The 57671-nt window shown below is 37.6% G+C and carries 54 protein-coding genes and 2 other annotated features (2 of these 56 running past the window's edge); of the genes, 9 read left to right on the forward strand and 45 right to left on the reverse strand.

What is annotated here, in order from left to right:
- From safA to nadB, 4 genes are all read right to left on the reverse strand, one after another.
- Positions 1-630: the beginning of a SafA/ExsA family spore coat assembly protein gene (gene safA, locus ACOI1C_RS03315; RefSeq protein ID WP_422507968.1), read on the reverse strand. Its footprint begins 1131 nt before the window's first position; the window shows 630 of its 1761 coding nt (coding positions 1-630); its start codon is at positions 628-630; its stop codon lies beyond the left edge, outside the window.
- A gap of 253 nt (positions 631-883) precedes the next feature.
- Positions 884-1993, reverse strand: coding sequence for a quinolinate synthase NadA (gene nadA / locus ACOI1C_RS03320; protein ID WP_422507969.1), 1110 nt, complete (start codon positions 1991-1993; stop codon positions 884-886).
- Between the two features lie 3 nt (positions 1994-1996).
- Positions 1997-2848 carry a carboxylating nicotinate-nucleotide diphosphorylase gene (gene nadC, locus ACOI1C_RS03325; protein ID WP_422507970.1) on the reverse strand — a complete coding sequence of 284 codons (852 nt, stop codon included), beginning with the start codon at positions 2846-2848 and terminating at the stop codon, positions 1997-1999.
- A gap of 9 nt (positions 2849-2857) precedes the next feature.
- On the reverse strand, positions 2858-4399 hold the full coding sequence (gene nadB, locus ACOI1C_RS03330) for an L-aspartate oxidase (RefSeq protein WP_422507971.1): 1542 nt from the start codon (positions 4397-4399) through the stop codon (positions 2858-2860).
- A 134-nt stretch (positions 4400-4533) separates the two neighbouring features.
- On the opposite strand from nadB, the gene ACOI1C_RS03335 reads away from it, so the two are divergent.
- Both ACOI1C_RS03335 and ACOI1C_RS03340 read left to right on the forward strand, forming a co-directional pair.
- Positions 4534-5670, forward strand: coding sequence for an IscS subfamily cysteine desulfurase (locus tag ACOI1C_RS03335; protein ID WP_422507972.1), 1137 nt, complete (start codon positions 4534-4536; stop codon positions 5668-5670).
- A gap of 16 nt (positions 5671-5686) precedes the next feature.
- Positions 5687-6229, forward strand: coding sequence for a transcription repressor NadR (locus tag ACOI1C_RS03340; RefSeq protein ID WP_422507974.1), 543 nt, complete (start codon positions 5687-5689; stop codon positions 6227-6229).
- A 15-nt stretch (positions 6230-6244) separates the two neighbouring features.
- Here the strand turns inward: ACOI1C_RS03340 and pheA are convergent, their stop codons facing one another.
- The 27 genes from pheA to ACOI1C_RS03475 form a co-directional block, all read right to left on the reverse strand.
- Positions 6245-7108: a prephenate dehydratase gene (pheA, locus tag ACOI1C_RS03345; protein WP_422508171.1), complete on the reverse strand. Its 864-nt coding sequence runs from the start codon at positions 7106-7108 to the stop codon at positions 6245-6247.
- Between the two features lie 643 nt (positions 7109-7751).
- Entirely contained in the window at positions 7752-9038 is a 1287-nt protein-coding gene (gene obgE / locus ACOI1C_RS03350; RefSeq protein ID WP_422507976.1) for a GTPase ObgE, read from the reverse strand.
- 105 nt (positions 9039-9143) lie between these two features.
- On the reverse strand, positions 9144-9680 hold the full coding sequence (locus ACOI1C_RS03355; protein ID WP_422507978.1) for a Spo0B C-terminal domain-containing protein: 537 nt from the start codon (positions 9678-9680) through the stop codon (positions 9144-9146).
- Positions 9681-9890: 210 nt separating this feature from the next.
- On the reverse strand, positions 9891-10181 hold the full coding sequence (rpmA, locus tag ACOI1C_RS03360) for a 50S ribosomal protein L27 (protein ID WP_422507980.1): 291 nt from the start codon (positions 10179-10181) through the stop codon (positions 9891-9893).
- Between the two features lie 20 nt (positions 10182-10201).
- Entirely contained in the window at positions 10202-10534 is a 333-nt protein-coding gene (locus tag ACOI1C_RS03365; protein WP_422507982.1) for a ribosomal-processing cysteine protease Prp, read from the reverse strand.
- 11 nt (positions 10535-10545) lie between these two features.
- Positions 10546-10854, reverse strand: a complete 309-nt coding sequence (gene rplU, locus ACOI1C_RS03370) for a 50S ribosomal protein L21 (protein ID WP_422507984.1) — start codon at positions 10852-10854, stop codon at positions 10546-10548.
- 13 nt (positions 10855-10867) lie between these two features.
- Positions 10868-11002 (reverse strand) — a sequence feature (ribosomal protein L21 leader region).
- A gap of 50 nt (positions 11003-11052) precedes the next feature.
- The gene (locus tag ACOI1C_RS03375) at positions 11053-12528 is read right to left on the reverse strand and encodes an Rne/Rng family ribonuclease (protein WP_422507986.1); all 1476 of its coding nucleotides are present in this window, start codon (positions 12526-12528) and stop codon (positions 11053-11055) included.
- Positions 12529-12588: 60 nt separating this feature from the next.
- Positions 12589-13458: a M50 family metallopeptidase gene (locus tag ACOI1C_RS03380; RefSeq protein ID WP_422507988.1), complete on the reverse strand. Its 870-nt coding sequence runs from the start codon at positions 13456-13458 to the stop codon at positions 12589-12591.
- Positions 13451-14242: a peptidoglycan DD-metalloendopeptidase family protein gene (locus ACOI1C_RS03385; RefSeq protein WP_422507990.1), complete on the reverse strand. Its 792-nt coding sequence runs from the start codon at positions 14240-14242 to the stop codon at positions 13451-13453. Before ACOI1C_RS03385 ends, ACOI1C_RS03380 begins: the two co-directional genes overlap by 8 nt.
- Positions 14243-14424: 182 nt before the next feature.
- Positions 14425-15219 (reverse strand): septum site-determining protein MinD, encoded by a 795-nt coding sequence (gene minD / locus ACOI1C_RS03390; protein WP_422507992.1) that lies wholly within the window; start codon positions 15217-15219, stop codon positions 14425-14427.
- A gap of 1 nt (position 15220) precedes the next feature.
- On the reverse strand, positions 15221-15907 hold the full coding sequence (minC, locus tag ACOI1C_RS03395; RefSeq protein WP_422508173.1) for a septum site-determining protein MinC: 687 nt from the start codon (positions 15905-15907) through the stop codon (positions 15221-15223).
- A gap of 164 nt (positions 15908-16071) precedes the next feature.
- Positions 16072-16590: a rod shape-determining protein MreD gene (gene mreD, locus ACOI1C_RS03400; protein ID WP_422507994.1), complete on the reverse strand. Its 519-nt coding sequence runs from the start codon at positions 16588-16590 to the stop codon at positions 16072-16074.
- The gene (gene mreC, locus ACOI1C_RS03405; RefSeq protein WP_422507996.1) at positions 16587-17465 is read right to left on the reverse strand and encodes a rod shape-determining protein MreC; all 879 of its coding nucleotides are present in this window, start codon (positions 17463-17465) and stop codon (positions 16587-16589) included. The genes mreD and mreC overlap by 4 nt, the downstream gene beginning before the upstream one ends.
- Positions 17466-17538: 73 nt before the next feature.
- Positions 17539-18564 carry a rod shape-determining protein gene (locus ACOI1C_RS03410; RefSeq protein ID WP_422507997.1) on the reverse strand — a complete coding sequence of 342 codons (1026 nt, stop codon included), beginning with the start codon at positions 18562-18564 and terminating at the stop codon, positions 17539-17541.
- A 161-nt stretch (positions 18565-18725) separates the two neighbouring features.
- Positions 18726-19415, reverse strand: a complete 690-nt coding sequence (gene radC, locus ACOI1C_RS03415; protein WP_422507999.1) for a RadC family protein — start codon at positions 19413-19415, stop codon at positions 18726-18728.
- An 18-nt stretch (positions 19416-19433) separates the two neighbouring features.
- Positions 19434-20000 carry a Maf family protein gene (locus ACOI1C_RS03420; RefSeq protein WP_422508001.1) on the reverse strand — a complete coding sequence of 189 codons (567 nt, stop codon included), beginning with the start codon at positions 19998-20000 and terminating at the stop codon, positions 19434-19436.
- A 213-nt stretch (positions 20001-20213) separates the two neighbouring features.
- Positions 20214-21332: a hypothetical protein gene (locus tag ACOI1C_RS03425; protein WP_422508003.1), complete on the reverse strand. Its 1119-nt coding sequence runs from the start codon at positions 21330-21332 to the stop codon at positions 20214-20216.
- 120 nt (positions 21333-21452) lie between these two features.
- Complete coding sequence (locus ACOI1C_RS03430; RefSeq protein WP_422508005.1) at positions 21453-22301, reverse strand: hypothetical protein; 849 nt, start codon at positions 22299-22301, stop codon at positions 21453-21455.
- Positions 22298-22912, reverse strand: coding sequence for a hypothetical protein (locus ACOI1C_RS03435; protein ID WP_422508006.1), 615 nt, complete (start codon positions 22910-22912; stop codon positions 22298-22300). The genes ACOI1C_RS03430 and ACOI1C_RS03435 overlap by 4 nt, the downstream gene beginning before the upstream one ends.
- Positions 22913-22914: 2 nt before the next feature.
- On the reverse strand, positions 22915-23892 hold the full coding sequence (pilM, locus tag ACOI1C_RS03440; protein ID WP_422508008.1) for a type IV pilus biogenesis protein PilM: 978 nt from the start codon (positions 23890-23892) through the stop codon (positions 22915-22917).
- 12 nt (positions 23893-23904) lie between these two features.
- Positions 23905-24678: a prepilin peptidase gene (locus ACOI1C_RS03445; protein ID WP_422508010.1), complete on the reverse strand. Its 774-nt coding sequence runs from the start codon at positions 24676-24678 to the stop codon at positions 23905-23907.
- Between the two features lie 54 nt (positions 24679-24732).
- Positions 24733-25134: a type II secretion system protein gene (locus ACOI1C_RS03450; protein WP_422508012.1), complete on the reverse strand. Its 402-nt coding sequence runs from the start codon at positions 25132-25134 to the stop codon at positions 24733-24735.
- 107 nt (positions 25135-25241) lie between these two features.
- Positions 25242-26447: a type II secretion system F family protein gene (locus tag ACOI1C_RS03455; RefSeq protein WP_422508014.1), complete on the reverse strand. Its 1206-nt coding sequence runs from the start codon at positions 26445-26447 to the stop codon at positions 25242-25244.
- Positions 26440-27486, reverse strand: a complete 1047-nt coding sequence (locus ACOI1C_RS03460; protein ID WP_422508016.1) for a type IV pilus twitching motility protein PilT — start codon at positions 27484-27486, stop codon at positions 26440-26442. The genes ACOI1C_RS03455 and ACOI1C_RS03460 overlap by 8 nt, the downstream gene beginning before the upstream one ends.
- A gap of 9 nt (positions 27487-27495) precedes the next feature.
- Positions 27496-29157 carry a GspE/PulE family protein gene (locus ACOI1C_RS03465; protein ID WP_422508018.1) on the reverse strand — a complete coding sequence of 554 codons (1662 nt, stop codon included), beginning with the start codon at positions 29155-29157 and terminating at the stop codon, positions 27496-27498.
- Between the two features lie 22 nt (positions 29158-29179).
- Positions 29180-30508 (reverse strand): hypothetical protein, encoded by a 1329-nt coding sequence (locus ACOI1C_RS03470; RefSeq protein ID WP_422508020.1) that lies wholly within the window; start codon positions 30506-30508, stop codon positions 29180-29182.
- Positions 30509-30567: 59 nt separating this feature from the next.
- Positions 30568-31308 (reverse strand): hypothetical protein, encoded by a 741-nt coding sequence (locus ACOI1C_RS03475; RefSeq protein WP_422508022.1) that lies wholly within the window; start codon positions 31306-31308, stop codon positions 30568-30570.
- A gap of 115 nt (positions 31309-31423) precedes the next feature.
- Here ACOI1C_RS03475 and ACOI1C_RS03480 point away from each other — a divergent pair, with 115 nt between their 5' ends.
- Genes ACOI1C_RS03480 through ACOI1C_RS03490 form a run of 3 tightly spaced genes read left to right on the forward strand, consistent with a single transcriptional unit; the run spans position 31424 to position 34342 of the window.
- Positions 31424-31999: a type IV pilus modification PilV family protein gene (locus ACOI1C_RS03480; protein WP_422508024.1), complete on the forward strand. Its 576-nt coding sequence runs from the start codon at positions 31424-31426 to the stop codon at positions 31997-31999.
- On the forward strand, positions 31986-32633 hold the full coding sequence (locus ACOI1C_RS03485; protein ID WP_422508026.1) for a PilW family protein: 648 nt from the start codon (positions 31986-31988) through the stop codon (positions 32631-32633). The genes ACOI1C_RS03480 and ACOI1C_RS03485 overlap by 14 nt, the downstream gene beginning before the upstream one ends.
- 11 nt (positions 32634-32644) lie before the next feature.
- Positions 32645-34342 carry a hypothetical protein gene (locus tag ACOI1C_RS03490; RefSeq protein ID WP_422508028.1) on the forward strand — a complete coding sequence of 566 codons (1698 nt, stop codon included), beginning with the start codon at positions 32645-32647 and terminating at the stop codon, positions 34340-34342.
- Positions 34343-34373: 31 nt separating this feature from the next.
- Here the strand turns inward: ACOI1C_RS03490 and ACOI1C_RS03495 are convergent, their stop codons facing one another.
- The 5 genes from ACOI1C_RS03495 to ACOI1C_RS03515 form a co-directional block, all read right to left on the reverse strand.
- Positions 34374-35249, reverse strand: coding sequence for an ankyrin repeat domain-containing protein (locus ACOI1C_RS03495; RefSeq protein WP_422508030.1), 876 nt, complete (start codon positions 35247-35249; stop codon positions 34374-34376).
- 63 nt (positions 35250-35312) lie between these two features.
- Positions 35313-39284: a DUF5057 domain-containing protein gene (locus ACOI1C_RS03500; protein ID WP_422508032.1), complete on the reverse strand. Its 3972-nt coding sequence runs from the start codon at positions 39282-39284 to the stop codon at positions 35313-35315.
- A 177-nt stretch (positions 39285-39461) separates the two neighbouring features.
- Positions 39462-41177, reverse strand: a complete 1716-nt coding sequence (locus ACOI1C_RS03505) for a sensor domain-containing diguanylate cyclase (protein ID WP_422508034.1) — start codon at positions 41175-41177, stop codon at positions 39462-39464.
- Between the two features lie 118 nt (positions 41178-41295).
- Complete coding sequence (locus ACOI1C_RS03510) at positions 41296-42612, reverse strand: bifunctional folylpolyglutamate synthase/dihydrofolate synthase (protein ID WP_422508036.1); 1317 nt, start codon at positions 42610-42612, stop codon at positions 41296-41298.
- Between the two features lie 80 nt (positions 42613-42692).
- On the reverse strand, positions 42693-45338 hold the full coding sequence (locus ACOI1C_RS03515; protein WP_422508038.1) for a valine--tRNA ligase: 2646 nt from the start codon (positions 45336-45338) through the stop codon (positions 42693-42695).
- 225 nt (positions 45339-45563) lie between these two features.
- Positions 45564-45807, reverse strand: a binding site (T-box leader).
- A 191-nt stretch (positions 45808-45998) separates the two neighbouring features.
- Here ACOI1C_RS03515 and ACOI1C_RS03520 point away from each other — a divergent pair.
- A complete protein-coding gene (locus ACOI1C_RS03520) occupies positions 45999-46190 on the forward strand; it encodes a hypothetical protein (RefSeq protein ID WP_422508040.1) in 192 nt (63 codons plus the stop codon).
- A 35-nt stretch (positions 46191-46225) separates the two neighbouring features.
- Here ACOI1C_RS03520 and ysxE read toward each other — a convergent pair whose 3' ends face one another.
- From ysxE to hemA, 8 genes are all read right to left on the reverse strand, one after another.
- Positions 46226-47266: a spore coat protein YsxE gene (gene ysxE, locus ACOI1C_RS03525; RefSeq protein ID WP_422508042.1), complete on the reverse strand. Its 1041-nt coding sequence runs from the start codon at positions 47264-47266 to the stop codon at positions 46226-46228.
- Positions 47267-47375: 109 nt separating this feature from the next.
- Complete coding sequence (gene spoVID / locus ACOI1C_RS03530) at positions 47376-48419, reverse strand: stage VI sporulation protein D (RefSeq protein WP_422508044.1); 1044 nt, start codon at positions 48417-48419, stop codon at positions 47376-47378.
- 208 nt (positions 48420-48627) lie between these two features.
- On the reverse strand, positions 48628-49917 hold the full coding sequence (hemL, locus tag ACOI1C_RS03535) for a glutamate-1-semialdehyde 2,1-aminomutase (protein WP_422508046.1): 1290 nt from the start codon (positions 49915-49917) through the stop codon (positions 48628-48630).
- A 17-nt stretch (positions 49918-49934) separates the two neighbouring features.
- Positions 49935-50912: a porphobilinogen synthase gene (hemB, locus tag ACOI1C_RS03540; RefSeq protein WP_422508048.1), complete on the reverse strand. Its 978-nt coding sequence runs from the start codon at positions 50910-50912 to the stop codon at positions 49935-49937.
- Positions 50913-51698 carry a uroporphyrinogen-III synthase gene (locus ACOI1C_RS03545; protein ID WP_422508050.1) on the reverse strand — a complete coding sequence of 262 codons (786 nt, stop codon included), beginning with the start codon at positions 51696-51698 and terminating at the stop codon, positions 50913-50915.
- On the reverse strand, positions 51698-52630 hold the full coding sequence (gene hemC, locus ACOI1C_RS03550) for a hydroxymethylbilane synthase (RefSeq protein WP_422508052.1): 933 nt from the start codon (positions 52628-52630) through the stop codon (positions 51698-51700). Before hemC ends, ACOI1C_RS03545 begins: the two co-directional genes overlap by 1 nt.
- Before the next feature lie 45 nt (positions 52631-52675).
- Entirely contained in the window at positions 52676-53494 is an 819-nt protein-coding gene (locus ACOI1C_RS03555) for a cytochrome C assembly family protein (RefSeq protein ID WP_422508054.1), read from the reverse strand.
- A gap of 16 nt (positions 53495-53510) precedes the next feature.
- Positions 53511-54872, reverse strand: coding sequence for a glutamyl-tRNA reductase (gene hemA, locus ACOI1C_RS03560; RefSeq protein WP_422508056.1), 1362 nt, complete (start codon positions 54870-54872; stop codon positions 53511-53513).
- 281 nt (positions 54873-55153) lie between these two features.
- Between hemA and ACOI1C_RS03565 the strand changes: the two genes are divergently transcribed.
- The 3 genes from ACOI1C_RS03565 (at position 55154) to ACOI1C_RS03575 (ending at position 57328) form a co-directional block, all read left to right on the forward strand.
- Positions 55154-55648: a LiaI-LiaF-like domain-containing protein gene (locus ACOI1C_RS03565; protein WP_422508175.1), complete on the forward strand. Its 495-nt coding sequence runs from the start codon at positions 55154-55156 to the stop codon at positions 55646-55648.
- Positions 55649-56558: 910 nt separating this feature from the next.
- On the forward strand, positions 56559-56903 hold the full coding sequence (locus ACOI1C_RS03570; RefSeq protein ID WP_422508058.1) for an SRPBCC family protein: 345 nt from the start codon (positions 56559-56561) through the stop codon (positions 56901-56903).
- Between the two features lie 230 nt (positions 56904-57133).
- Complete coding sequence (locus ACOI1C_RS03575; protein ID WP_422508177.1) at positions 57134-57328, forward strand: SRPBCC domain-containing protein; 195 nt, start codon at positions 57134-57136, stop codon at positions 57326-57328.
- 118 nt (positions 57329-57446) lie between these two features.
- Here ACOI1C_RS03575 and yihA read toward each other — a convergent pair whose 3' ends face one another.
- Positions 57447-57671, reverse strand: partial view of a ribosome biogenesis GTP-binding protein YihA/YsxC gene (yihA, locus tag ACOI1C_RS03580; RefSeq protein WP_422508060.1) — the final stretch only. 375 nt of this gene lie beyond the right edge of the window; only the last 225 of its 600 coding nucleotides appear in the window; its start codon lies off the right edge, out of view; it ends in the stop codon at positions 57447-57449.

Raw genomic sequence — 57671 nt, forward strand, 5'->3', positions numbered from 1 at the left:
GTTTGTGAATCCTGGTTGTGGAAACCCTGGATGGCCAAACATATGCGGAGGGCAGAATCCATAACCCGGAAGAATTGGAGAGATAGGAATACATTCTTCAGGTGCCATCTGTGGAGCTACTTGTGGTGATAATTGTGGTGCTTTCGGAACTTCTGGTACTTTTTCTTCAACCACAGGTGATACTGCAGTTGGCTGCTTGGGCATCAATCCTGGTAGAATATTAGTTGTTTGTGGAGCATTTTGATACGCCATATTTAAGTAGTAATTATTAATATCCATTTCAAGCTGTGGCAATTGTGGTACCTTTGGAACGTATGGCATTTTAGGCATTTCTTTTACAACTTCTGCCTTAACTTGTTCTTTCATAACTGGCTTTGGTGCTGGTGATAAATCAACATATGGTTGCTTTACTTCTTCTTTAACTGGTGATAATTGTGTCTCTTTAAAGATTGGAGATTCTTTCTTTTGGACAGGTACACCCGCTGTAGGAACTTTAATTTTCATCCCCGGCATGATCATATCTGGATTGCTTAATTGCGAGTTTAATTGCTTTAACTCTTCAAAATCTACTCCGTACTTTTGGGCGATTTTCCAAAGCGTATCACCTTTTTGAACAATATGGATCTTCACGAATATCCCTCCCATGGCAAATTCTTTACAGTGTATGCTTCTCTAGGCTAATTGCCACTCTTCTTCATCACAACTTATGCGAAAGAAGAAAAAAATATGCCAAGGCTAGCATTCGAAGTGCCAAACACTTGTCAGGAGGTTTCAAATGTTTGGGTATACGTAATTTCAGGTTTAATTTGGGGTTAGAAAAGAGCGTATATAAAGTAGGGCTTTATCTAAATGGTCAAATAAAAAAAGCCTGGAATTCCAGGCTTTAGTTAGCTCGCTCAAGCATTCTGTTTAAGGCTAGAATCGCATTGTGAGCTATAGATTTATCTACCTTTATTTGATTGTGAATGCTGCCACTCTCTATTGTCTCAAGAGACCATAGTAAATGGGGAAGATCAATACGGTTCATAGTAAGGCACGGGCACATATGTGGGTTAAGAGAGATAATTTGTTTATCAGGATGCTGACTAATAATCCTTTTTACAAGATTCATTTCTGTACCAATGGCCCACTTACTTCCTGGAGGTGCTTTTTCGATTGCTTCAATAATGTATTTCGTCGAACCAGCGTAATCAGATAATGCTACGACTTCACGGCTACATTCTGGATGGACAATAATATTCATATCCGGATGCTCAGTTCTAACTGTTTCTACATTTTGGATCGTAAAGTTCTCGTGAACAGAGCAGTGCCCTTTCCATAAGATCACTTTGATTGTATCCACATCTCCATCAAATTCTAGCTCGTCTGTAATGGGATTCCAAATCGCCATTTGCTCGAGGGGAACTCCAATATCAAAGGCAGTATTTCTGCCGAGATGTTGATCTGGTAGAAAGAGTATCCTCTCTTTTTGGGTAAATGCCCATTCGACCATGCTTGTAGCGTTTGAAGAAGTAACCGTAGCACCACCATTTTTCCCACAAAATGCTTTGATAGCAGCAGTCGAGTTTACATAGGTTAGAGGCAAGATGGTATCGCCAAATAGGGACATTAGCTTTTCCCATGCACGCTCTGTTTGATAAATGTTTGCCATATCCGCCATGGAACACCCTGCTCGCATGTCTGGAAGGATTACCTTCTGCTCGTCTGTCGTTAAGACATCTGCCGTTTCAGCCATAAAATGAACACCACAGAAAACAATGTATTCTGCTTTTGTATTGGATGCTGATTGCTGAGCTAGCTGTAAGGAATCCCCAGTTGAATCTGCGAATTGAATGACTTCATCCTTTTGATAATGATGACCTGGAATATACAATTTTTCCCCGAATTGATGTTTAATCTCTCGGACACGTTGTTCCATCTCTAATGTAGACATATTTTTATATTTTTCAGGTAAGGTGGCTTCTGTTGTCTTTAAAGCTTCTACTATATTCATTTTCTATTTCCCCCTTACATCCTTCCAGCCAGTCACAAAGCTGATATCAAGTGCTTTATATGAATGGGTGAGCATTCCAAGTGAAATATAATCCACACCTGTTTTACCATACTCGTGTAATTGCTCTATTGTAATACCACCTGATGCTTCAGTAATTACATGTTTAGGAACTAAGCACACAAATTCTTCCACTTCAGTAGGAGTGCGATTGTCAAACATGATAACATCAGCACCTGCATCAACAGCTTCCAACACCGCTTCTTTTGATTCTGTTTCAACTTCAAGTTTTACCATGTGACCTACATTTTCTCGTACCGCCATAACCGCGTTTGTAATAGATCCACTAAAGGCGATGTGATTATCCTTAATCACGACACCATCATATAAGCCAAAACGATGATTAGAACCTCCACCACACGAAACCGCATACTTTTCAAACATTCTCAGGCCTGGAGTGGTTTTTCTTGTATCACATATTTTTGTATGATCACTATTAAGTGCTCTCACTGCTTTGGATGTTAAGGTAGCAATCCCACTCATTCTTTGCAGTAGATTTAAGATAATTCTTTCACCTGTTAGTAAATAAACGATAGGTCCTTTTACTGTTGCAATTGTATCTCCAGGAGTTATTCGATCACCGTCGCTCTTATGAAGCGTCACTTCAATTGAGGAATCAAATAAGTGTAAACATTCCTTTATCACGATGACACCTGCTAAGATGCCTTCTTCTTTAGCCAAAATCTTTCCTTCACCTATTTGAGTGGAAGGAAAAATGGAAGTTGAAGTTAGATCCTGTTCACCGATATCTTCTAGTAAAAATCGTTTAAGTTCTTCACGTAGTTTTATAATATTCATTTCTTCCTCCTAGCAAACACAAGCATTTTCTGTATTATTACGGATTATTTGATGGTGATCCCACTCTTTTTCCACCCCAGGAAAGTCTGACCTGTAATGGCAGCCTCTACTTTCTTCTCTTAGTAAAGCCGAACTAGCAATAAGCCAGGCAGTTGTCATCATATTGACTTGAGTAATAGTTTCTTTTGAAAAATTGACCTCTTTTGGAGTCAGCTTTGTAAAAGGTTCCAAGTAGTGAACCAAAGCCTCTAAATCTTCCTTATTTCGGATTATCCCCACTGATTTCAAGACAATTTTTTTGATTTGCTCCTTGGTCGGTAATTCTTTAACAGTTGTCAGATGTTTAGTAGAATGAACTGCTTCAGACCAGTCAATTGGCACTTTTACATTTTGATCCAAAATAAATTCTGCAAGCTGGTTTGAAAATACAATCCCCTCTAATAAAGAATTACTAGCCAACCTATTCGCCCCATGTACTCCAGTACAGGCTACCTCGCCAACCGCGAATAAACCTCGGAGACTACTTTGACTAAACTCATTTACCTTAATACCACCCATCATAAAATGAGCACCTGGAACAACTGGTATTTTCCCCTCTTTAATTGGTGCACCATTTTTCTCACATAAAGTTGTGATGGTAGGAAAGCGATCTGTAAAGTCTTCAATCATTGAAATATCTAAATGAATGAGTTCGCCTTTTTGGATTTCTTCAAAAATAACTCTTGAGACGATATCTCTGGGTGCTAAATCTAAGAGAGGATGCTGATTCTTCATAATCCTTCGGCCGGATTCTGAACGCAGGATTGCTCCTTCACCTCTCACTGCTTCTGAGATTAGTCCAGGACAAATACCGTCACTATACAATAGTGTCGGATGAAACTGAACAAATTCCATATCGACAAGATCAACCCCAGCCCGATAGGCCATAGCATAACCATCTCCTACTATAGTAGAAGCATTAGAGGTAAACTCATATAATCCACCACAGCCTCCTGTTGCCAAAATAATACTATCTGCAAAATAGGAGACTAGTTGATTTTCTTCATCTATTGCTTTTACGCCAATACATTGATCTTTATGGACAACTAAATCAATGGCCATTTGGTGTTCAATAATGGTCACATGATCCTTTATTTGTTGAAAGAGGAAGTTTGTAAGTGCCTTTCCTGTTGCATCTCCGCCAGCATGGAGAATTCTTCGCTTTGAATGAGCCCCTTCTTGACCAAGTAAAATCTTTCCTGCTGAATCTAAGTCAAACTTCATGCCTTGCTGAATTAAATCGAAAATATAGGTAGGACCTTTCTCGACTAGATTTTTTACTGCCTGTTTATCATTATGCTGACAGCCAGCAATCATGGTATCCTGATAATGCAATTGCCAATGATCTTCACTTGAAAATGCTGCTGCAACCCCACCTTGTGCAAGCATCGAGTTACTGTTGTATTTCGTACCCTTTGTGAAAATAATCACATTCTTCTTCATACATAAACGACTTGCAATCACTAAAGCCGCTAAGCCGCTACCAACAATCAAAACATCTGTTTTAGGCATACAAATGCCTCCTACTATGTTAAAGTATATACTACTGTCTTGACACCTATATTTACATATATTTATACGAATGACAAGAGTTATTTTGTAGGTTATATTGTTCAACCAACTAAAAACCTAAGAGGTGCAACGAAATGATTTACTTAGATTATGCAGCAGCAACCCCAATGAGGGAGGAAGCAATCGATATTTATACAGAAGTAGCGAGGAACTTTTATGGAAATCCTAGTAGCTTACATGACACCGGTACCAAGGCAGCTACCCTTTTAGAGACTTGCCGCTCAGAGCTCGCTGGATTATTGGGTGGTGTCAAAGAAGGGGTCTATTTTACAAGTGGTGGCTCAGAGTCAAATATATTAGCGATACGATCCCTACTAAATGGTGCTGGAAAAAAGGGCAAACATCTCATTACAACAAAGATCGAACACTCTTCTGTTCATCATTTATTTCAACAGTTAGAAAAAGAAGGATATAGTGTTACGTACTTATCGGTAAATGTAGAAGGACTCATTGATATAAACGAACTCACTCTCGCCATCACACCACAAACTTTATTGGCTTCGATCCATCATGCCAATTCAGAAATTGGCACGATCCAACCCCTTCAACAAATCGGGGAGATTTTACATGAACACGGTGTGCTGTTTCATGCTGATTGTGTTCAAACATTTGGAAAGGTTCCGATTCATGTAATGACTAGTCATATTGACAGCTTATCCATTTCCAGTCATAAACTATATGGACCTAAAGGTGTCGGAGCATGTTATATAAACCCAAGGATAAAATGGCTACCCTATTACGAAGGGACATCCCACGAAAAGGGATTTCGCCCTGGCACTGTTAATGTACCAGGTATTGCAAGTTTTTTACGTGCAGCCCAGCTGATTCATGAACAATTAGAAGTTGAATCAAAACGCTTCTTAGCACTTCGTGAGAAGTTTACAGATGGTCTTCAAAAAAGGGGATTGCCGATATGTGTAGAAGGCCATTTAACAAGCTGCCTCCCTCACATTTTAGGATTAACCATTGAAGGGATAGAGGGACAATATACGATGCTCGAATGCAATCGCTATGGGCTTGCTATATCAACTGGAAGTGCATGCTCAGTGGGAAAACAAGCCCCATCTAAGACCATGATTGCCATTGGGAAAACTCCTCAAACAGCTAAACAGTTTATTCGTTTATCCTTCGGAAAATGGACAACGGAATCAGACATCGATAAATCTCTAGATGTATTCCAAAATATTATTACAGCATTTCATACTAAGTAGGAGTGACCAGTGAGCAATGAAAACCACTACAAAAAAATTCTCAGGCACAAACCGAAGAGAACAACTACTAAAATGGCTTAAGTCTGCGACAGCCCCACTTACAGGAAATGAGCTTGCAGAACTGACGCATGTAAGTAGACAAGTCATTGTACAAGATATCTCACTGCTAAAGGCAAAAAATGAACCGATTATTTCTACTTCTGGTGGATATCTTTATTTACAGGCAACACAAGAGACACCTACTTTTCAACAGGTTATTGTGTGTAAGCATTCACCTGAACAAACGAGAGAAGAATTATGTTTAATTGTCGATCATGGAGTATGTGTGAAGGACGTTAAAGTAGAACATCCTGTTTACGGGGATTTATCTGCTTCTGTAATGGTAAGCAATCGAATGGAAGTAGAGCAGTTTTTGAATAAAATTTATTATACCAACGCACCTCTACTATCTCAGTTGACAGATGGACTTCATCTGCATACGTTAGAAGCAGATTCTATGGCTAAAATAAATGCAGCTTGTGATTCTTTGAAGATGGCTGGGATCTTAGTTGAATCGTAAGTAAAAGCTCTTATCTCATCGGATAAGAGCTTCTATTTTTATTACTGGATAGCTTCCTAGGCATGTCACTCCACACCCAAGTGCTTCTAGCTCACTTATCGCTCCAGGTATTAAAATAGTATCCATAGCCCTGTCAATATCAATAATAAACAAATAATTTCCCAGTCCCGTTTTCATGGGTCTTGATTCGATTTTTGTCAGGTTAATTTTTCTCCATGCGAAAGCAGCTAGTACTTGATGTAATGTTCCAGCTTGATCTGATGGAAGAGTTACAATGAACGTAGTTTTATTATTCGGAGTGGAAGTGGTTAAACTCTCCCCCTCTTGACTGTGGATGATGATAAATCGGGTGTGATTACTTTCATAGTCCTGAATATTGTTAGCTCTAATGGTTAGTCCATATTCAACTGCTGCAAGCTCATTAGCGATTGCGGCGATGTTCTGCTCAGGATGATTTGCCACAAACTGCGCGGCTGCACTAGTTGATAAGGTTTGAGTCTGCTGAGCATCTGGATACGTTGTGGCAAAGAATTTCCTGCATTGTGCAAGAGCATGAGAATGCGAATAGACCGCTGTGATTTGTTCTACATGATCTTGATTATTTGGATGTACCATCAACTGCTGTTGGATTGGAACAATGATTTCTCCAATAATAGGGAGTGGATGCTCATGGATTAAATAATCCAAGGTGATTGTCACTGATCCTTCAATTGTATTCTCAAGAGGCACCACTCCGAAGGTAACCTCTCCATTTTTAACTGCATCAAGACAATCATAGATGGAGGCATATGGTACTCTCTTCTCATTGTGAAAAATGCTCTTAACCGCATATTCCGTAAAAGTTGCTTTTGGCCCTAAATATCCTACCGTTGTCAAAATGGATCCCCCTAATCTTAAAAAAGTGCTAGTTTGAGGCTTTCTTCAATTTTTTAAACCGAATGAACCTCTCACGCTAAACTTTTTATCAAAAAAAGATAAATTAAATGGTTCTAATCAAAAAAAGTCTACGTTTAGATGAAAAATCCACTATATACACATTGCTTTCACATATTTCATGCCTAGTTCCATGCAGATAAATAAAGTTTTCAGCTATTTGAGCGAGTTCTAGATAGAATAGGACAAGTTTCCGCTGTCCAAATTTCTTATACTACCGGAAATCTGAATATATAAGCCGCATTCAGGATATTTGATCCGTTTTTTATTTTTATAAGCCAAAATTTAAATATATGAGCCGGAATACACCTTTTATAAGAAATTATACATAATTTACCTATATCATTACTCTGCTCCAACTGATACTCAAATTTAGAGTTGGATATAAAATCTAAAAGAACATAAGGTGCAAGCGCCAGGTTTAGCCAAGTAACAAGCAAATGTTCCAAAGCGAAGAAAAGGGTGACCTCCCCCTTTATATGATTCAGGTTATTTGACCTCAGGCGGACTGGGCGCTGGAGCTGGATTCAAATGTACCCACCCTATAAATTCTGATAGTAAGAAAAAAAGCTGTCACAATGACAGCCCTTTAATCAACAAAATCAAATTCTAAATCCAACAGTCTAATTGTGTCCCCGTCTTTAGCGCCACGTTCTCGTAGCTCGTCATCGACACCCATTGTTCGAAGCTGTCTTGCAAATCGTTTGATTGATTCCTCTCTAGAAAAATCAGTCATTTTAAATAGCTTCTCAATTTCTTCACCTGTTAGCACAAAAGCCCCGTCATCATCTCTAGATATGAAGTATTTCCTTGGGTCAGCCTCATGCTTGTAAATAACTCTTGTATTGGTTGGATCAACAGCCACTTGAAGTGGGAACTCTTCTGTTTGATCGAGTAAATCTGCTGTAGCAAATAAAAGTTCTTTAATACCCTTTCGAGACACAGACGAGATTGGGAAAATTTGAATATCCTCATTCAGCTTTTCTCTGAATGCTTTTAAGTTTTCTTCAGAGCCAGGCATGTCCATTTTATTGGCAGCGATGATTTGAGGACGTTCCATTAGACGTAGATTATATTCCTGCAACTCTGCATTTATGGTGACATAATCCTCATAAGGATCGCGGCCTTCTGTACTTGCCATGTCAATGACATGAACTATTACTCTTGTCCGTTCAATGTGTCGCAAAAATTGATGCCCTAAACCGACCCCTTGATGTGCCCCTTCAATTAATCCAGGCAGATCAGCCATGACGAAGCTTCTTGAATCATCTGCTTGAACAACACCTAAGTTCGGAACAATGGTAGTAAAGTGGTATTCAGCAATTTTAGGCTTGGCTGCCGATACAACAGACAATAGAGTTGATTTTCCTACACTCGGGAATCCAACTAACCCTACATCAGCAAGAACCTTTAATTCTAATGTTACATTTCGCTCTTGTCCTGGCTCCCCATTTTCAGAGATTTCAGGGGCTGGATTTGATGCGGAAGCAAATCTTGAGTTTCCTCGTCCTCCACGTCCACCTTTAGCAATAACAGCCCTTTGACCATGCTGAACCAAATCAGCGATGACATTTGTTGAAGCTTCATCTATCACAATTGTTCCAGGTGGTACTTTAACAATTAGGTCTTCCGCGTATTTACCATGTTGATTTTTGGACATACCATGTTCACCACGGTCGCCTTTAAAATGCCTTTTAAAACGAAAGTCCATTAACGTACGTAAACCTTCTTCTACTTCAAAGATAACATTGGCGCCTTTACCACCATCACCACCAGCTGGACCACCTAAAGGGATATACTTCTCACGACGATAGGCAACACTTCCATTGCCACCATCTCCGCCTTTTACATAAATTTTGACCTGATCGACAAACAATACGAACACCACTCTTTTTAAATTTTCTAGGTAATACTTACAATACTTACACCATTTGTTGAAATGCTTTTGTTTTTTCTACTATCTCAGTAAAAAAAATAAACGTTACGAACCAATCCGTATTTCAATAGATAATTCATTTTCATTAACATGTAGATCAGATAGCTTAATCATTTCAATCCAATCTTGTGATTGAAGCCATTCTTTTACTTTACGTGTATCTGTTATTGTTCCATTAAAATCAAAAAAGAAACGGACTTCTGTGCCGATTGGGTCAATGGAAATACTTAGGTGATTATCACCAATTTTCATAACTGATTCGTCTAATATAGTAAAAAATTGTTCACACCAATTCTTTATATGAACATCATAATGGGATAGATTAATGGGATCTCCTAGAACCTCAAACTCAAGAATGAAATGATGGCATTCCCAGTTGTAGGTCATTAAAAATCCTGCTAAATCTCGTAATTGAAGATTGGTCAGCTTAGCCTCATTTTGCGCTTCGATCACGATCTCTTCAATGATCTCTTTCGCGCGTTCTATTCGATCTAACGCCAAGTTCCCCTTAATTAGCTGCAGCTTGTTTAACCAGTCATGGCGTGAGTGCTGTAATACCTCTACTACATTCCAATCCTTCATGGACACACTCCCTTTCACGAGACTTGCACCACTTATGCGATTCTCATATTAAATACAACTCTACATGTATTTGTCATTATAACAAAGTTTTAGCAATAAAAGAATGTCTTGCTAGAATTCATTGTTAACCAACAAATATTCGAAGTTTACATTTCAAGAACAAAAAACAAACTCTAACCTTACAAAGGTTAGAGTTTGTGAATGTATGTTTTACGCTTCTTGAGCAGTAGGATATACACTTACTTGCTTACGGTCACGGCCAAGTCGTTCAAACTTAACCACTCCGTCAACCTTTGCAAATAGAGTGTCGTCACCACCACGTCCAACATTTAAACCTGCATAAATCTTAGTACCGCGTTGACGGTAAAGAATTGAACCACCTGATACAAATTGTCCGTCAGCACGCTTAGCTCCAAGACGCTTTGACTGAGAGTCACGTCCGTTTCTTGTAGAACCTACACCCTTTTTAGATGCGAAAAACTGAAGGTCTAATCTTAACATTGAATCCACCTCCTATTATTTTACTTGTTAGTTGTAATAGTTATAAAATCCGAATAGGATCTTTCAATTGTTTGGAGTGATACAAGCATACTTTCCATAAGTAACTGAACTTTATCTTGAATGATACCACTATCATTTGTTGGAATCACAAAGCGGAGAAATCCACTCTTCCCTTGTTCCACTTGGAGAACTACACCACACAGTTCTTCAACTGCATTTGCTGCACCAAATGAAACGGCAGATACACCTGCACAAACAATATCTTTTCCTGGTTCATCAAATTCAGCATGACCTTCAATCGTAACCGATTGTAAGAGTCGATTTAATGACCGGGTTATTGTAATTTCAATCATAAAAGTAAACCTTATGCGTTGATTGTTTCAATAACAACTTTAGTATACGGTTGACGATGACCTAGTTTACGGTGATAGTTTTTCTTAGCCTTATACTTGAAGACAGTAATCTTCTTAGCACGACCTTGCTTTTCTACCTTTGCCGAAACAGTTGCTCCTTCTACTAGTGGGCTACCAACTTTAACGTTGTCTCCACCTACGAAAAGAACCTTGTCAAACGTAACAGTATCACCTTCACCTGCTTCTAATTTTTCAATGTAGATAGCTTGGCCTTGTTCAACTTTTACTTGCTTACCACCAGTTTCAATAATTGCGTACATACTTGCACCTCCTTAGTATACCCAGACTCGCCATTACAGGTATTTGACAAACAATAACGCTTGTGGATCTCTTCGTCTTTCGAATTAATCTTCTTGCTAAGTTTGTCAACTTTTCAGTAAAACCTATTCTGTGCGGTTGTAGCACGGGTGCCGCTACAAACAATAACATACCAATGTTATCACAAGGCAATTTACTAGTCAACCAATATTTAGTCGATCTTCAATTTCTTTGACGGAACCTATATGCCGTAAAACATAAGTTGGCTTCGAATCTACTCGTTCAGTAAAAAAAAGGTTCATATGTAAGTTGTTCTCTACCGTTTCTTGAAGCTGAGTATTTTGATTGGTGAAAATGTCTAAAATATCCTTAGTTGCTTCCACCCAGATTGCCTCAGCATCATATCCTCTTAGTTCAAGTAATTCTCGTTCAAGCTTATAGGCTAGAGAATATTTCGATGGAACAAACCCATTTCCACATGTATGACACGCTTCCATTCGCTGTAAAAAAAGAGTTTCCCTCACTCTTTTACGTGTTATTTCAAGAATGCCTAATTGTGTAAACCCATAAACAATTGTTCTCGTCCGGTCTTGAGTTACTTGTTGTTTCATTAACTCGATAATTCGATTCCGTTCGTCTACTGATTTCATATCAATAAAATCAACTAAAATCATTCCACCTATATCACGGAAACGAATTTGCCGAGCAACCTCTAATGCTGCTTGTTCATTGGTTTTCCAAACAGTATCCTTAAGATTAGTCTTTCCCGTGAATTTACCAGTGTTAACATCAATAATCGTCATAGCCTCAGTATGTTCAAAAACTAGATAGGAGCCATTAGGAAGCCACACTGTTTTTTTGTTTAGTTTCTCTATTTCTTGTTCAATTTCATAATGAGAAAATATATTTTCTCTTTTTAAATGGTAGGAGAATTTCACCTGCGGATACATGTCTCTTAATCGCTTGTAAGCATCCAATTCATCGACTACGATTTCATCAATTGTAGATATTCCAATGTCTTGAATCAACTTATCAGACATCCTGTCAAAGCTTTTAAGCAAGGTAGGACGTTTTGTCTCAATCATTATATTTCTTATTTCTTTGTATTCATTTCTAAGCCGGTTGAGCTCTTGAGTTACAATGAGTGGAATCTGCTCTTGTGCTGCTGTTCGCACGATAACACCCTCATGGTCAGAAAGAAGAGATTGCATCTCGCTTTTCCAAAGAGATCTGATTGCTTCACTTCCCATTTTTTTTGAGACAGCAATATAATCTCCATTTGGTACATATACAACATATTGACCAGGGAATTCAATCATATTGGTTAATTTGGTGCCTTTCGTCCCCACACTATTCTTCTCTACCTGCACGAGTAAAAGCTCTCCTTCTCGCACAAATTCACTTATATTCTTCTTTTTTCTTTCTTCTATCGATAGAGGATACGACTGAAAAGAATGCAGTTGATCACGATGAAGGAAACCGTTCTTTTCTAATCCGATATCAACAAACGCAGCTTGCATACCAGGAAGTACCTTTGTTACTCGGCCCATATAGATGTTTCCATTCAAGTCCACAGAAGATGGATGGCTAAAATAAAACTCAACTGCCTTATTATTTTCTAGGACAGCTACTCTTTTTTCAGACGACAGTAGGTTCATTATCAATGTTCTTTTCAACTTCTATTCACCACTTTATGTATACATTAGTTACACTTTACTGGTAGTTTAGAGCAGAAGTCAATAATCGCGAATTAAATCCTTCATCTTAATTGATGTGAGTTTTTTTGAAAAATAAGCATGTAACAGTTCATTTTCATCGAGTTCAACACTTTGTTTACTATTTTCCACAATAACTATTGAATGTTTATAGCCACGAGAGAATTTATTTAATACGTCCATAATGTAATCCGTTTCTTTTACAAGCAAAGGCTTTAGCCTGGTGAAATGTTGCTGCTTCCCGTAGTATCGTTCTAGCAAAAAGCGAATATATACATAGGAGCCTTGCTTCCATTCCATATATAGGGAGAAAAGTAAAAAGGAAAAAATGACCCACGAGTTTAAGTGACTCGGTTGTATGGTAAAAGTAATAATGGCAAAAAGAACTAACAAGATACTTGAAACTAGCATAGTCATACGGTGTGCTTTTGAAAAGGGCAGTTTCCAAGAGAAAAAGACAAATAATAGCTTGCCACCATCTAGAGGCCAAATAGGTAACAAATTAAAACATAGAATCATAACATTATGAAAAATAAATAACTCGAAGTTTTGAGATGATATAAAGTTAGCTAAGTAGCCTAAATAAGCTACCCCAAGTAACCAAATATGTTGTATGGGACCGGCAAGTATCACAAGAAGTTCTTCCTTTAATGGCCGATTTCCGTGCTCATCTAGCTCCACAACTCCCCCAAATGGTAGAAGTTGAATTTTTTTTATTCTCCAACGAAAAAAAAGGGCCATTCCAGCATGACCCATTTCATGACATAGCACAATCAGGAAAACCATTATTAGTTCTCTAAAGTGGCCAGTTACGATACTAATCCCAATTATGAACCAGAATAATGGGTGTATGCTGAATTTTTGTGTGAGTTCCAAAACCCTCTTACTCAATGTTAATCACCTGAATTGGATCAATAAAACTATCATCTTTTTTGATTGCGAAATAAAAGGTCCCATTGACTCCATCACTAGCCTGAGAAGATTTTCCAATCTCTGTTCCTTTTTCAATAAATTGATATAAGAGAACTTCTGTATCTCCTAAGTTTCCATACCATGATTCTGTTCCATCACTATGCTGAACTTTGACCGTAATCCCACCGATACCATCCTCTTGTCCAATGGAATTGACGTAGCCCCCATTAATCGCTTCAACTGCAGAATTACTGGCTGTTTCAACCATAATACCTTGCCCGTTTTTCTCGAAGTTTTCTAAGATTTTCATTCCAGAGGCTGGCACAGCATATTGCTTTGACGTTTCTGCCGTTTCTTTTTGCAGACTAACCGGTAATAGAGCTAACGGTTTGCCAAATTGACCTTCGTACCAAGTAGTCACTGCAGCAAATTGAAAATCGTTTTCCATCGTTTTTGTGACAAATTCACGAGCAGGCTCTAATCGTGCTGATCCATCTTTATACATAATGGCAACTACAAGGAGAAGGCATGCAGCTCCCAAAATTTTAAACATCAACCATTCTTTTTTAAACAAAGGGTGTGAATTTGTATTTAATCCACCTTCATAAGAATCAAATGGTGCGACTCCATGTCGTTCTTCATCTCTTGCAAAATAGTTTGGCACCGGGTTTTCACTTCGAGGTGACTGATGACTAGAATATTGCTTTTTTTCTCTTTGTCGATTCGCAATACGCTTACGAATTTCATCCGCTCGTTGACTCATGTTTCTCATCATTCCCTTAGATAGAGTTTGTACATTTTATGACTTGTCCTGAACATATATGCTAAAAAACTCTGTTCAAATTGAATGTTGATTCAAAATAGAAACAAAAAAACACCCCAAATTTGGGATGCTCAGGAATTACTTTGTATTTATAAAGCCTAATTTCAAAAGGTTTCATCTATTTAACGAATTCCAAAAAATTTCTTTACCTTTGAAAAGACACCTTTGTCCTCATCTAGTAATTGAAGAGGCACAGACTCTCCTAAAATTCTTCTGGCTATATTTCGATAGGCTAGTGATGCTTTGCTAGTTGGATCAAGGACTATAGGCTCCCCACTATTTGAAGCACGAATTACACTATCATCATCCGCTACAATTCCTATTAAATCGATAGATAAGATATTGACAATTTCGTCAACATCAAGCATTTCCCCACTTTTTACCATATGGTTTCGAATACGGTTAACAATTAACTTGGGTGGCTCAATCTTTTCTTTTTCTAGTAATCCTATTATTCGATCTGCATCTCTGACAGATGATAGCTCTGGAGTCGTGACAACAATTGCTTTATCTGCTCCTGCCACTGCATTTTTATAACCTTGTTCAATTCCAGCTGGGCAATCAATAATTACATAATCGTAATCCTGCTTTAGCTCCGTTATTAGTTTCTTCATTTGCTCTGGACTAACAGCTGACTTATCAACGGTTTGGGCAGCAGGCAATAAAAATAAACACTCAAACCTTTTATCTTTAATTAAGGCTTGATGAATCTTGCAACGATTTTCTACAACATCAACAAGATCATAGATTATTCGATTTTCTAGTCCCATTACTACGTCTAAATTCCGAAGACCTATATCTGTATCTACTAGACAAACACGTTTACCTACAAGAGCCAACGCGGTTCCGATATTTGCTGAAGTTGTCGTTTTACCTACTCCACCCTTACCAGATGTTATAACTATAGCTTCTCCCACGTTACACACCCCTCTCTAATATCCTTAAACTTAAATCCGGTCTAAGCAAAGATAAAACCTGTAATCGGTCTATCATAATTTGTTCTTTCTCATTGATATAAGCACATTCCATCTCGTTTTTTGAGTCTTGGAATCGATCTGGGGCTCTATTTATAATATCACATATTTTCAGCTGTGCAGGTTTCATAACAGAGGCAACAATAACGGCTTCCTTCCTTCCGTCCCGACCCGCATAGGCTTGTCCACGTAATGCACCCATCACAAATATATTTCCATCTGCAATAACGGACCCACCAGGATTCACATCACCAATTAACAGTAAGTCACCTGGAACCTCTAACACTTGACCAGACCGTACCATTCTGCAAACTGTGGTCATTCCTGATTGTTTCATCCATTTTAGTGCTTCTACTTTAGTAATAACTTCACTTTCTATGGATCCCACTGTGAAGTTCTTTTTCTTCCGTATTAATTTTCTTAATATTTCTTCTTGCGAGTTTGTTATATACCTAGTTCCTACTTTTACATGGACTTCTAATGGAGGACTATCTGGCAGTATTTGTTGATTGGCAGATAGCTTTTCCTCAATTTCCGTTAGTAGTTCTTGGAACGAACAACGATCATCGAGATGTAACGTTAAGCCATCCTTAGTCCCTTTGATTGTCACATATTGATGCTTATGTCCCATCACTTACCCTTCACCTCATACATTAAAATTTCGACATGCTACTCGTTTTTCCTCTTCGATTACAAAAAAATCTTCTAATAAAGTCATATATAAATGAGCCTCTAAAATGCTTATGTATTTTTCAAGTCCAAAAAAACTTGGCATCTGCCAAGTTTTATTGTACATCACTCATCCTTATTTGTATCAAGTATTAAGAAAAAATGTTTTCTAAGTGGAATAAAGAATAAAATAACAAACGCTAAATTCAAAATCAATGTCGGAAGTAAGCGAATGGTTAGAAAATACTCCACCGGTATGGATGTTGCCTTTATAAGTAGTTGGATACCGTAAACAAAGAAGTCCAAGATAGAGATGGTGAATAAACTGACAATTGTTACGGTTAGCGTATTGATGTGCAGAACTCGCATAATACTAGCAACGATATAAGCTAAAAGCGTGAATGAAAACGTATAGACACCGATTAAATTTGTATACATTAAGTCATATAATAATCCGAGCACGAATCCGTAGGTCATCCCCGTCGACACCCTCGTAAACATGGTAATGATGACAATCATGACCATTACAAACCTCGGGACCATAATTCTCTCTACCCCAAAAAATTCTGACGGGAGAATTTGAACAAAAACACTTTCAAAGATAAAGCAAATAATCGCTAAAAAAGGTAAAAGCCACTTTCTCACTCCTCTTCCACCTCTTCGTCCTCAATAACATCTGCCTCACTCATCATCGTCCGGTCCACAATAATAACATGATCAATATCGTAAAAGTCAGCTGATGGTTTTACATAAGCCGTCTTTGTTAAACCATATTCATCTGGAGCCACTTCAATGACCTCTCCTATGATTAATCCTTCAGGAAATACTCCTCCCGAGCCAGATGAGATAACCATATCTTTTTCTTGAACATCAGCGTCATAGGGTATTTTCTTAAATATAAGGGCCTCTCTCGTTTCATCATATCCTTCAATAATTCCAAACGTTTTGTCTTTCCCTTGGATGATTGCTGCAATTCGGTTCGTTCGATCTGGAGCACTAAGTAGCTGAATAGTCGAACTAAAAGGTGAGACATACTGAACCTTTCCAACAAGCCCTTCTGATGTAATAACCGGCATATCAGCTTCTACTCCGTGATTACTTCCTCTGTTAAGTGTCAAAATTTCATGCCATCTATCAGGATTTCTAGCGATGACAGTCGCTTGAATGGCGTTATAGTCCCGAATACTTTCTGTTTTATCTAGCAAAGCCCGAAGTTTTTTATTTTCATCGTCTAATGTTCTAACATTTACGGACATCTCTACATACTCTTCTAATTTTGCTTTTAACTCGGTGTTTTCTTTATATGTATTTCGTAAGCTGTTCACATTTTGGAAAAAGACCTTTAACTCGTTTGCAGGATAATGGAATATGCTTACTACTCCGCCAACTGAATCTTTAATGAACTGTTCAGGCCAAGTCAGCTTCTCACGGTCGTTAATAGAAAAACCAATCAATGCCACTAGAATGATGATACTGACAAGAAGAATAATAAGACGTTTGTTTAAGAAAAACTGTGGCATGATCTCCACCCTCTTTATAACTTATATATATTCGGCAAGAAAGACCTAAGAAAAACTTCCTTAGGTCAATTAATTAATATCTACGGTTTGAGTATTTCGCTTTGTTTTTAAATATATCAATATTATCAAGTGATTTACCAGTCCCAATAGCGACACAATCTAACGGGTTCTCAGCAACAAGTACTGGCATACTCGTTTCTTCACTAATGACCTTATCGAGATTTCTTAGCAGTGCGCCTCCACCTGTTAAAACAATGCCGCGGTCCATGATGTCTGCTGCAAGTTCTGGTGGTGTTCTTTCAAGTGTAACCTTGACTGCTTCTACAATGGCAGATACAGTGTCCTTTAAAGCTTCTGCTACTTCTTTAGCTGATATGGCAATGGTCTTTGGTAATCCTGTTAGTAAGTCACGGCCACGGATATCCATGTCGTCTATACCTTCAGGAATTCCCGCTGAACCGGCTTCAACCTTTAGCATTTCAGCCGTACGTTCACCAATCAATAGATTGTAATTCTTCTTAATATATTGCATAATCGCTTCGTCCATTTCATCTCCTGCAATGCGAATGGATTGACTTGTGACAATTCCGCCTAGAGAAATGATCGCAACCTCAGTCGTTCCCCCACCGATATCTACAACCATACTACCAGTTGGCTCCCAAACGGGAAGATTTGCTCCTATGGCCGCTGCAAAAGGTTCTTCAATCGTAAATGCGTCTCTTGCACCTGCTTGCTTTGTTGATTCGATTACCGCACGTTCTTCAACTTCTGTGATACCAGAAGGAACACAAACCATGACATAAGGCTTTCCTGAGAAAAGGCTCTTGTTTTTTAAAGCTTGTCGGATGTAGTATCTAATCATTATAGTCGTCGTTTCATAATCTGCAATAACGCCATCCTTCATCGGACGAGTTGCTATTACGTTCCCAGGTGTACGACCAATCATGTTTTTGGCATCATTACCGACTGCTACGATTTGTTTTGTATTTGTTTGAAGTGCTACTACAGATGGCTCTCGAACCACGATCCCTTTTCCTTTTACAAAAACCAGGGTATTAGCTGTTCCTAAATCTATACCTAAATCTCTTGTACCAAGCATGTATGTATCTTCCTTTCTAACCGTGTGATGTTGTAATGGCACGTGACATGCTCATCTATAATTCAAGTTATGTTAGATTTTTATTTATCATTCAGAAGTTGATTAGATAGAAAAAAACTCATAACTCTTATTATATAGGATATGACTTGAAAAGCATAGTTTTACACATAGCCCTTTTCTTTTAAGCTAACAAATTTCTGATCACCGATAATTAAATGATCTAAAAGCTCAATACCTATAATTTTTCCGCATTCTGTGAGTCTCTTCGTCACTTCGATATCTTCCTTACTCGGAGTTGGATCTCCGCTTGGATGATTGTGAATGCATATTATGGAGGCTGCTGAGCGTCTAAATGCTTCCTTAAATACTTCTCTCGGATGAACGATGGAGGCGTTTAAACTACCGATAAAGACCGTTTGACGATGGAGAACTTGATTCTTGGTATTTAAATAGAGACAAACAAAATGCTCCTGTGATAGAAAACGCATATCCTCCATCACATATTTAGCCCCATCCTCAGGTGAACGAATTACATATCTCTCGTCATACTGAAGTCTACTAATTCTTCTACCTAGTTCAAGCGCTGCTATTATTTGGATAGCCTTTGTCTGGCCTATTCCTTTCATACCGGTAAGCTCTTCAATCGATGCATCTTTTAGTAAGCGTAATCCTTCGAATTGAGTTAGCATTCTATTCGCCAGTTGCAAAACAGACTCTTCTTTTGAGCCCGTCCTTAAAAGAATGGCTAAAAGTTCATGATTTGAAAGACTAACAGGTCCGTCATGTAACAATCGTTCTCTCGGTCTTTCATCCTGTGGAACATCCCTTATCATTAACGAAGTACCTTGCATAAAAAGTTCTTTACCCCCTTAAGGGAGAAACCCAAATTGCTTTAACTCCCTTAGTAATGTTGAAATTGGTAGACCCACAACAGAGAAATAATCTCCTTTAATTTCCTTAACAAACAATGACCCTAATCCTTGAATACCATAAGAACCTGCTTTATCAAAGGGTTCTCGGGTCTCGATATAGCGATGGATTTCCTCATCTGTAAGTTCCCAAAAGGTTACATCTGTTCCAACATAGAATGATGTTGCCTTAGCATCTTTGACAATTGAGACACCTGTCAATACAGAGTGAGTTACACCAGAGAGAAGCTTAAGCATCCGGAAAGCATCTTCTTCATTTTTTGGCTTTCCCAAAATAATTGAACCCAGTGTAACCATTGTGTCCGCACCGATCACATAAGAGGATGGGAATCGTTTGGCTACCTCCATTGCTTTTTGCTGAGCTAGTGAAAGAACATTTTCCACGGGTGTAGCGGATGGATCAACAATCTCTTCAATTGAGCTAGATGAAACTTCAAATGTAATTCCGAGGTTTGTAAGTAGTTCTTTTCGTCTTGGAGACGATGAGGCCAAAATGAGGTGTTGCATGTCATCACCTAACTTTACGTGGTTTTAAAAGGAAGATACAGATATATCGTACCAAACATTTTCAAAACCGACAATTTTCAAAACAAGCTATTTATTACCACATTTTAGTGTTTTCAAGCATCCTATTTTTTATGTCAAAAGCATGAAAAAAGGGAGAAACGCTATATAGTACGTTCCTCCCTTTGTTCTTATGCCCATACTTCGACAATTATTTTATTCTATTTTCTGCTCCAAAATCCATTTTTGATAGATTTGATAACTATTTAACAAGGATTGCTGTGTTGCCCAAAAGTCCTGACTAGATGAGGACGTTTTATACGCTTCCGCCAAGGTATAGGATTCTTTTACAGATTTCAGGAAAGAATCCACTGTCGAATTTGAATCCTTACTCTTTACTATTTCGTTTGTTTTACTTACTTCTTCCCATTTCATACTTTCTGGTAATGATCCATATAAATTGGACGTATATGAAACCAACTGATCGAACAATTGTCGCGCTTGAAGAATCGAAGTATCTCCATTTAATTCTGGCGTTGATAAGTTCTTTACAAATGCACCCTCGACATGTGCTTCATACGGTGTTCGGATGGCTTTGGCAGCTTGGTCTGATGCTCCAATTCCGAGGAACAAATAATACTTACCATCTTGGGTCACAACTTTACCAGCAAGACCTTTACTCTTAATTTCTTCAACAATAGGTGTCACGGCTGCTTCAGAAGAATACACTCCACCTTGCACAACAAAAACATTTAGAACCGGGACACTACCTAGTATTGGTTGTCGCTCCTGACCTTTAGTGTCTTCACCCCCACCATTTACCTCGGGAGTAGTAACGGCCTGGGCCGGTTGCTTCGGTTCAGTTACAGATTGCTCTTGAGTACCGGTGAACATCTGAAGAACCATCATGCCGAAGCTTGTGCCTATCACTAATGCCGAAATTATAGCTAAAAAGAGAGTTTTAATTGGAAATGTTTCGTTTTTCCTTATCTTTTGTTTGCTCGGTACATAGATTGGGTCAAACATTGTATTTCTTTTCTTTCGTAGCTCATCCATCGTAACGATTGATTCAGCCCAATCATCTTTTGTATTCTGGCTTTGTTGTGGTAAGACCCAGTCGAATTCTCTTTCTTCATTAGCAGCAGCTATCTCATCCTTGGCTAAGCTAGGTTCATCATGAGCTGCTTTTTTTTCTTGATAGACATGTTCAGTTTGACGGCTAGTTGATGGGAAGACTTTGTCTTGAGGATTGACCTGTTCATGCTTGTCCGATGTCGTTTCATAAAACGACCGCTTGATTCCATTTATTTTTATAGAAACCTTAGGCTTGTCCATGTCACACCTCCTAATGTGTCGAAAATTTTTGGGAGAATACTTTTACCAACTGTAACATACGGACCAAAAAAAATAACAAGACATTTGTCGTCTTGTTAAGAAAGGTTTCGTCAAAATCTGCTACTCTGTTTTAAAAAGTTTCTCCTCAACCTTCACAGGAGTTGATGTAGAAGAAATAAAGGGATTTAACTTTTGACTTGGACTAGGTGTTTCTAAAGGAGGAAGCTGATCCTTCAAGTCCTCTAGGCTCGGAAAATAGAACGTAGAAATAATAACCGTATACTTTAGAGTATTTACTGTTTGATCAAGAGACGTAAGTTCTGGTTGACCAGCAAATGACAAGGATTCTACACGCACGATTCGAGTTAACCCTTCAATGGTATTTAAGAAGGATTTCATTTCAAAATAGGAAGGGGACTCCACACTTAAGGATACTTCAATTTTTTCAAGTCCAAGAGAGTTCAACGTTTCACCTTCTGCACGGTTTACTTCATTTTCTTGTGTGGTATCTGAGTCACTTGTAGTGGTAGTATCTTCCTTTTCCGTTTCAGCATTTGCTTCACTATCACCTGACAAGGCTTCTGCTCGTTCTTTTTCTCTTTGCTGAAATTGTTCCAGTGAATTTTCTTGTGAGACAGTACCTTCTGTAAAACTCATATTGGATATAAAGCTCTCGGATATGGTTTCGGCCATTTCTAAATCTAGCATGAGCTGCTCAACTAGAGGCACAACAGGTAGCTTTTCCTGGAGTGTTAACGTACTTTCCACTGCCTGATCCTGGTGACCCAATAGAGTCTCCTCTAAAAGTTTGACCTGCTGCTCTTCAACCTTTAAGGAAGAAGTTAAGACATTCATTTCATTTTTCCAATTGGAAGAAGATAAATAATAGCAACCAGCATAGATTAAAATAATTAAAACAACACTCACAATAAGAAGTTTAATTTGCTTAGAAGTAAATCGGAGGATCATTTTTTCCCCTCCTTTTGTTGATCTAATAATGCTTCCTGATTTATGGTAATATCGTATACGGCAACATAGCGTGGAATATAGGTTTCATTGGCTACCTTTTCTACTGTACTAATTTGCTCGTTTTCATTTAAAAGCTGATTCGTTAGTAGGCTTACTATTGTAACCTCTGTAAAGTTGCTAGAATCCTTCATTTCTTTCAAGTAGTATGCAGCTTGACGAAATGTGTCAAACTGAACAGTTACTTGTATATTTCCTTCTATGCCATAGTTAAAGTTTTGAATAGATCCTCGTTCAGGTAATAAAGCAGTAAGATGCTCTAGGATAGGAACTGACTTAACCGAGGTTGAATCCATCCAATCTACCGTATTTTGAAGCTGAACTATAGATTCAGAAGCTTTAAAGCTCGTAAGCTTTTGTTCATAGGTAACTCGTGTCAATTTAGTGGTCTGAATAGAGTTTTTTAGTGTAGCTATTTCTTGCTGTGCATCCTTCTGTTGTAGTAAAAATAGGGACACTACTAATAAAACGAAAAGGAGTGGAGCTACGATTACCACAATACTCGCAAAATTCCTTGCTTCTTTTTTAGGTAGTAAATTAATTTCTATTAACATATTTACACCTCTTTAAGGGCTAGTCCAATAGCTAACTCGAACCCATTTGTTAGGTTCATTCTAGTCGTCAACGGTAGCTCATGAATGGATAATGGCTTTACTGGAATATCGAACCGATCTTCGATTTCTTTAAAAACTTTCGTAATCATAGGATGATCCCCTGTAACGACCAATTTTGTAAGCTGCTGCTTACCTTGATTCAAAGAGAAACGGTAAAAGGTCATAACACGTTCAATTTCCTTGTAAATATCATTAAATTGAAGCATAAGCTCTTCCATTTCACCTTGATACATAAAACTACCATCTTCTCGGCTCCAAAGCTTACTCGGGCTGTCAATTAATACTTGTCTCATAAAAATGGGCTTGTAATCCTCAAAAATACTTAAGTTAACGGATTGATGATCGAATTGAATAAACAATAATCGCTCATCCTGTTTGACAAGATCCAAGTTGAAGTACAGTCGATATAGACTAAGCGGAGAGATGTCTGCTTCAACGGGCTTTAGCTTCACTTCTTGAAGTAGCTCTGTGTATTCAGAAATAATGGCTTCAGGTGAAGCAAATAGAAGAACCGACTTCTTATCGGTAGTCTGGCCAATGACTGAAAAATCAATAGCTGAGTTCTCGAACGGTAAGTGAATACTCGTACCTAACTCAAACTGAAGGAATCCCTTGATTTCATCATCCATTATATCTATTGGCACTTCCACCTTACGTATCACGACAAATGAATCCGGAACAATAAATCGGACTTTGCGGTTTTTCAGGCCCCATTCCTGAATACACTCTTCTAATATCATAACCAAAGTTGTACGGTCAATAATACGACCTTCTTTAATTAATCCATGGGGTAAATAACGCTCTCCATTCTTATGGATCACAAGGGGAGAGACTTGCTTCAATTCGACATACCGAATAACATGGTCTTTAATAATTATATTAACAGGTTTATTAACTCCAGATAGCAATGAAAAGACCATCTTACGTCCCCCTCACAAGTAAAATCCATTTGTAAAAAATCCAAGATACCATCCAATTATCTTTTCACCATAGAAATAAGTAAGTAATGAACCGCAAACAATGGAAGGACCAAAAGGAAAAGGTTGCTTTCGTTTTACCTTCCCTATGAGCAGTCCTATGGTTGCAACAAGCGTTCCAATAACCGTTGACAAGAAGAAAGCAACAAGAACAAGCTTCCAGCCTAGTACAATTCCAATGACCCCAAACAGCTTCATATCTCCCCCACCCATGCCACCTTTACTGACGACGATAATCGTCATGAGCAGAATAATCCCGACAGCAGCACCTAAGAAGGAATCCCACCACGGGGTTAAAGGGGATAAGCTAAGCCGTTCTACTAATAAAAGCACAGCAAATATAGCCAAGACTTTATCTGGTATAATCATATATTTTATATCCGATACAAAGATAATCATTAATAAAGAAATAAACGTCCATGCAATAAAAAGTTCTAACCTCCAGCCTACTACGAATGAGGCTGCCACAAACAAAAGACCACTAGTGAGCTCAATTGAAGGGTATATGGGAGAAATACGTAGTTGACAGGTTCGACACTTACCACGTTGAAGTAAATAGGAGACAACGGGGATTAATTGTAGGGGAGTTAACGTTTGATGGCAATTCGGACAGGCTGATCGTGGTCTAACGATTGATTCGTTGTTTGGAACCCTAAGGCCGACTACATTGAAGAATGAACCGAGAACGAGTCCGATGATGAATATGTAGGAATAGAGGAAAAAAATCATATGTATCATCCTTTATAGGAAAGCCCCCGGTTAGGTGGGGGCTAGTATTAATTGTTATTTTCTGCCTACGATCAATTCTGCTTCTGTAACTGAAGTGTCGTTATCAGAGTTGAGAACAAGAGCTGCTGATTTATGTTTAATAAGAGTAAAAACTCCTTCAGCACTAACTGTAACTGAATAACCTTTTTCCTTTGCATCTACATTTTGAACAAAACCTTCAAGTTCTTTTGAAGTAAATGAAATGGACTCTGGTGAAGAAGCATATGCAATCTTTGCACCATTAATAATTTGAATTCCTTCTGCAATTTTTGCATCATCACGAGTATTATTAATAATATTTCCAATAGCAGGTACTGCAATAGCAGCAATAATTCCTAGAATAACAACAACTGCTAGTAATTCAATTAGCGTTAAACCTTTTTGACTTTTCCACACTTTACGTAATGAACGAAACATGATCTTTTCTCTCCTTTAGTATTTCTAAATTTTTTAAAGATTTTATAGGTATATAGCCCTTATTATACAGCAACAATTTGTAAAAAGAACTCATTTTTTGTAAAATTTTAATTTATTTTGTTAAATATGTCGAACATTGGCACAATGATTGCTGTCACGATTGTTCCTACAATACTGGCAAGTACAACGATCATAATGGGCTCAATGAGGGACTTGAGTCGATCTGTGGAGCTTTCGACTTCTTTTTCATAAAAATCAGCTATTTTGCCTAGCATTGCATCCAGTGATCCTGTCTCTTCGCCGATTGCAATCATTTGAGTGACAAGTGGAGGGAACGCCCAATGTTTTTTCATCGGTTCAGTTAAGGATACTCCTCGCTCAAGTGAATCCTTTGATTCGTTAATAACCCTTGCAATCACTTCGTTTTCTACCACATCCTCTACAATCGACAATGCTTGTAGAATCGGAACAGAGCTTGTAAATAAGGAGCTTAATGTTCTCGTCATCCTAGCAATGGCTGCCTTTTGAAACATAGGACCAAATACTGGAATCTTAAGTTGCAGATAGTCTAGATAGTATCTACTGGATTTCTGCTGCTTCAATACTTGTAATGTGGCATAAGAAAGTATCCCAACAATGATTATTATCCACCAAAACTTTTGCATGAATTCACTTGCATCAAGGACAAGTCGTGTAATTAGTGGTAGTTCCGCATTAAAACCAGCAAACATACTGACAAACGTCGGTACAACCTGGACGAGTAGAAAGATGACAACAACAACAGCTATTATTCCTACTACCACCGGATAGGCAAGAGCGGATATTATTTTCTGCTTTGTATAATGCTGTTTTTCATAGTGCTCTGCTAGTCGCTCTAAAGTCTCGTCTAAGCTACCACTAGCTTCTCCCGCTCGAACCATATTAATAAACATCGGTGTAAATACTTTTTTATGTTTACTAGATGATTGCGAGAGTGCTTGACCTGACCGCAAATCTTCCTCTACATCCAGTAATACTCTTTTCAGTACTTTACTAGCGGATTGCTGACTCAATATCTTTGTCGCATCCACTACTGAAATACCTGCTTTTAAAAGGGTTGCAAACTGACGCAAATAAATAACGAAATGCTGGAGTTTTACAGGATTGCCTATTGTTAGCTCTCTTGTTAGTAACGTTTCCTTTACTTCTTGAATATCAAAGACACGAATGCCTTGCTCACGTAGCTTCATCATTGCTTCTCGTTTTGATGGACTCGTGACTAAACCATCTACCTTTCCAGAAGTAGCTCGACCTTGGTATTTAAATCTAGGCATTAGAATCATTCTCCTGTAAGTAATGCTGTGCGACTTCATTAGTGATGATACCTGCATTTAGGTATTCTTTTACCTTCATCTCTAATGTGTGCATACCTGCTGCTCGGCTCGTTTGCATAACGTTGATAATTTGATGGATTTTTTCATTTCTTATTAAATTGGCAACAGCCGAATTCTTAATTAGGATTTCTGTCGCAGCTACTCGTCCTAAACCACCTTTTTTGGGTAGTAAGCGCTGAGAAATGATCGCTACCAAAACAGAAGCTAACTGAACGCGAATTTGCGGCTGCTGATTCGCCGGAAATACATCTATGATCCGGTCAATGGTAGAAGGAGCACTTGAAGTATGAAGTGTTCCAAATACTAAGTGACCCGTTTCTGCTGCGGTAATTGCTGTATGGATGGTCTCAAGGTCTCTCATTTCTCCAACTAGAATCACATCTGGATCCTGTCTTAGTGAGGACCTTAACCCATTAGAAAAATTCATCGTGTCAAAGCCTATTTCCCTTTGGTCAATAATAGAGTTTCCATGTTTATGCAAATACTCAATTGGGTCCTCTAAGGTGATAATGTGCTTTCGTTCGGTTTGATTTAAATAATGAATCATGCTTGCAAGTGTTGTTGATTTCCCACTACCTGTTGGGCCAGTCACAAGAACGAGTCCTTGAGGCTTAACTGCTATCTTTTTGAGGATGTCTGGAAGAGCTAAATCATCTAATGTTGGAATAGTAGTCGGGACAATGCGAATGGCCATTGCAACACATGAACGTTGCCGATAGGCGTTCACTCGAAATCTTGAGACTCCAGGAATACCGTATGAGAAATCCAGTTCACCTTTATCAAGGAACGTATTCCAAGTGGCAGGAGGAATCATTTCTTTTGCCATTTGTTCTGTATCTTCTGGCTTTAGTAAGTCTTTTCCATACCTCTTCAAGTCTCCATTAATTCTCATAATAGGCTGAACTCCAACTGTTAAATGAATATCAGAGGCCTTCAATTCAAAAGAAGCTCGTAATAAATGTTCAATTCGTTCTCTCATTATATCCACCTACTCCGGTAAGACAACACGTAGTATTTCTTCTGTTGTCGTAAGTCCCTGTTTGACCTTAAGTAATCCATCATCCACTAAAAAGATGGTTTTATTTAGTATGGCAAGATCTCTTAGTGCAGTAAGCGATTCACCGTTCATGATGACTTTTCTCATCTCATCATTGATTACTAAAATTTCGTGAATGGCCATACGTCCTTTATAGCCAGTCATATTACAGGTTGGACAACCTTTACCTCGAACAATTTTTTCAATGGAAAGTCCACGCTTTTGGAAGATTTCTATTTCTCGTTTCGTCGGTAATTCTGGTTTACTGCAATCACGACATACCTTACGGACAAGACGCTGTGCTACTATTCCTGTTAAGGATGAAGCAACGAGGAAGGGTTCTACTCCCATATCCACTAATCTTGTAATGGTGCCGATCGAGTCATTTGTATGAAGAGTACTTAGCACCAAATGGCCCGTCAAGGAGGCACGAATGGCTACCTCTGCTGTCTCTTTATCACGAATCTCCCCAATCATGATAACATTTGGGTCCTGTCTTAAAATGGCACGAAGTCCTTTAGCAAAGGTCATGCCAACATTACTGTTGACTTGAATTTGATTGATTCCTTCAAGCTGATACTCTACTGGATCTTCAATTGTAACGATGTTGACCTCTTCAGAGTTTCGTTTATTTAGTGCTGCATAAAGAGTAGACGATTTACCAGACCCTGTAGGACCTGTTATGAGAACGATACCCGTCGGTTTTTCAATCATTTGTGAAAAGCGTTTTAGGTTTAATTTGTTAAAGCCTAATTTTTCAATATCGTTAAGGGCATTACTTAAATCTAGAATTCGCATGACCACTTTTTCACCGTAAACAGTTGGAAGTGTCGAGACACGCATATCAATAGGATGGAAGTCCAAATCAATTTTCATTCTTCCATCCTGAGGAATTCGGTGTTCTGTTATATTTAAATTTGACATTATTTTAATTCTCGCAAGTAGCACACTTTGCATATGCTTCGGTAATACTCTTTCGTTTCGAAGTACTCCGTCTACACGGTAACGAATAAGAACCTTTGTTTCTTGAGGATCAATATGAATATCACTAGCTTTTTGCTGAACAGCATTTTGAAGCACTTGATTGACAAGTCGAACAATTGGAGAGTCTTGATCTGTGATTTTTTCCTCTTCTGTGGCCTGTCCCATTGGGGAGTCAGTGAGGAGTTCATCTAAACTCTCATCCATTTCGTAATACTTTGTAATGGATCGTATAATATCATCCTTTGAGGAGATGACCGTTTCAATTTGAAAACCCGTTGATAAACGTAAATCATCAATTGCATAAAAATCCATTGGATCTGCCATGGCGACAAAGAGCTTGTCCCCTTCTTTTTTCAAAGGAATCATTAGCTGACGTTTGGCCACATCCTTTGGAACAAGATTAATCAACTTCTGATCAAACGGGTACCGATATAAGCTAACATGGGGAATTCCTAACTGAAACTCTAATACTTCAATAAGCTGTGTCTCTGTAAGATATCCTTGCTGTAATAGAGCATCCCCAAGCTTCTGTCCTTCACCTTTTTCACGAAGGGTTTGAATTAATTGTTCTTCAGTTATGAGCCCTGATTCAACTAACAAGTCCCCTAAACGTTTCCTCGTTTGTTTCATAAGATCCCCTTCTTTTCCTAAGTTACTTTTCTATAGGAACTTCATCTTCATCTTCATCTTCATCTTCATCTACGTCATCATCAGTATCATCTTCATTATTATCTTCCGTGCCATCTTTGTCTGTTTGGTCTGTTTGGTCTGAACCTTTTGTGCTTGAATCGTCGCCGTCACTTGTTGTAATAGAACTCGTTTTCCCGCTAGGTTCAATATTTGCCTTTAAGCTATGAAGTTCAATTTGATGGATAGGTGGATAGTAATCTTTGAAAAGCGTCTGTTTTTCAAGCAATTTACCTTCTTCTGTAAGCTTATGTCGGACGATCGTAGCAGAAAATCCTTGCTTTCCTTTTTCAACTACCCTTGTCTTCCCAATTGAAAGCAACGAATCATACTGAACAATTTTCTTCGGTTCGTGCACCTCAGAGTCCAGAACTTCAACTTTAAATGAATTCGATAGAGGCTTGCCGGTTAGCTTGGCATAAAGTCCGTTTGGTGTCGTCTCTAGGTGAAGTACATATTCCGTTACATTAGGATTATTGAAAACAAAATCATAGGACTCACCTATTTTTGCTTCATATCCAAGGTCACTATAAATAGGTAATTCTGTACTATGATGTCGTTCTAGAATTTCAAAATTAGTTGGAAGAATGCTCTTATAGAAAAGAGTCGCAATGATACTTGCTACATCATTTGGAATAGTCCGGTCATTCATATATTCCTTAAGTGAGAATTGACTAGAAGCAGGAATCTTAATTGTCGAAAACAGATCTGCGTAGGAATTAAAATCAAAATCACTTGGGAAATTCGTAACCGTGGCTTCCGTTATAATCGTACTCACCAAAAGTGAATCAGTAGAAAGATATTCTTGCAAAGTAATGTTTTGATCATCTTGCAAAAGAAAGGAAGCATTTGTCTGAATATCCGTTAAAACTTTTTCGATATTGACATCATCATTTGTTAGAGGATAAACGAAATCTAAAATTTCCTTTTCTAATTCAGAATCTGATACTGAAACGATTAGTGAGTTTTTTGTTCCTTCCTTCACTTCCAGAAGGGTCCTGTCAATAAAGAACGTGAAGATTTCAGTACTGACATTGAGTGTTTTTCCGTTGTATGAAAGTTGCATAGGATTAAGCTCTTTCCATGACTTTACTGCCGATGTAATTTCTTTTATTGCTTGATCTTCAGACAAGCCAGAGATATCGACAGGACCTACAAACGTTCTTGACTCATACGATGATGAATGGTTGGTAACATTTTGATACACAATAGCACCTATTTGTGAAAAAGAGAATAAAAACAAAGTACTAAGAATAATGCCACTGAATAATTTTACAAAATTTGAGGTAGCCACTTGTTTCCTCCTATAATAGCTAAATAAAAAATAATAGATGATTTCAACTAGCTAGTTGATCATTTTTTTTCTATAAAGTTTAGTTCTTCAATTTCTAACTCTTCCTTATTTTCTTCTAGATTGGGGTCAAATTCACTTAATTCCTTGTTATCTTGATATAGTTCCTTATAGAGCTCCAATTCATCCAAATCAATGTCCGTGGTTGTTTCTTTCGGAGAAGATGCAGCTGCTGGATCTGTCCAGATTTCTTGATCTAGTGATAGCTCGGGAATGGTATCTTCTCCAATAAGATGTGATGGTTGTTCCTCGCTCACTTGAGAATCTGAATCTTCTATTCTAGCTAATAGGAAGTCATCCTCCAATTGATCATCGTAAATCAGTTCTACCAGTTCTTCCTTATTTTCCAAAGTGTCACCTTTATAGGTAGTGTCTGCTTCATTAAACGTCCCTTGATCTTCCGTTTTTACATCAGGTAAGACGAGACTTTCTTCCTCATTCACTGTTAATTCATTACTAGCTACTGTATGATTCGTTATAGAGCTTGCTTGGCTTTCTCTTTCACTCAATTTTTCTCCACTATTTTTATCTACAAGGTAACCAATCAGCGTTGACAATACAAGTAACAAAAGTACTGTTTGCCAAGTTGGCAGTAAGTTCGCAGCCAGTAATCCGAAAACGGATAGGAGTATAGAAGTCAATAGGATGGTTACTTTTCCTGAACGGTTAAATGGGTTTGGCACAAACCATAGAAGGAATCCTAGTAAAACAGCTGCAATCATAAAGAAAATGAACAATATCATTTTGGCACCTCTTCTAATCAATTAAATCCATAAAAATTTTCTGTTACTATTTTACTATTTCTAATAATTAATATTGTATAATAAATTGAAGGAAATTGAAAGAAGGTGTCGAAATTTGATTCATTTTATTAATAAAAAAGAAAAAGGATTTACATTACTTGAAGTGCTTGTCTCCATAACCATATTAAGTGTTGTGATGATAACGTTACTAGCCTTCTTTACACAATCCTATTCTTATACGAATTTAAACAAAGATAAAACAGTTGCACTTAACATTGCAAGAGGTGCCGTTACTTATATAGAAAAACAAAATTTCCAATATATGAAGAAGTATTTAGATGACCAACTCTTACAAAGTCCCATTTCAGAGGACATTAAAGGGAAGTTTGTTAGCTTAAACGGGGATTCATGTGTTGAAACGATTGAAATAGTAAAAAACGGCAGTACCTACTCCTTTGATCTGTTTCAAGAAGAGACAAGCTGTTCACTTGTACTTATCCCAGAAATAAATGGTAGGGTCTACAACACTGAAGACTATTTTCTCACTGTGAAACTCCGTCCAACACCTTTATTACCTTCTGGACTAAAGGATCCACTTACACAGTATTTGCTTCACTTTGATGTAGAAGTTAACTGGGGTAATTCAAATCCTATCATTATTGAAGGAGTGATTTCAGATGAGTCACTTTAAGAAAATTCATTCTGTATGGAAAAGTCAGAGAGGGATTTCGTTAGTTGAGTTATTGGTTGCATTGGCTATTTCCACTGTAATTATGACGAGCATTTATGGTGTCTATTCAATAGGTGTAAATGCCTATAAAATGATTGGTGTAGAAGGACATATTCGTGATGAAGCTGATTATGTTGTAACTAGAATAATGAATTCCATTTATGAATTGTCACCCGATACGATAGAACCCTGTAAAAACGCTCTTGGAACCCAAATATCAAATTGTTATAATTTTATTAATGATAATCAATTGGTTGTTTCCCGAAGTAACAACCAATTAGTAGAACAAAAACAAAAGGGTCAAACTGACATTACCATAAATGAACTCAAGCTTGAAAATGGGCATGTACTCTTGAATAATGAAAATCTTAATGCCCTAAGTATTTCGATTACAGATGGTGAGGAATCGAATCTAACAGACAATTCATACATTTCTTTTACATGTACGAATTTAGAAACAGTCTTAGGGACAGGTGATAACCGGTGTATAAATGGAACGTTCGATATTCAATTAACGCTCGAAAATCTAGACTATGGTCCAACCAATCCATTACATGTGAAGCCGCTTACGTTAACAAGTAAGTTTGGCTATTAGGAGGAGAGATAATGTGTAATGAAGGCTGTTTAGTAAAGAGCCAAAATGAAAGAGGATCAAGTTTGCTACTTGTATTGCTAGTTAGTCTCGTTTTCATGGTTCTCGGATTATCTATAATATCTGCAAGTATTGGCGGCGCAAAACGAACAGAATTCAGAAATGCAGAAGTCATATCTACTCAAGATGCAATCAATACCATTGAACAGATAACAGCTGAATTCAAGGTAGAAATGCAAAATACATCGAAATATCCATTGGATGAAAAAGAGATCCTAACGAATTTCAATTCAACTCTTGAAACGTTTAGTAACTCGATTGAAAGAAAATATACAAACCCACAAATTGAAATTGAAAATTTAACAGAACCTGGTAAACCGTATTCTTATATTGATACAAAGAATCACTTTACGAGAGTATTAGAGCTAAAGGTAGATTTAGGCAACAAGGAAGTTCTGCAAAATCTAATTCTTTCGCCTACTCCCAGTTTCTTAGAATATGCGGTAGGTAGTACAGGAATAGAGCAAGACCAAGGTCTATACCTAAATGGATCTCCATTTATCAATGGCAATGTATACGCAAATGACATTTACTTACGAGACCAAGCTAATTATATAGATAGTTTTTCCTCCAAAACGGCAGATACACTGTTTCCAGCAGTAAAAGGGAATCTATATGTTCAGCGTTTTTGGAATTCAAAAAATATAGAAGAGTATACAGAGGAGCAAATTAGTCAATATTTTTATCAAAACGAGCTTCCTACTATTCGGTCCGAACAACAAAAAGAATTTCTAGATGTTAACTTTCGTAGATCCTTTGCTGACATATTGAATGATGTTATTAATGATCCAACTAGACCAGTCTCAGAGGATGATATTCCAACAATATCTGAACCAAATAGAGATCAAATGATTGCAAATACAATTCAAAACGATGTTTACGATGTTGAGCATGTTGCAACGACTCCAACTGAGCTTCAGACAAAGCTAACTTCAACAACGCAAAATTATCTTTTATATACGAATGGGACTGGACAGAGTAAAAGCTTGACCGTTACAGAGGATTTAACGATTCCAGATGGTACTTGGTTAATTGTTCATGGTGATCTCACAATATTCCCATTTGACACTTTAACCAATCCAATTAAGATTACAGGTAATATTCTTGTCACTGGAAATATTGTTATTGCAGGAAATGAAGAAAATTTAAATCAACCAGAGGATGATGTCGTTTCATTTGATTCAACGATCTATTCACTTGGAAAGGCTACGATCCTAAACACAAACATAGAGGGATATAATGATAAACAACTTGTCCTTCTATCACTTGGTAAAATGACGATAACGAGAATTAATGAATTTATGAAATTTGATGGTTCTGTTCAATCCATTGAACAAGTGAATTCGATTAAACCTCTAAAGGCATTCTTTTATACAGATGATGAAGCGGAGCTTTACGGAGTTGGATCGATGTTTTATATAAACGGTGGTCTTTTTGCAAGAGAAAAACTTGTAATAAACGCAACTCGCTGGAACACCATTCAAGGAGTAAACAAAACAATCACTATTCCTTTTACATCTGAACAATTAAAAAGACCCTCACGATTTAATGTGGTCTATGATAAAAATGTAATTATTGATCAGCTTGATGCACTGCCACGTGTAGATAGACTTCAAGTTATTCCAGATAACCTTTATATTGAACCCAAATAAAAAGACAAGTGAATGTTTTCACTTGTCTTTCTTATTGTAATAAAGAAATGATGGCTTCATCACTAAACGAATTCGCAATATCTATTGGGTACTTTCCTTCAATTGATGGAATATTTTGATCCGCACCGTGTGAAAGTAAAGTCTCAACATTCTCAACATGTCCATATTCAACTGCCCACATCAGGCCTGTTTTCCCTGACTGATCTTGATCATTTATTCGTGCCTTATTCTGTAACAACAAAGTAATCATGTTCTCATTATTAGACACCATAGCTGCAATCATTAATGGAGTTTGTTTTTCTTCCTCCATCACGTTAATTGCTGCTCCCTCTTCAATAAAAAGACGGGCTATTTCATCTTGATTCTGATAAAGTGCTTCCATTAATGGCGTCCAACCACTCTTATCAGCTTGATTAACATCCGCACCTGCACTTATTAACTTCGTTATGGATGAAGTATCCCCAGAACTCACAGCAGCATGCAAGGCTGTCCATCCAAGTAGATTCCCTTTTCTTACATCGGCTCCTTTTTCAAGCAAGGTATCAATCAATTCTTCACTACCAACATAGGAAGCCTCCATTAATAACGTATTGCCATCAAAGATAATCTCTTCTAGATCTGCTTCATGCATAATGAACAAGAATGCCATATCAATATTTTTGCTTTTGATACTGTACGTTAATAACGAAAATCCCTCTTCCATCAGAACATTAGGGTTGGCTCCATTTTCTAAGTGAAGACGCACTTCTTCCACATTATTCTTAATGACCGCTTTCTTTAAGAGCAGCTCTACTTCTGCTTGTTTCGATGTGGAAAGTCTATCCTGTAAAATAAAGCCTGAAATAACAAGGCCAGTTATTATTATTGTTAGTACTGCTAATTGAATACCAGGTTTCCATTGTCTCATAGTAACCACCTTAGTTTAGCTTAAATAATTGAAGCCATAACATTTGTTATGGCTTCAACCCTATTACCAACGAACAGAATCATCACTTAATGGAGGATTTTCCTCGGTATATTCTTCGACCACTGTCACTTCACTTTGAGCTGTTTTTCCAGTGAATCTTTCTGTCACTGTTACGATGGTCTTCCCTAGGATGATCCCTTTTAAGCTCCCATCATTAGAGATTGTTGCGATCGTACTATTTGCTGATTGCCATGTGAAATCATAATCACTCGGTCTACCAGGTTCAACTGTTGGTATGAGCTGAACGGATTCTCCAACTAGTATATTGACTTTGGTTGGTAACTGAATACTTACAAGGTTTGCCTCTACAATTAGTGTAGCCTCAAAAAATACACTACGGTCTTCTTTATAGTAAACGGTTACCTTTGTTTCACCTTTAGCTTTCCCAGTTACCACTCCAGAAGAGCTTATTTCAGCAATTGCATTATTACTTATTGACCAATCTACAAGCGAATCTGAAAGATTAGAACTAAATTTCATTGACTCTCCTACTTGAAGGGTCATAGTTCCAGGTGATATTGTGAGATTTGGAATAACTCTAACCGTAACTTCAGCACTTTTATTTCCATCAGATGTTCTAACGGTAATAGTCGTCACACCAAGCTTTAATCCAGTAATATTCACAGATTTACCTGTTCCATTTACAGTCGCAATTGAAGAATCTGCTACACTCCAGCTAACATTTTGATTGGTCGCATTAAGCGGTTGGATACTCGCATTTATTTGTTTGCTTTCCCCTTGCTTAATTTTCATTACACTTGGGTTCACAGTAACTCCTTCAACTGGTACTGCTACCGTTACAACAATAGTATCTATTAAATTCGGATTTTTCGTCGCATCATATTCAATCGATTTTGCCGTTATGGTTGCTTTTCCTGCTTTCAATGGAGTAATACTTCCATTTTGTTCGACTTTAACAATTGTCGAATCACTTGAAGACCAAATTACACCTTGGTTGGCTTCTCTTGGTAAAACCTCAGCAGTTAGAAGTTTAGGTGAGTCGTTAAGGTTTAGGTTTAGGTCGGATTCTAAGATTTTGACAGACTTTACGGATGTCTCTGCCTCTAATGTTAGTGCGTCAAAATCAAAACTAGCATTTTCACCATTTGGTGTTTCAAACATAACCTTTGAGTTATTTAAAAGGTAAACCCCATCTTTAGTCGGTTTCACACTAATAGAGAATGATTGTGATGATTGTCCGGTAGGGTTACCATTTTGGTCATAGGTGAATGGTTGAACGGAACCTCTGACGGTTGTACCATTCGCATTAGTAGAAACAGTAAAGCCATTCGGTACATTGACTACCTCTATGTCCCTCGGGAATACTTCTGTAATCGTGATGTTTTTTAATGTTGGATTAGAAGTATAAGAATCTTTGTAGCCAATAATTTCAGCATCTGCCCGAGTGTTAGAACCTTTTCCTGAAATAGACTTGACAAGGACCTTAGCAAATATACTAATCTTATCTTTGCTATTTATTACAGGTATTATCAATTCCTTACCAATATAAGACTCTAAACTATCTTTCCAGCTACTAGTTTTATATCCAGTTACGAATTTTACACTATCACCTATATTATATTCAGGACCATTATATCCATTTTCAACCTCATGCTCAAATGTTTGAGCCGAATCTAGGTCCACAAACGATTTATTGCTCCCGCCAAAAGGTTCATCAGGTAGCGTAATGATTGAACCAACTTGGGCACTTGATGAATCAATTGCAAATGGATATAGTTTCTCCCCTGAAAATTCTCTAGGATCAAGTTTCTGAGCACCAACTGTATAATCTATCGATGTCGGTGTATCTGATAGTGTATCAAACTTTAGATAAGATGTATTATTTTCAGCGAACGAACGATTTGCATTAACTAATACTTGGTCACGCTTTAAGGAAACTTCAATTTCCTTTGTAACCTTTGCACCCGCCTGATCAATTGCCTCAATAACTACCGTGATTTTATCTCCTTGTAAAAGAGATTTATCAATCGATTCATGGATTGTACTTCCTGTATATGCCTCTTTATAGGAAATTGAACTTGGATTTTGTATTCCCTTAACATATACTTTTGTTTGCAATCCAAAGTCACTCAAGTCTAGATCTTCTAATTTATACACCACATCAAGATTTTTCGTTGGATTTGCAACGGCACCTGTTTCAGATGGTGTATAGGTTGTAATAAATGGTACATGATTTGAACCTAAAAAGGATTGATACATTAAGTTTACAAACAGTTTTTGCTCATCACCACTAAAGCTACTATTGGTATGCCCTGCACCTGAATATGTTAAAGGTCCGATTGAATACGCATAGTAATGATTATAGCTATCATTATCATCAAATCCTGCATTGTCTAAGTTATACCATGGCATAACCTCTTTATTATTCAAATCAAGAGCAAAATATTGAGCATGTGTACTAGAAGTTGAAATATCTCCGATTTTATATGGAAATTCAGTCCGTAGCCCCTGATTTACCTGTTTAGCATTTGTTACATCATATATCCCTGATCCACCACGACCTAAATTAGTTTCCATAAAGAATGCGCTTGGCTTTGAAGTGGGTGTATCAGTTTGAGCCTTGCTATTATTCACTATAGGTATAGTTTGTGCTGATCTTTCCATAAACAATTTAAACCAATTATTTGTATTTGAAAGTGTATTACCTCCATTTACACGATCTCGACGTAATGTATCATGAGTTAAGAACACACTTTGATTCGTATCCATGAACTTTTTCACTTCTAAGGTAGCAGCAGTACTTATATCTGTAGATCCATATTCGTCTTGAAAGCCAAAGATGAGCATATTGTATTTACCATTGATTGTTTTATACGTATTTTTATTAAAATTATCTAAGTCATCTATATTAATATTGATTTTCATGTCGGCCGTTTCAATAGTAGCACCAATTGTAGCACCAGAATTATTAACAATCTTAGATTTACCTACTATGATATCTGAGTTTAATACATGTCCTAAGTTACCTGCATTATTACTATCTCGTGTGATTTGTAAGACATTTACTTGTACCTTATCACCTCTAAAGCGAAATTCTCCTGTTTCAAAATCCTTTACATTTCGATTGGTCGTATCTGTTATTTCTAGTTTCCAAATACGGATACCCGAAAAACCCCTTGGAACCTTATATGTTAGGGTGTACTTATTGTCAACTTTTTGTAACTCGCTCAGTTTCTTTTCAACAATTAAATCTTTACTATCAAACCTACTATTATAGTCTGTATCAATATACAATTGGGCCACTGTGCTATTTTCTTGATTCGTATTTCCAACTAAAAAGGAAAAATTAATTTCATCACCAGCATTATAAACAAAGGATGAATTCTCATTCTCGTATTCAATTGGTCTCTCTAAAAGATTTATTTCAGGTCTATTATCAACCAATATCGGAAAATCACCATCTTTATAAATTTTTACATTTGAATAATTGTTTCGATAAGGCTCAAATGACGTTTTTAGCACACATCTATTTTCTGCCGGCAATGTAGTATTGGTGCAGGATTGCTCAAAAATGTTTTCGTGTAGCACAACAGGCTGCCCTTTTTGTATGAAGGATTGAATAATTTCATTTGCTTTTAATCTAGTGATGTCATTCATTTGGTTCGATGTTTGATAATGAGCTCTTCGGTCGTTTGCATTCGTTATTGTTAAAGTGGCCCCCCCTAACGGTGGATCTATAGTTGGTACAATTGATGAATACGATCCTTTATGAATATATATACCATCATACATTCCATCAAGCTGCTGTCTAGAAGCAACAAATGCCTTCATTTCCATTTTTGTGACTTTGACGTTACTTGGGAAACTAGGTAAAGACGTATTATTCTTATCAACAATAACTAACAATTGAAAGCCACTTGTACTTGCACTAGCATTTTGAAATTCGTTATTAGCAAAAAATGGTGAAACAATAAGTAGTATTGATATGAAGACCATAAGGGACTTTCGAATCACAATCAGCACCTCCAAGTGCGGAATCTATAAAAAAATTAGTCAAATTATCACATATTTACTGTAATTATACCAACAAATTGTGAAAATAGTATATAGAGAAGATTGTAAATTTCAACAAAATATCTAAAAAATATACAAAATAACTCATAACCTGTCAGTTATGAGTTTTTTCGAAATTTATTTCACATATTGAGCAACTTTATTTCTACCCTTTTGTTTCGCACCTGTATATAATGCACGGTCTGCATGTCGAATTAAGGTCATCGGATCATCTGCATCTTCAGGTGCAGAAGCCACACCAATACTAGCAGTTATATGGATAGTAAGACTCTTTTTCGATTCTATTAAATGGTTCTGAATGGTAAAAGGTTCTGTAGAAATGGCTAATCGAATGGATTCAGCTAATTGAAAGCTCGTAAATCTGTCTAGATCTGGCAATAGGATGGCAAACTCTTCCCCACCGTACCGAGCGACAGTTCCACGGTTCCCAACGTTCTCTACTAATCTTTCCGCTAACTGACAAAGTACTTCATTTCCAGCCTGGTGTCCGTACGTATCATTCACTGTTTTAAAATGGTCAATATCTAATAAGATGAGAGAAAGGCTTGTCCTAACTTTATAAAGAAGTAATTTCTCAAATTCATCTTCTAAATTCTTCTCAAAATATCGATAGTTGTAGAGCTTGGTTAACGCACAACGTTCACTGATAATTCTCGTTTCCTCATAATGCTTAGCATTTTCAACGGCTACTGCCAAGTAGTTTGTTAAAATATCGACAATCATTAAATGAAAACGCTCATAGGCTCTCTTTTGTTTAGAAGCTAAGGTTAAAACCCCAACGATTTGCTGATTTCTCTTGACAGGAACAGCGATAATGCTTTCCACATTATCCGGCAAGAATCCATGACTTAAATGTGTCCATTCTTTCTTTGTCTTATAAAGTAACGAAGTATTATTGTGAAGTACATGTCCACTAATTCCTTTATCCTGAAATATACCTAAGTTACTGACATCCTTTTTCTCACCATGTTCCATATAGCGTAGCACGATAAATTGATTGGTTGGTTTCACCTCAACTATGTAAGCATAATCAACCTGAAGCATATTCGTTAGTTTTGCTAAAAATAAAGTTAAAACCTCATCTACCTGTAAGCGCTCTGTTAACTGATGACCAATCTCACTAACATCCTGTAAGTATTTATTAATCTTTTGACTTGAATGAAATAAATTTAGGATGACGGCCAAACTAATAAATGGGACTCCAACAAAGAATATACCCAGCAAACCAATCTCGTTATAAAGTAAGTATAGGACGATTCCAACTGGTATGACGATCAGGCTAGTCAGCACTTCCCATATTAAATCCTTTGTGAAAAACCCGTTGGATCTTTGATAAACATATTTTTTAATAAAATAGATAACTATATGATTCAAAATGAAGGATGTTACTATATAACCGATGATTGGAATAAATGTTTGAACAGAATTTAATTCAATGATTCCTGTCTTACCACCAAGTATAAAATAGACAAACGCACTAACGAGAGAAATAAATGTAAACATAAGTGAGTTCATCGGAAATCTAAAAAACTCTCCCTTACCTACACGTAATTTCACTAGAAGCACGATGAGAACTAGCTGCATGAGGGCAAATTCAACAAATAACCCAAAGGCTAGAAATACGGCTAAAGACACACCATCGGTAAAGAAAATCGGTGTTTCATTTACTATAATTGGGAGTGATGAAACAATGCACATCAATACGAACAATGTAAAGATATCCATTCCATGTCCAGCAATAGAGGGGGGATATTGTTGAAAAATGAGCCAACTAGAAACGGGAAATAGAAGTAACCATGCTACCCATATGCCATGCTTTATATTGAGACTCATCTTTTATCCCCCTCCTTATTTGTATAAATGTTAACTTATTGTAAACTCTTGTCTTATTTTATCAAATTTTCTGATAGCTGTCACACTAAATTAGTATAATTTACCTCTATCTTTTGACCTAGTTGTTCAACTTGACTACTTTTTGTTTTAAATAGTGCCTAACCTCGGAAATAAAATAGAGGGAACCGGTAATAAGGAGCGCCTCTTTTTCACCTAATCGCGGAAGCTGTGCATCGATTGCTATTCTAAAATCCTCATATGCAGCCCCGTTTTCTCTTGGAAACATAGAGTATAATTTCTCGGCGGACATAGCCCTAGGGAAGTCAAATGAGGTAAAAATTACTCTGTCACTTATTTCAAACAAAGGAGCAACCATATCATCCAGTTTTTTATCCTCTAATGCACTGAATATGACGGTAATTGAATAGTCTTTTAGATGAGATCGGACAGTTTTAATTAGCTCATTGATCCCCTCAGGGTTATGGGCCCCATCAATAACGACAAGTGGCTGGTCGGAGATTTTTTCAAATCTTCCAATCCAATACATTTGCTCAAGTCCATTTCTTATATGTTTTTCCTCAATATGAACAGATAAATAGGTCCTCATATATTCTATTGCCTTCACTGCAAGAGAGGCATTTAAGACCTGATGGGAGCCTTTCATCGTGATGAATAGATTGATGAATGAGTTTCGGTCAGATTCATAGGAAAAGGTTTCGCCTTCTTTACTCGAAACAAGGGCTTCGTTCTTAAAATCTCTATTCAAAAGATAAACAGTTGATCTTTTTTGCTTGGCTTGCGTTTCAATGACTTTAATGGCTTCTTTTTGATGCACTCCTGTAATAACAGGTACACCCGACTTTATGATTCCCGCCTTTTCAAATGTGATTTTCTCAATTGTGTCACCTAAAATGGCAATATGATCGAGTCCAATTGTTGTAATGATTGAAAGTAGTGGATGGATGACGTTTGTCGAATCAAATCTCCCCCCTAGTCCTACTTCATATAGAACAAAATCGGTTCGATTGACTTTGCCAAAGTAGTATAAGGACATCGCAGTAATGACCTCAAATTCAGTTGGAGAGCCTAAATCAGTTTGTTCCAACTCATCGACCAATGGTTTTATAGTAGAAGCTAAGCTCATCATGTCTTCGTTTGAAATGGGCACACCATTTACACTAATTCTTTCATTAAATTGTTCTATGTAAGGTGAAGTAAAGGTACCCACCTCATATCCACCTTCTTGTAAAATGGATCGGATATAACTGACAGTTGAACCCTTCCCATTTGTACCTGCGACATGGATAGCTCGAATGAAACGTTCAGGATGACCCAAACGTTCCATCATCCATTCCATTCTTATTACTCCAGGTTTGATTCCATGTTTTAGTCGTGAATGAATCCAATTTAGTGCATCTTCATATAAAGTAAACATAAGGTTGCCTCCGGTTTTGTATCAGTTCAGTACATATTTTACATGAGAAAATGGAGACGGTTAACGTCTCCATTTCTTTTTTATAGTGCTCTTAAATCTTCAATTCGTTCGCGGACCGTATCGCGTTTTTCCTTGTAATCATTTTCCTTTTGACGCTCTTCTTCTATTACACTTTCAGGTGCTTTCTTTACGAAACCTTCATTGCCTAATTTCTTTTGAACACGTTCCACTTCTTTATCTAGCTTTCCAAGCTCTTTTTCAAGTCGTTTGATTTCCTCTTCAACATTGATTAAACCTTCAAGTGGTAAGGATAGCTCAGCACCTGAAATGATAGCTGTCATGGCTTTTTCAATTGATTCTAAGTTTGTTCCAAGAATTAATTCACTTGGATTACAGAACTTCTCAAGATAAGAACGATTTTTCTCAAGTTTATCAAGAACCTTTTCATCCTTTGCCTTAATTTGTAGTTTAATTTGCTTACTCATTGGTGTATTTACTTCTGCTCGAATGTTTCGTACAGCACGGATAATATCTACTAATAGCTTCATCTCACCTGCCGCCTGTTCATCTGATAGCTCAGGACGAACCACTGGCCACTCTGAAATGGTTATGGATTCACCAAAATGCGGTAAAGCCTGCCATATTTCTTCTGTAATGAAAGGCATGAATGGATGTAAGAGTTTCATCGTTTGATCTAAAACGTAAGCTAAAATGGAACGGGTCGTCAGTTTAGCTGCTTCGTTTTCACCATATAAGGGAAGTTTGGCCATCTCAATGTACCAGTCACAGAAATCATCCCAAATGAAGTTATAAAGAAGACGACCAACTTCACCAAACTCATATTTCTCAGCTAGTTTGGTAACTTCTTGAATCGTTTCATTTAAACGAGTGAGAATCCACTTATCGGCTACTGACTTTTCTCCTGTTAAATCTAATTGTTCATACGTTAAACCATCCATGTTCATAAGTGCAAAGCGAGAGGCATTCCAAATCTTATTTGCAAAGTTCCAAGTCGCTTCTACCTTTTCGGTACTATATCGTAAGTCTTGCCCTGGAGAACTACCAGTAGAAAGGAAATAGCGTAAGGAATCGGCTCCATACTGATCAATAACATCCATAGGATCGACACCATTCCCGAGGGACTTACTCATCTTTCGTCCGTCTTCAGCACGAACTAATCCATGAATCAATACATCGTCAAATGGTCGCTTACCTGTAAATTCTAAGGCTTGGAAGATCATACGGGATACCCAGAATAAAATAATATCATAGCCTGTCACTAATACATTAGTTGGGTAATAGCGTTTGAAATCAATGGATTCTAGATCTGGCCAGCCCATAGTTGAAAACGGCCATAGTGCGGAACTGAACCATGTATCAAATACATCTGAATCCTGCTCCCAATTCTCTGCGTCCTTTGGTGCCTCGTGTCCAACGAATACTTCACCTGTTTCTTTGTGATACCAAGCTGGAATACGATGTCCCCACCATAGTTGACGTGAAATACACCAATCACGAGTGTTTTCCATCCAGCGTAAATACGTATTCTCAAACCGGTCGGGGACAAAGTTCACCTTGTCATCTGTATTTTGTAAGTCAATAGCCATGTTTGCAAGTGGCTGCATCTTTACAAACCATTGAGTGGACAAATACGGCTCAACAACTGCATCACTTCGCTCACTATGTCCAACTGAATGCATATGCTCCTCGATTTTGAAAAGAATTCCTTCTTCTTGTAGGTCTTTTACAATTTGTTTACGACAATCAAAACGGTCTAGCCCTTGGTATTTAGCAGCATTTTGATTCATAGACCCGTCTTCGTTCATAACAAGAATTCGTTCTAAATTATGGCGGTTTCCAATCTCAAAGTCATTTGGATCATGCGCAGGAGTAATTTTAACAGCACCTGAACCGAAATCCATATCCACATAATCATCACCCACAATGGGGATTTCTCTGCCTATGATTGGTAGAATGATTGTTTTACCGATTAAGTGCTTGTAACGCTCATCTTCTGGGTGAACCGCTACAGCCGAATCACCTAGCATTGTTTCAGGACGAGTTGTTGCAACCTCAATATATCCTGATCCATCCGCTAATGGATATTTCATGTGATAAAAAGCACCTTGTACGTCTTTATGGATTACTTCAATATCTGAAATAGCTGTTTTTGTAGAAGGGTCCCAGTTAATGATGTATTCTCCACGATAGATTAATCCCTTTTCATACAGCTTAACAAAAACCTCACGCACAGCTTTTGATAGTCCTTCATCTAAAGTAAATCGTTCACGAGAATAATCTAGCCCAAGTCCTAGCTTCGACCATTGCTCACGAATGTGCCCGGCATATTCTTCTTTCCATTTCCATGATTCTTCTAGGAATTTTTCTCGTCCAAGATCGTATCGTGATTTTCCTTCTGCGCGTAGCTTTCCTTCTACTTTTGCCTGCGTCGCAATACCGGCATGATCCATTCCGGGAAGCCAAAGTACATCATATCCTTGCATCCGTTTCATACGAGTCATTATATCTTGAAGTGTCGTATCCCAAGCATGGCCCAAATGAAGACGTCCAGTAACATTGGGAGGTGGAATGACGATCGTGTATGGCTTCTTTCCTTCTTCAGGCTTTGCTTCAAAATACTTTCCATTTAGCCAATACGTATAACGACCAGCTTCAATTGCTTTCGGGTCATATTTTGTCGATAACAACTGCTCTTGTGTTTCCATTGTATTTCCTCCCTTTAATTCAATAAATCCCGAAAAGTTACTATCACTTGTCGACTAATTAATAATACTAGCCCTTACAGCCACTAGGAGCGAGTAGGTCGAGGCGCGAAGCCTTTTGAAAAACCGGAGTTAAGTTATTCCTAAATGAGGATTTTTCAAAAGGCGAGCAACGATGAGATACGAAGCTCATAATGGCTGTCAGAAAACAGAAAACTCCCTTCATCCGAAAAGGACGAAAGGAGTTAAATTTTTCGCGGTACCACCTTTTTTTGTAGAGAACCACAGAATTAAATTGCTCTACACACTCAGTCATGTAACGGCTGAACCCGGCTCTCTCTAGTAACCACTGTGTTCAAGAGGGCTGCTTAAGGGCGACATTCCAGTTTTACTTTTCCTAAGAAACCTTTCAGCCTTTGGGTTTCTCTCTCTTGAGGTGTAATTCTGTACTCTTCCCTGTCTTTGCATTTATCAAATCTTATTGGAAATATAAATTTAAATATATAACATACAGTTTACGAAATAGAAGTTGAATCGTCAATAAGTATTCCCACATTTTTTATATCATATTCTAGATATTGAAAAAGTTTCTATCATCTTCACTATACAAGCATACATATCATAGACTATTAGCAACTCGAGAAACAGTTAGGAGGGCTCAGCATGAAAAGACGGTACAGCCCCTATTCACTCCCGCCTTGGTTAAGGTATTGCCGCTCCGTTGTAGCACAATTTGTTTTTCCTATCATGGTTTTCCAAGTAATTCGTACCTTAATCTTTCCAACAGTTTTAGATGTATTATTGTTAGCCACTTTAATCTTTCTTGTATTTTGCTTTAAGTTAGAGTGGATTTAAGGGACTTAGATACTTTTAAAACAAAAAAGAATCCCTTAGGACTCCATCTGGGATTCTTGTTGTTTCTTCTTTTCTTCAAACATGACGATACTCGTTAAAAAGACTTCAATATTTTTCATTTGCCAGTAGGCTCTCTGTAGCAATTGGACATGTTTTATCTCACTTTTACTTTGTTTATTTCTTCGGTATCTGTCGACCACTTGAAACATGTTCTCTGGGTATGATAATTGTGCTGTAAATAAGGTGATTTCTTCATCATTAAGTGGACAATGCAACTGATAGGTTTGAAACCATTGAAACCTGTCATCTGTTTGAATGGGATATGTTTTGCATGATCGGTAGAAAAAATAGAGTAAATCATAAACCGGTGGAAAATGATTGCCTTGTTCGAAGTTTATAAACAATCCTTTTCCTGTGGTGTTATATAGGTAATGTGTAAAGGACGGTTTGCCATGAGTAAGAACTAATCGATACATATCTTTCTCAGACATTAGTTCCTGCCATTCGTCAAGCTTTCTCATTGCAAAATCACTGGCTCTCGTCATTTCTTGGTAATAGGTACAAAAGTACAACTCAAACGGAGACATATAAGTCTGCTCTTCACATTTCTCAACAAAAAGCTCTAGCTCTTCTTTCCGTTGCTTCCATTTTTCTTTTTCACTTTGTACGAGTCCATTAACCTCTTCACTAGTGATTTTTTCCTCAGTGATTGTTTTTGCATGTAATTCTCCTAGGGACTTAAATAATTGGAAAGCATGATCATTCCTATCAAGATCTTCATTTTCTTCTAACCAAGGCATTAAGTAATAAGCTGCTTGCTCATGATCAAATACGAATACTGAACCCGTTCTCGTCCGATAAATAGGCACACCAAATCCATAACTCTTATATTGTAGAAATCTTACTCTTTCTTCGAATTCCGCTAATTTTGTCTGTGGTAGCTTAGTTTTCTTCAACGCTAATGTACCTTGATTTGAATGAACCTTTTTAATCGTCCCATAATCCTCAATGTACTCTGCATCAATTCCATATTCCGTAAGAAGCGGTTGATACTTATACCGTAAGTCAGCTGTCATATTGACTGTGCACTTCCTTTACTTAATGTCAGGTAGAAAAGCACATGTATACGAAAAAAATTCTAAAGAAAGACGTGAGGAGCTTTCACTCTCTCACGTTTACTTTCCTTTATTTTCTGCTCCCAGTAAGAACAGGGATATATATGATTTGACCTTCAGCTAGATGCTCTCTATCAAGATGGTTTACTCTAATTAGGGCCTGAGATTGAACACCATATTTACTTGCAATCATTTCAATTGATTCATTCTTCTGGACGATACACATCTTTAACCTTGTTGTTTCGAATTCATCATCTTTTGCAAATATTTTTGTTAAAGACAATGTATTTTCGTCACGGTTTCCATACTTCTCTTCTTCGTGTACAGCCTTTTTATAGGTAGTTTGAGCATGATCAATTCGACTTTTAAGTTCGAATTGTGGAGCTTGGCGTGTAAACACATAAGGTTCTTCTTGCACAAGTTCTACTTCTTCGAATTCATCTGTCGTATGTCGCTTTGCTTCAACAACAAATGGTGTAAAAGGATCGTTTTCTTGCTCTGCTTCTGCCTCTTCAGTTTCCTCTTCGTAAAATGACCCTCTCATAAGAGGCTGAACAAGCTCTTCTTCAACTACTTCCTCTTGATTATAAGGTACTATCACTTCTTCAGTTTCAGGTTCTTCCTCTACGTATTCTTCATTCGTATTGTTAAGATCATTAGCTGCTGGACGTTCGTGCTCTTGATCTTCGTAGATACCTGAAATAGAAAGATCTGCTTCGAGCAAGAGGTTTCCTCGCTGTGGTAATTCGTAGTCAAACATTTCAATCGTAACGTACACATCATTTAAATTTTGGATTCTGTTTTTAGGGATTGTAATATCCACTGGAAACTTGTGCTTTAATACTGAAACTCCATCTTCCCTCGTGGTAACATCTTGAACTGTGCGAAACCCTGTCGGTAATGTGCTTAATCTTTCTTCGTCATCCATTCCCCCGGCATGATACTCACCTGTTAAAACTAATCCACCTCTAACAGATATATATTGATCATGTTCTTGAATGATAATCTCAGGATCTAATGACATTGATAGCAACTCAGATACTTCCTGTCCCTTTTGGAACCAAATGGACTCTTCTACAGAAAATCGTATGGACGATTGGTTTTCAACTGTCAAGTCCGCTCCTCCTTTCAAACCCTTAATAATAATTACGATGTCATTAAAGACATATGATAAAACACGCTTGTTTATGAGAAAAACTTTAAGAATACCTCGCAATTACTTAAAGAATTTCCGACAAACGGTTTTTACTTCCAACGTTTTGCTAAATCTTTGTCGACGAAAAAACCACCTAGCACTAAAAAGTGAAGGTGGTTTGACTCTGCTATTTTTTTAGTTTGGAAAAGGATTTCTCTACCGCTTGAATTGTTTTTTCAATGTCATCATTCGTGTGAGCAGTTGAAAGGAACATTCCTTCGAATTGTGACGGAGGTAGGAAGACTCCTTCTTGTAGCATGTTTTGATAGTAAGAGGCAAACATTTCTAAATCTGATTGCTTCGCCTCTTCATAATTGGTTACTTTTCCGTTTCTGAAAAAGAATCCTACCATTGATCCCGCTTTTGTTAGATGATGAGGAATCCCGTGCTTAACAGCAGCATCCGTGATTCCTTCTATTAATCGGTCTGCTTTTCGTTCAAACTCCTCGTAGCAATCTGGAGTCAGTTTTTGAAGTGTTTCAAATCCTGCTGTCATGGCAAGTGGATTTCCTGATAGAGTACCCGCTTGATATATAGGACCGCTTGGTGCAATTTGCTCCATAATTTCTCTGCGTCCACCATAAGCTCCAACCGGAAGTCCCCCACCAATAACCTTACCTAAACATGTTAGATCTGGTTTGATTCCGTATTTACCTTGTGCTGAATGATAGCCTACTCGAAAACCTGTCATAACCTCATCAAAGATTAACAATGCTCCGTACTGAGTCGTAATTGCTCTTAATTCTTCTAAGTAGCCAGGTAATGGTGGAACCACTCCCATATTTCCAGCAACTGGCTCAATAATTACACCAGCTATATCATCACCAAATTGTTCAAAGGCAAATCTAACACTTTCTAAATCATTATAAGGTACCGTGATGGTGTTTTGAGCAACTCCTGCTGGAACACCCGGGCTATCTGGCAATCCAAGAGTGGCCACTCCGGATCCAGCTTTGATCAATAAAGAGTCCCCGTGTCCGTGGTAACAGCCTTCAAACTTCATGATTTTATCACGACCTGTAAAGCCTCTAGCTAACCTAAGTGCGCTCATCGTTGCTTCTGTACCAGAGCTTACCATCCGAACCATTTCCATTGAAGGAACACGCTCAATTACCATCTTAGCAACTTTTGTTTCAAGCAAGGTCGGAGCACCAAAGCTCGTACCATTCTCTGTTGCCTTCTTGATCGCTTCTACAACCTGATCATCTGCATGACCATGAATCAATGGCCCCCATGAAAGAACATAGTCAATGTATTCGTTTCCATCGATATCATAGATTTTGGAGCCTTTCCCTCTCTCCATAAAAACAGGATCCATATTGACAGATTTGAAGGCACGAACGGGACTATTAACCCCTCCAGGTAAAACTTCTACAGCTTCCTTAAAAGCTTCAACTGACTTTGTAAATTGCTTCATAGGCACGAGCCCTCCTGTTATTCGTTCTCAGACAACCAAATGGCCGCATCTTTAGCAAAATAAGTAATAATTAAATCTACTCCAGCACGTTTCATACTCGTTAACATTTCAAGCACAATCTCACGCTCTGAGATCCATCCTTTTTGTGCGGCTGCTTTAATCATTGAATATTCACCACTTACATTGTAAGCAACAATAGGAACATTAAACGTATTCTTAACGTCTCTAATGATATCTAAGTAAGATAGGGCTGGTTTTACTATGAGGAAATCAGCACCTTCAGCCATATCTGATTCTGCTTCTCTTAAAGCTTCTAAACGGTTAGCTGGATCCATTTGATAAGTCTTTCGATCACCAAATTGAGGAGTACTATGAGCAGCGTCTCTAAAAGGGCCATAAAAAGCAGAAGCATATTTAACTGCATAAGACATGATCGGCACATCTTCAAAACCTGCTTCGTCCAACCCATGACGAATAGCTGCAACAAAGCCATCCATCATATTGGAAGGAGCAATAATATCAGCACCTGCTCTAGCCTGGCTTACTGCAGTTTTGGCCAATAGCTCTAAACTAGAGTCATTTTGTACATAGCCATCTTCTACCACTCCACAATGACCATGTGACGTATATTGACACAAGCATGTATCCGCAACAATAACTAATTCAGGATGGTGTTCCTTCACTAACTTAATAGCTCGTTGGACAATTCCCTGCTCTTCGTATGCACATGAACCTACTTCATCCTTCTCACCCGGAACACCAAATAAGATAATTGATTTTAAGCCAAGTAACACGACTTCATTTATTTCCTCTAGTAACAAATCCAATGATAAGTGATACACCCCTGGCATAGAGGGTATTTCTTCTTTGATATTTTCGTTTTCTACAACAAAAATCGGATAAATAAAATCTTCTTTATGTAAGTGTGTTTCTCTTACCATATCCCGGATAGTTGAAGTACGACGTAAACGGCGGTGTCGGTTAAAAGAATTCATTTATGTTCCTCCCCTTTTTTCAAAAAATGAAAGTAACTCCTGCAATAAATGATCCATCGTATATGTTTGTGGAACAATATTTGGAATGATGCCATGTGTTTGAGCTGCTTTTTCAGTTATGGGTCCGATACAACAAACAACTGTTCTTTGTATCCAAGATTTCCAGTCTGTGCCTTCTAATAGTTGAACGAAATGGTTGATGGTTGAAGGGCTTGTAAAGGTAATAGCATCGACATTTTGATTCAAGATTTCAAGCCATTCTAGTCGATGAGTGGGACATACAGTCGTATAAACGGTAAGCTTAGTCACTTTTGCACCTAATACACCTAGCTGTTTAGGTATAAGGTCTCTTGCTAGGTTCCCTCGAATATATAGAACCTTTTTTCCTTCTAGTTTTTCATTTTGTAAGTCTCGGATCAGTCCTTCAGCTACAAATTCAGTGGGAAGGAGAAAGGCCTCTAAACCTCTTTTTTTTAGAGCTAGCTTCGTTTTATCACCGACAACCGCAATCTTCGCTTGAAGTCCTCTAGTATCAATACTTAGTTGCTCAGACTGCTGAAAAAAATACTCCACTCCGTTGACACTCGTAAAAACGAGCCAATCGAATTCATTCAAACGATTGAGTTGTAACTTTTCCATAGGCGTAAGCACTGCAGGTAAAAAGGCTAGCAGAGGTAAGATCAGTGGTGTGCCACCTAAGTCCTTAATTTGACGAGCAAATTCCCTACTTTTCTCCTCAGCACGGGTAATTACAATCGTTTTATTTGCCAAAGGCTGAGTGTCCATTACAACTGAAGTCCCTCTTTGACCTTTTGAATGAGTTCAGATGCTCCTTGATTTCTTAACCTTGCAGCCACTTCTTTTCCAACCTGCTCGTAATTTGGTCCACTAACCGTCTCTTTTAATATGGTTTTGCCATCAGGTGAACCAACAAGACCAGTTAGTTCAATATATCCCTCTTCCGTTATTCTAGCTAATCCCGCAATTGGAACTTGGCAACCACCTTCTAGTTCATGAAGAAAAATTCTTTCAGCTCGAACTGTTTCTTCAGTCGTTGAATCATTAAATTTTGCAAGTAAATTACGTAATTCATGATCCTCTTCTCGACATTCGATAGAAAGTGCCCCTTGTCCTACAGCTGGTAAGCAAACGTCTGCTTCTAAAAACTCAGTCACAACCTCGTCCGTCCAACCCATACGCGATAGGCCAGCTGCTGCTAACATAATGGCATCGTATTCTTCATTTTTTAATTTTTCAAGTCTAGTATCAATATTTCCACGAATCCACTTTACCTGCAAGTCAGGACGTTTTGCTAACAATTGTGCACTTCTTCGTAAGCTACTTGTTCCAATAACCGCTCCAGGTTTAAGCTCCGATAGCGGTGTATGATCCTTTGAAATTAATACATCTCGGTAATCCACTCGTTTTGGCATGCAACCAATAATTAATCCCTCTGGAAGAATGGCTGGCATGTCTTTCATACTGTGAACCGCCATATCAATTTCCCGATCTAGCATAGCCTGTTCAATTTCTTTCACAAAAAGACCTTTACCGCCTACTTTAGAGAGAGTCACATCAAGAATAACATCACCCTTAGTAATAATCTCCTTCACCTCAAAATCAAAAGAGGCCCCTAAATCTTTTAATTGTTGTATGACCCAATTGGTTTGGGTAAGTGCTAGCTTACTTCTTCTTGATCCAACGATAATTTTCCTCATTCTCTTTCCTCCTTAAAACACATGTGTGTTTAAGTAAACAAAACATTACGTGTACCAAATATGGAACCGTGATAGGCTACCAAATAGAAAGAAATTGATTAGAAGAACTAAGAATGCCGCAACATTCCATGTAGCCATTGATTTACCTTCTAAACCTTTTCCTACGCGCAAATATAATAGATAGCTATACGTACTGAGTACAATAAAAGAGCCAATTACCTTTGCATCATACCAATGAAAGGGATCAAGCTTAATATATGCCCATAGGACACCTAATAGGAGTGATAACAATAGCATTGGAACACCGATCACGTTTAATACATTTGACATATAATCCAACTTTGAAAGATCATCTAATCGAATGAGGCGCTTCCCCCATTTTTTCTTCTTCAATAAATTATATTGTAGTAAATACAAAATGGAAAAAACGAAGGAAATTGAAAATGCTCCATAGGATAATATAGCCATTGAAATATGTATGAATAGTAGTTCAGAAACTAGTTTTTCTGCAAGCAGGGTTGACTCATGTTGCGCGGGAGCAAATGTATGAAGTGCCATAATAAAAAATCCAAGGACGTTCGTAAAAAACACAATAAAATCAACTCGAACGAATCGGTTAATCACAAGTGAAAGGGTAATCAATACCCATGCGTAAAAATACAGGCTTTCAGAGATTGTTAACAAGGGAATTGTGCCAGTATCGATCGTCCTAAGTACTAAAAAGATGGTTTGAAGCATCCAGACAATAGAAAGCAACCAGAAGGCAATTCTGTTTGCCTTCCGGTTGTTGTGAAGAAAATCAATAAAATATAATAAGACACTGAGTGCATACAATAAGATTGTTAGATCATAAACCCAACTCATTCTACAAAATCCTCACTTAAATTTTTGCTGAAACTTTTTGTGCGGATGCTGAAATATTCCATTGTGAATTTTTACTCTCAGTCTGAACCTCGCGCAACTTTTGTACTTCAACGGCTTCTTCTATATCAAATATTTTCATAAATAGCTTTAGAGATTCTTCAGCATCGGATTCCCCAGCCATTTCCTTAGCCTTTAATATGGGGTCACGTAGCAACTGATTAATAATACTCTTTGTGTGCTTATTTAATACCTTCAGATCACGATCAGACAAGTTCGGTAGCTTTCTCTCAATGCTTTGCATCGTCTCTTCTTGAACAGACAGTGCTTTTTGGCGAAGAGCTGAAATGACAGGAACAACACCTAGAGTTTGAAGCCATTGTTTAAATTCAACAATTCCTTCTTCAATCATAATCTCAATTTTCTCAGCCTCAGCTCTGCGCTCCTGCATATTGGCTTCAACAATTCCCTCTAAGTCATCAATATCATACAAAAATACACTATCTACATGAGAAAGACGTGGATCAAGGTCACGTGGAACGGCAATATCCACCATAAAAATCGGACGTCCTTTTCGTTTTTTCTCAACTTTAGACATCATTTGCTCAGTAATAACATAATCCTTAGAACCAGTAGAGCTAATTACGATATCTGCATCTGCTAATACAGCTTCTAAGTCTTCCATCGGCTTTGCCACACCCAGAAATCGTGAAGCGAGAGCCTCAGCCTTTTCCAACGTTCGGTTTAAAACCGTCACTCTCTGAACACCATTCCCATGAAGGTTTTGAACAGCAAGCTCACCCATTTTCCCAGCACCTAGGATCACCACATGCTTGTTTGATAGGTTGCCGAAAATCTTCTTTGCTAATTCAACTGCTGCATAGCTTACAGAAACGGCATTCGCCCCGATTTCTGTTTCAGAATGAGCGCGCTTTGCTAGAGTTATGGCCTGCTTAAACAATTGGTTAAAGACTGTTCCCACGGTTTGTTCCTCTTGAGCTTGTGCAAAGCTTGTACGAACCTGGCCTAATATTTGCGTTTCACCTACAACCATTGAGTTAAGCCCACAGGTGACTCGGTGCAAATGTTCAACGGCATTGTCACCTTCATATATATTTAAGAAAGGAGAAAACTCCTCTTTATTAAGCTGAAACCATTGTGATAGAAATGATTTTATATAATAACGTCCAGTGTGAAGCTGGTCTACAACTGCATATATCTCCGTACGATTACAAGTAGATACAATAATATTTTCAAGGATGCTTTTTTGCTCTTTTAGTTGTTTCATTGCTAAAGGTAGTTCTGTTGGATCGAACGTTAATCTCTCTCGAATCTCAACAGGGGCAGTTTTATAATTTAAGCTGACTACGATTATATGCATGTGTAAGATTCACCCCCCACCATAATGTAATTCTATTATACCATTCTTATATAAGGTCACATTTTAAAATTGTGAACAGAGTATGAATTCCTATGATAATATATTATATAGATGAGTAATCGTATCTGTTAGCCCATTTGTCATAGACTCTCTCATACAATAAGTATTCTACATGAGAAAAAATGACTCCAAAATGTACAATAACAAAAACTAACCTGTTAATCAAGCTATCTGTAAAAACAATACTTACTAAATATAAACATTCCCTATTACATCTAGAGGTGATTAAATTGAAAAAGCAAGGTGTTTTCCCAGGAATTATCTTAATTGGAATTGGTATCTATTTCTTATTGGATCAATTACATTTCCCTGCCTTAAGCATGTTTTACTCATGGCCGACTTTATTAATCATCATAGGAGTGGCTTTCTTATCTCAAGCCTATACATCCCGGGATTATCAAAACATTGTACCTGGATTTATTTTAGTAGGACTCGGTGTACACTTTCATTTACTTGAGCTAGTATCTTTTTGGCCTGATCATTGGGCAATGTTCACCTGTATCATAGGAATCGCCTTCTTGCTTCGTTATCAGCAAACAAAATCAGGGTTACTTCCAGGAATAGTACTCTTATTATTATCCATTCTTGCCTTATTTTATCACGAAGTCATTGGTTGGTTAGGTTGGGTTGGCACAATTGTTGAATTAGCTGAACATTATTGGCCAATTGGGCTGATTCTTGTAGGTGTTTATTTGTTATTTTTCAAAAAAAAATAAAGTAAGGTTACTATCAACAAACCATTTAGAGTGCGAGTTTTGCACTCTTTTTTATTTAAATTAAACTGATTATCCCACTAGCTCAGAATAAATAGTCGTAACCCTATTTGTTGGTGTTTCTTTAAATATGAGTTTTGTAAAATCTTACCTTTAATATAATTAGGTTGGTTGGAACGGAAGGTGCTAGGGCTCCTTTCTAAGAGCAGTGGGACAGGTGAGACTCACGCATGGCGTTCTCGCCGAGGAGGCTCACCGCCCACCCCGGGGAATGGTGCATCCTCTCGTTACAATCAACCCCTATTCTAAAAAGCAAAAAAGTTTCTGAATATAGCTTTTTTTAAAACAATTGATTTCGGAGTATGTCATTCTGAGTTAAAGGGATAATCAGTTAAGTTAATTAAGTTGGCACTTAATTAAGTGAATGCTAAATTATATGTATGATTGAAAAAATACTTCAGGTTGTGTTGTAAGTGGTAAATCAGGAGGCTTATTATGGCAAAACGGCTCGAGGTACTGGGCTGATCAAGGACAATTTCACACATATATATTAAATCATTATTACAATGGTTCAACTAAAGTCGGTGGTACTGGAAAGATTTACAAATACTTTTCATATTAATATTTCAATATATTTTGGTTTTTTTTGAATGATAAAAATAGAAAAAACGACTTTCTTACTAGGGTTTTAACAGGAAAATAAGTATCCACAACTTTAAGGAGATTCAAAATTAATATTCCACTTTCTCTAATTTTTATCACAGAGAAAGTGGAACTTTTTTTGATTACCCTAAATTCGCTACGAACATTAAACCTAAAGAATTTTTAATATGTAAGAAGGAGATTAGTTCTTAGAGTAAGAAAAATTGCATGCACATAGCAAATAATAGTCTTAGCGTACATTTTTGTTAAAATGTTGGCAGTACCCCTATTAGAACCCAAAATCGGTGGGACATATCGCATCGACATTAATGGTAGTGACATAGCCATGGGCGAATATCTAGAAATTGTTCCTTATGAAAGAATCATTATGTCTTGGGGATGGGACAATTCCACTATTATGCCTCCTGGAGCAAGTAAGGTAGAATTTCTTTTTACACCTCAGGAGGACGGGACATTACTTGTCTTGAATCATTACAATATACCAAGCGAAAAAGTGTCATCAAATAACAATGGATGGACACATTACTTGGACCGACTAAAATTGCTGACCGAAGGTGTCAATCCTGGAATTGACCCTTGGTCAAAACAAATATAAATATTTTAAGTAAATAATAAATGGAGGAATTTTAATGTCAAATACCATTCATCAAGAAATCATTTTTTAGGTAAACCCACATACAATTTATGATATTCTAACAGACTCTAAAAAATTTAGTGCAGTATCGGGTGGAGCTCCAGCTGCTATAAACTCAGAAGAAGAGGATCTTTTTCATTATTCGGTGGAATGGTAGAAGGAAGAATGATTGAATTGTAGAGAACAAACGAATCGTCCAAGCATGGCGTGCTAAAAGCTGGGAAGAGGGAGTTTATTCGTTGGCTAAGTTTGAACTGAAAGAACAAGGCTCTGAGACCTTATTAGTTTTTGACCATACGGGTTTTCCAGAAGGACAAGCTGAGCACCTATCTGTAGGTTGGAAGAATAATTATTTGAATCTTATTGAGAGCTATCTAAGCAAATAAACCTCCTTTAAAAAGGAATCCATAGCAACCAAAAATAAAGGAACTTGGATATCCAAGTTCCTTTACTTTTTTTCCGAGCAGTTTTGTGCTAAACAAGTTCAAAAAAAGGGAAAGCCACCTACTGGCTCTCCTTCTGATTTACATACCTCATCATTGTAGACCATGCTTCTTCCTTGCCAATTCCTTTTTCAGAAGAGAACAAAACAAGTGAATCTGTACTCTCCATTTGTAGAGTCTCTTTTACAACCTTTAGATGTTTTTGCCATTTTCCTTTAGGGATTTTATCTGCCTTTGTCGCAACCACCATGGTGGGAGTTTTATAATGCTTTAGGAATTCATACAT

The sequence above is a fragment of the Bacillus sp. DJP31 genome (genome assembly GCF_049310945.1).
Lineage (GTDB): Bacteria > Bacillota > Bacilli > Bacillales > SA4 > Bacillus_BS.

Bases quoted from the DNA above. Each gene is read 5' to 3' on its own strand.
- ACOI1C_RS03425 (WP_422508003.1), bottom strand. From the start codon at position 21,332: ATGGACAAGCCTAAGGTTTCTATAAAAATAAATGGAATCAAGCGGTCG.
- minC (WP_422508173.1), bottom strand. From the start codon at position 15,907: ATGGGACATAAGCATCAATATGTGACAATCAAAGGGACTAAGGATGGC.
- ACOI1C_RS03475 (WP_422508022.1), bottom strand. From the start codon at position 31,308: ATGATATTGTTCATTTTCTTTATGATTGCAGCTGTTTTACTAGGATTC.
- mreC (WP_422507996.1), bottom strand. From the start codon at position 17,465: ATGCCACAGTTTTTCTTAAACAAACGTCTTATTATTCTTCTTGTCAGT.
- ACOI1C_RS03505 (WP_422508034.1), bottom strand. From the start codon at position 41,177: ATGAGTCTCAATATAAAGCATGGCATATGGGTAGCATGGTTACTTCTA.
- ACOI1C_RS03430 (WP_422508005.1), bottom strand. From the start codon at position 22,301: ATGATCCTCCGATTTACTTCTAAGCAAATTAAACTTCTTATTGTGAGT.
- nadB (WP_422507971.1), bottom strand. From the start codon at position 4,399: ATGCCTAAAACAGATGTTTTGATTGTTGGTAGCGGCTTAGCGGCTTTA.
- ACOI1C_RS03385 (WP_422507990.1), bottom strand. From the start codon at position 14,242: ATGAGTCAACGAGCGGATGAAATTCGTAAGCGTATTGCGAATCGACAA.
- hemL (WP_422508046.1), bottom strand. From the start codon at position 49,917: ATGAAGCAATTTACAAAGTCAGTTGAAGCTTTTAAGGAAGCTGTAGAA.
- ACOI1C_RS03520 (WP_422508040.1), top strand. From the start codon at position 45,999: ATGAAAAGACGGTACAGCCCCTATTCACTCCCGCCTTGGTTAAGGTAT.
- ACOI1C_RS03365 (WP_422507982.1), bottom strand. From the start codon at position 10,534: ATGATTGAAATTACAATAACCCGGTCATTAAATCGACTCTTACAATCG.
- ACOI1C_RS03335 (WP_422507972.1), top strand. From the start codon at position 4,534: ATGATTTACTTAGATTATGCAGCAGCAACCCCAATGAGGGAGGAAGCA.
- rpmA (WP_422507980.1), bottom strand. From the start codon at position 10,181: ATGTTAAGATTAGACCTTCAGTTTTTCGCATCTAAAAAGGGTGTAGGT.
- hemB (WP_422508048.1), bottom strand. From the start codon at position 50,912: ATGAATTCTTTTAACCGACACCGCCGTTTACGTCGTACTTCAACTATC.
- radC (WP_422507999.1), bottom strand. From the start codon at position 19,415: ATGCAAGGTACTTCGTTAATGATAAGGGATGTTCCACAGGATGAAAGA.
- ACOI1C_RS03410 (WP_422507997.1), bottom strand. From the start codon at position 18,564: ATGCTTGGTACAAGAGATTTAGGTATAGATTTAGGAACAGCTAATACC.
- ACOI1C_RS03510 (WP_422508036.1), bottom strand. From the start codon at position 42,612: ATGTTTACTTTATATGAAGATGCACTAAATTGGATTCATTCACGACTA.
- ACOI1C_RS03460 (WP_422508016.1), bottom strand. From the start codon at position 27,486: ATGAGAGAACGAATTGAACATTTATTACGAGCTTCTTTTGAATTGAAG.
- hemA (WP_422508056.1), bottom strand. From the start codon at position 54,872: ATGCATATAATCGTAGTCAGCTTAAATTATAAAACTGCCCCTGTTGAG.
- nadC (WP_422507970.1), bottom strand. From the start codon at position 2,848: ATGAATATTATAAAACTACGTGAAGAACTTAAACGATTTTTACTAGAA.
- ACOI1C_RS03490 (WP_422508028.1), top strand. From the start codon at position 32,645: ATGTGTAATGAAGGCTGTTTAGTAAAGAGCCAAAATGAAAGAGGATCA.
- ACOI1C_RS03545 (WP_422508050.1), bottom strand. From the start codon at position 51,698: ATGGACACTCAGCCTTTGGCAAATAAAACGATTGTAATTACCCGTGCT.
- ysxE (WP_422508042.1), bottom strand. From the start codon at position 47,266: ATGACAGCTGACTTACGGTATAAGTATCAACCGCTTCTTACGGAATAT.
- ACOI1C_RS03495 (WP_422508030.1), bottom strand. From the start codon at position 35,249: ATGAGACAATGGAAACCTGGTATTCAATTAGCAGTACTAACAATAATA.
- ACOI1C_RS03465 (WP_422508018.1), bottom strand. From the start codon at position 29,157: ATGAAACAAACGAGGAAACGTTTAGGGGACTTGTTAGTTGAATCAGGG.
- ACOI1C_RS03435 (WP_422508006.1), bottom strand. From the start codon at position 22,912: ATGTTAATAGAAATTAATTTACTACCTAAAAAAGAAGCAAGGAATTTT.
- ACOI1C_RS03450 (WP_422508012.1), bottom strand. From the start codon at position 25,134: ATGTTTCGTTCATTACGTAAAGTGTGGAAAAGTCAAAAAGGTTTAACG.
- ACOI1C_RS03570 (WP_422508058.1), top strand. From the start codon at position 56,559: ATGTTGGCAGTACCCCTATTAGAACCCAAAATCGGTGGGACATATCGC.
- ACOI1C_RS03455 (WP_422508014.1), bottom strand. From the start codon at position 26,447: ATGCCTAGATTTAAATACCAAGGTCGAGCTACTTCTGGAAAGGTAGAT.
- ACOI1C_RS03445 (WP_422508010.1), bottom strand. From the start codon at position 24,678: ATGATTTTTTTCCTCTATTCCTACATATTCATCATCGGACTCGTTCTC.
- ACOI1C_RS03340 (WP_422507974.1), top strand. From the start codon at position 5,687: ATGAAAACCACTACAAAAAAATTCTCAGGCACAAACCGAAGAGAACAA.
- ACOI1C_RS03515 (WP_422508038.1), bottom strand. From the start codon at position 45,338: ATGGAAACACAAGAGCAGTTGTTATCGACAAAATATGACCCGAAAGCA.
- ACOI1C_RS03485 (WP_422508026.1), top strand. From the start codon at position 31,986: ATGAGTCACTTTAAGAAAATTCATTCTGTATGGAAAAGTCAGAGAGGG.
- pilM (WP_422508008.1), bottom strand. From the start codon at position 23,892: ATGGTCTTTTCATTGCTATCTGGAGTTAATAAACCTGTTAATATAATT.
- ACOI1C_RS03555 (WP_422508054.1), bottom strand. From the start codon at position 53,494: ATGAGTTGGGTTTATGATCTAACAATCTTATTGTATGCACTCAGTGTC.
- ACOI1C_RS03355 (WP_422507978.1), bottom strand. From the start codon at position 9,680: ATGAAGGATTGGAATGTAGTAGAGGTATTACAGCACTCACGCCATGAC.
- nadA (WP_422507969.1), bottom strand. From the start codon at position 1,993: ATGAATATAGTAGAAGCTTTAAAGACAACAGAAGCCACCTTACCTGAA.
- rplU (WP_422507984.1), bottom strand. From the start codon at position 10,854: ATGTACGCAATTATTGAAACTGGTGGTAAGCAAGTAAAAGTTGAACAA.
- hemC (WP_422508052.1), bottom strand. From the start codon at position 52,630: ATGAGGAAAATTATCGTTGGATCAAGAAGAAGTAAGCTAGCACTTACC.
- ACOI1C_RS03420 (WP_422508001.1), bottom strand. From the start codon at position 20,000: ATGCAACACCTCATTTTGGCCTCATCGTCTCCAAGACGAAAAGAACTA.